The organism is Pseudomonas sp. E1MeOHC2 (assembly GCF_058745025.1).
The window spans coordinates 2,439,046-2,493,886 of record NZ_CP196675.1 but is presented as its reverse complement, the minus strand read 5'-3'; the positions used below and the strand labels follow the sequence as shown (position 1 = coordinate 2,493,886).

Here is a 54,841-nt window from a genome sequence, read left to right as displayed (position 1 = left end):
TGCCGGGAAGCTGTCCACACCTTGTGTCTGCATGGTCTCGATCAGCATGGCCCGCGCCGCGCTGCCGGAGAACGGCTTGACCAGCGCGGTGGGCAGGCCTTCGACGAAGCGGGTGTCCAGGCCCATCCAGTTGACCGCATGGCGAATGCCATCCAGCGCCAGCTCCAGGGCGCCCGAGGCGCGCAACACACCCACCGCCACCAGCATGGCCACGAGGTAAGGCAGCAGGTTTTTCGCCACATCGAAGCCTTCCTTGGCGCCTTCGACAAAGGCTTCGTACACCTTGACCCGTTTCAGCGCACCAATCACCAGGAACAGGACGATGACGCCGAACAGCGTGAGGTTGCCAAGGATCGACGACAGGCTCGCCAGTGCAGCGGCCGACAAGGTGCCAAGAAAAGCCATGAAGCAGCCCAACAGCAACGCACCGGGAATCAGGTAGGCCAGCACGACCGGGTCCCACAGGCGCAGACGCTGCATAACCGCCACCGACAGCAGGCCCACCAGGGTCGACACGCTGGTGGCCAGCAGGATCGGCAGGAACACCATCGTCGGGTCGGGCGCGCCTTGCTGGGCGCGGTACATGAAGATGGTCACCGGCAACAGGGTCAGCGACGAGGCGTTGAGCACCAGGAAGAGGATCTGCGCGTTGCTCGCGGTCGTGCTGCTGGGGTTCAGCTCCTGCAGCGCACGCATGGCCTTCAGACCGATCGGCGTGGCCGCGTTATCCAGGCCCAGGCCATTGGCGGCGAAGTTCATGGTGATCAGGCCCAGGGCAGGGTGGCCCGGTGGCACTTCGGGCATCAGCCTGGCGAACAGCGGGCCAAGGACCTTGGCCAGCCACTCGACGATACCGGCCTTTTCGGCGATTTTCAGAAAGCCCAGCCACAGCGTCAGGGTGCCGAACAGCAGGACCATCACCTCCACCGACAGCTTGGCCATGGCAAAGATGCTCTCGACCATCGCCGCGAAGATGCCGGCGTTGCCACCGATCAGCCACTGGGCCAGGGCGGAAACGGCCGCCACCAGGAAAAAGCCAAGCCAAAGGCCGTTGAGCATCCGAGTATTCCCCCTGAAAAATGCCCGAATGATAGCGTATCGCAGCCTGTGACTGGCGACCGCGCTCCTACAAGGGTCCGTGATCGGCGCAAGATCTCATAGGCAACAAAAAGCCCCGACAAGTCGGGGCTTTTCGTTCAACGCATCAGCTTCAGCGCTTGGCGGTCTGGCCAACCACCACGGCGTCCGGCTTGTCAGCCATCAGCGAGGCATAGTACTGCTCGCCCTTGGCAGCGTCGTACATGCCTTCCCAGCGAGCGATGACCAGCGCGGCAAGGGCGTTGCCAACCACGTTCAGCGCGGTACGGGCCATGTCCATGATGCGGTCGACACCGGCGATGAAAGCCAGGCCTTCCAGCGGAATGCCCACGCTGCCCAGGGTCGCCAGCAGCACCACGAAGGATACGCCCGGTACACCGGCAATGCCCTTGGAGGTGACCATCAGGGTCAGCACCAGCAGCAGCTGCTGGCTCCACGACAGGTCGATGCCGTACAGCTGGGCGATGAAGATGGCCGCGATGCTCTGGTACAGGGTCGAACCATCGAGGTTGAACGAGTAGCCGGTCGGCACCACGAACGAGCAGATCGACTTCGGCGCGCCGTACTTCTCCATCTTCTCGATTACCCGCGGCAGCACGGTTTCGGAGCTGGAGGTGGAGTAGGCCAGGATCAGCTCATCTTTCATGATGCGCATGATCTTGATTACCGAGAAACCGAACACCCGTGCCACCAGGCCCAGCACCATGAAGGCGAAGAAGGCGATGGCGAAGTACACCAGCAGCACCAGCTTGGCCAGCGGCAGCAGCGAGCTGAAGCCGAAGTTGGCAACGGTGACGGCGATCAGGGCGAACACGCCGATCGGGGCGTAGTTCATGATCATGTGGGTGACCTTGAACATGGTCTCCGACACGGCCTGGAAGGTACGCACCAGCGGGTCGCGCAGCTCTGCCTGAAGGCTCGAAAGGCCCAGGCCGAACATCACCGAGAAGAAGATGATCGGCAGCATTTCGCCACGCATCAGCGCTGCGAAGATGTTCGACGGGATCAGGTTGAGCAGGGTTTCGATGAACGCGTGCTCATGCTGCACTTCGGCCGCGGTGGCCTGGTACTTGGAGATGTCCACGGTACCCAGGGTGCTCATGTCGATGCCGGCGCCCGGGTGGAACAGGTTGGCCAACACCAGACCGACGACGATGGCGATGGTGGTCACCACTTCGAAGTAGATGATGGTCTTCAGGCCGATGCTGCCCAGTTTCTTCGCATCGCCAACGCCGGCGATGCCCACGATCAGCGACGAAATCACGATCGGGACGACGATCATCTTGATCAGGCGAATGAAGATGTCACCAGCGGGCTGGAGAACGTTGCTGATCCACCATGCCTTTTCCGCACTGAAATGATTCAGTAGCGCGCCGATTGCAACGCCCAGGACCAGACCGATCACGATCTGCCAGGCGAGGCTCAATTTTGCCTTCTTCATGTCTTTACCCTTTGTTCTAGTGGTCATGGGCGCCGAACGAAAACGCGCGTAACAGAGCCGTTGGCAACGTCACGGTGAGCGAAAAAGCTTCCGTCCGGCGACCTCATGTAAGGACACCGCGAGCGAGCGACAGGGCGCTCGGGCCAGCGAAAAGGCGGCAACTATTGCGATGGGGAAGGGGGAAATCTAATGCCGGAAACGTATACCCCATGCCGATACTGCATAATGATTTACGCTAAAAACGGCATGTCGCAAGTGCTTGATTTATAACGTTCGGAATCCCGAACAAGACCAAAGCGCCATTTTTAGGCAGATTTGGCAGCCTGTGCAAAGGGGGATAGATGGCTTGTTCGACAATCCGAATGGCCGAAATGACACTTGCGAAAGCACCCTGGCCCTCGAAAAAAAATAGATATACGGTCGAGACAAAATGTGTCTTGAGGGGAAAAACCCGCAGGAGGGGTAATTTGGCTGATGGCGTTGTAGGGGGTTGATGTGTAGATGAAGCCGATGGCTCCTCGGAAGTCAGGTCGGCTCAAGGTATCCCTATGACACCACCGACCTGAGGCTTCCGATTCCGCCTTTCCTGACCCGGCCCACTGCTGGAGGCACTCCCTGTACCCCTAGGCCACTCCGATCCTGCAACAATCAGAACAGCCCGGCCCCATGGTCATGTGCTGCCCCTCCTCGGGGCGGCGCATCATAGAAGGCTGAACTATAAAAAGGTTCAGCTTCTATTACGTGACAGTGCGTAACCGTTCATCCGTATTGGCTTATAAAAGCTCAGTACCATTTGGGGTCACGCTTGAGTTGCTCACGCAACATCGCCTTCATGCCGTCATCCGGCTCGCCGAGCCAGCGGTACTGCGCATGACGGGTAGGCGACTTGTCGCTCGGCAAGCCTTCGGGAACCTCCACGAGCATCCCGTAGGCATCGTCCTTGTCCCAGCTGAACGCCACGATCAGGCGCTTGTAGGTACAGTTGTCCGCCGATTCGCACAATGGGCCAACCAGATACTGCTCGCCCTCTTCGGTGACCGCCGACATCTGTTGCTGCGCATTGCCGGTGAGGTTGACCACCCAATCGGGCAGCCGTTCCTCAGCTTTGATCGTGTCCTGCCAGGTTTCCCGGTATTCAGGGTCCGAGCCGAGCAACTGATCGACCCGGACCTGGCCGTCATTGGCCGCCATCGCCGCCGCACTGCCACCTAGCAAGAGGGCGGCAGCCAGGGCTGTGCATAGCTTCCTGCTCATCTTCAACCTCGACCACGTCCAAAGAAGAAGGAGGCTACGAACAGGACCAGGAAGACGATGAACAGGATCTTCGCGATACCCGTGGCGGCGCCAGCGATACCACCGAAGCCCAGTACTGCAGCGACAATGGCGATGATGAGGAAAGTGATAGCCCAACTCAGCATGGTGGTTCTCCTTTCTTTTTTGAAATCAATCCGGCCACAGATGTCCAGAACAGGCTCAGAACACCCAGCGATCCTGAGGCACGACATTTTCCAGGGTGGTCGGTGAGGCGGTGGCGTTGCTCGAAGGCAGCGGGTCGGCTGCCTTGACCAGGGTATTGGCACGGGTTGCCTGAATCTGAGTCAGAAGGGCGGTCTGCGCCGCCACTTGATCCGCCAGACGCGCGGTCTGCCAGCTGTAGTAGAAGAGGCCAGCGGCCAAGGTCAGCAGCAGCGCCATTCCCAGAAACAGGAACTGGCGCAAAGGCAGTGCGGCGTTCTGTAAGCGGTTGACGGATTGGCGGTTCATGCCGGCTCCTCCTGCTGTAATTGTTGTTCACACCTGAACAGGTAATTGCAGCCTGCATGCCAGCCTTTGATTTAATTAAAAATCCTTATAAATCATATATTTACCTTAATATCGTATTGCTTGGCAGGACGTATCCTGCACGATGGCGCCCGTAGCGTCGTGCGAATTGCACGATCAACCCTCCACCTTGGTCGCTACCTTGAGCAAGTCGGCGCCCACACCGCGTACGCCAATGATCTGCCGGGCAATGTCTACGGCAATGGTCTTCTGCTCACTGCTGACCACCTCTCCCGAGAGCCGCACCATGCCCTCTTCACTGGCCACCTTGAGGTTCAGGCCATCGAGATTGCGGCTGAAACGGAAGCTGTTCTGGATCTTGTCGACTATCCAGCTGTCGCTGGGTTGCGGCCCGGTCGGCGCACCTACCGGGTTTTCTCGTGCCTTGGCCATGGCAGCGGTGTCCAGGCTGACCAGGTTGTTGACCAGGTGCACGCCGTCGGTGGTGCGTGCCACGACCCCGGCCAGCTCCTTGGCCTCTGCGCTGTCGACTCTGCCGCGAAGGGTCACCACGCCTTCGCTGCTTTGCACTTCTATAGGTGCTTTCTCGGTGGTGCGGCTCCACAGCAGTCGTGCCCTTATGACGGCAGCCAAGGTTGCATCCTCCAGCCGCTGTGCATAGGCGCGCAGTTCAAGCAGGCGCTCTACCAGCTGGGCATTGATCCGCAACTGGTTGTCGACCTGTTCAATGCCTCGGGTGGCCAGGGCGACATGCTCGGCCAACTGGCGTTCGACAGCGTTCTCGACCTCACCCGATAGCCGCGCTTGCGTGCCGTCTACCACCACCTCGATGCGAAACGGGTTGAGCATGCGGTTGAGCGACAGGGCTGTTTGCAACGCGCCCTCCAGGCGGGCGTCCTGCACAGGATCAGCGAATGCCGGGGTCAATACCGGCAGCAAAGTGGCCGCCAACACGGCCAGTCGTGGGGAAAAGGGCATGGCTGTGCCTCCTTTGTTGGCAAAAACAGAAAATAGTCGCAACCAATGTGCCATCGCGCAGCTCTAAGCAAATCATCGAGATATCGCGGCTTGCAGGCGTCGTTTGGCCATTGGCTAGCATGCAAAGGACAGAATCCTTCAGAATTGACCATGCAACTTGCCCGATTTTTCCCACACTAATTGAAGATCAATCCTAAGGAGCGCAGGAAATGGAATCAGCCCAGGACAACCAAGGCCGCATTCTGCTGGTGGATGACGAGTCCGCGATCCTGCGCACCTTCCGCTACTGCCTCGAAGACGAAGGCTATAGCGTGGCCACCGCCAACAGCGCTGCGCAGGCCGAAAGCCTGTTGCAACGCCAGGTGTTCGACCTGTGCTTTCTCGACCTGCGCCTGGGCGAGGACAACGGCCTCGACGTGCTGGCGCAGATGCGTATCCAGGCACCCTGGATGCGGGTGGTGATCGTCACCGCGCATTCGGCAATCGACACGGCGGTGGATGCCATCCAGGCGGGCGCCGCCGACTATCTGGTCAAACCCTGCAGCCCCGACCAGTTGCGCCTGGCCACCGCCAAGCAACTGGAAGTGCGTCAGCTCTCGGCGCGCCTGGAAGCCCTTGAAGGCGAAGTGCGCAAGCCCAAGGACGGCCTCGACTCACACAGCCCGGCCATGATGGCGGTGCTGGAAACCGCGCGTCAGGTTGCCACCACCGATGCCAACATCCTTATTCTGGGCGAATCCGGCACCGGCAAGGGCGAGCTGGCCCGTGCCATTCATGGCTGGAGCAAGCGAGCGCGCAAGGCCTGCGTCACCATCAACTGCCCTTCGCTCAATGCCGAGCTCATGGAAAGCGAGCTGTTCGGCCATACCCGCGGCGCCTTCACCGGCGCCAGCGAGAGCACCCTGGGCCGCGTCAGCCAGGCTGACGGAGGCACGCTGTTCCTGGATGAAATCGGCGATTTCCCCCTGACATTGCAGCCAAAGCTGCTGCGCTTCATCCAGGACAAGGAGTACGAGCGTGTTGGCGACCCAGTCACCCGGCGCGCCGATGTGCGCATTCTCGCCGCCACCAACCTCAACCTTGAAGAGATGGTGCGCGAAAGCCGCTTCCGCGAAGACCTGCTGTACCGCCTCAACGTCATCACCTTGCACCTGCCGCCCCTGCGCGAGCGCAGCGAAGACATCCTGACCCTGGCCGACCGTTTTCTGGCCCGCTTCGTCAAGGAATACTCCAGGCCCGCCCGCGGCTTCAGCGACGACGCCAGGGCCGCCCTGCTCAACTACCGCTGGCCCGGCAACATTCGTGAACTGCGCAACGTCGTGGAACGTGCCAGCATCATCTGCCCGCAGGAGCGCGTCGAAATCAGCCACCTGGGCATGGGCGAACAGCCGGCAAGCAACGCGCCGCGCGTTGGCGCGGCATTGAGCCTGGATGAACTGGAGCGCGCCCACATCGGCGCGGTGCTGGCCGCCAGCGATACCCTCGACCAGGCCGCCAAGACCCTGGGCATCGATGCCTCGACGCTCTATCGCAAACGCAAGCAGTACAACCTATGAAATGGCAGATGAAGCTGCGCACGCGGCTTTTCCTCAGCATTTCGGCACTGGTCACGGTGGCCCTGCTGGGCCTGATGCTGGGCCTGGTGAGCGTGTTGCAGATGGCCACGGTGCAACAGCAGCTGGTACGTGACACCACCCACGCGCTGGAAGTGGGCCTGAAGCTGCGGCAAAACCTGGGCGAGCAGCTGACCCTCATCCTGGATGAAAACACCGCGCCGCAAAACCTGCGGCTGCTGCAGGAGAACTTCCAGACCCTGCTCAATCAAGGGCTCGAACAAGGCGGCGAACGCACCGGTTTCAGCAAGGCCAGCAGCAATTACCAAGCGTTCCTCCAGGCCTACCGGGAAAGCCCCGCACCTGCGCGCAGCATGGGTATCGAGCAGCCCCTGGGGGCCGCCTTCAACCAAGTGCGCACCGACCTCATCGACTCGCACAAGCAGGCGCTGGAACACATCACCCGCAGCGAGGAACATACCCGCGATCGCGCCTTGCTGGTCAGTGGCGTGCTCGGCCTGATGGGCTTGGTCATACTGGTGTTGGGCTTCGTTACCGCGCACAACATCGCGCGGCGCTTCGGCCAACCGATAGAAGCCCTGGCCAAAGCGGCCGACCAACTCGGCAAGGGCGACTTCGACGTGACCCTGCCCGTCACCCAGGCCATCGAGCTGAATCAGCTGACCCGCCGCTTCGGGCTGATGGCCGACGCCTTGCGCAAGCACCAGGCCACCAACGTCGACGAACTGCTGGCCGGTCAGCAACGCCTGCAAGCCGTGCTCGACAGCATCGACGATGGCCTGCTGATCATCGACCGGCAGGGCCGCCTGGAACACCTCAACCCGGTGGCGCAACGCCAACTGGGCTGGAATGACAGCCGCCTTGGCAGTGCCCTGGCCGAAGCCCTGCAGCGCCCGGAGCTGGAGCAGCAGCTACGCCAGGTGCTGCGCGGCGGCAGCCTTGATCGCCCGCCAGACGACCTGAACATCGAGGTCGATGAAGAAACCCGCCTGCTCACCTACAGCCTGACACCGGTCAGCCACCCCCAAGGGCCGATTCTTGGCGCGGTGATGGTGCTGCACGATGTGACCGAGCAGCGAGCCTTCGAGCGCGTGCGCAGCGAATTCGTCCTGCGTGCCTCGCACGAACTGCGCACACCGGTCACCGGCATGCACATGGCGTTCGGCCTGCTGCGTGAGCGGGTGACGTTTGCGCCCGAGGCGCGCGAGTACGATTTGCTGGAAACCATCGGCGAGGAAATGCAGCGCCTGACCCAACTGATCAACGACCTGCTGAACTTCTCCCGCTACCAGAGCGGGTTGCAGAAGCTCGACCTCGCCCCGTGCGCCATCGATGAGTTGCTGGAGCGCGCACAGCTGCGGTTTACCGAACAGGCCGCGCACAAACAGATCGAGCTGATCAAGGAACTGGAACTGCCGCTACCCCGCATCCAGGCCGACAGCGCCCAGCTCGACCGGGTAGTGGACAACCTGCTGCACAACGCCGTCCGCCATACCCCCAGCGGTGGCCGCATACGCCTTCACGCCAGGCGGCATGCAGAGCGGGTGATCATCAGTGTCGAGGACAATGGCGAGGGCATCGCCTATGGGCAACAAGGGCGCATCTTCGAGCCCTTTGTGCAGGTAGGGCGCAAAAAGGGCGGTGCAGGGCTGGGCTTGGCGTTGTGCAAGGAGATCGTGCAATTGCACGGCGGCAGAATGGGCGTGTTTTCTCGACCGGGGCAGGGTACCCAGTTCTACATGGCGTTGCCGGTATAGCGACCGAGGCTGGCCCTCAAGACTCATCGTCGGCGCGCCGCCCCGGCCCCTGCCGCCGGCCGCGGGTGACCAGTTCGGCAAACTGGCGAGCGTTCAACGGGCGGGCGAAGAGCCAGCCCTGGCCATAGTTGACCCCTTCGCTGTTGAGCAGCACCGCCTGGTCTTCGCATTCGATGCCTTCGGCGATCACCCGCAGGTGCAGGTCATGGGCCATGCGGATGATATGCGGGGCCACGCCGCTGCTGGCGGCGTCATGCCCCAAGGCATCGATGAACGCCTTGTCGATCTTCAGGCAGTCCACGGGCAGGGTCTGCAGATAGGCGAGGCTGCAATAACCCGTACCAAAATCATCGATCAGTACCTGATGGCCCACCGCACGCAGGGCCTGCAAGTTGTCACGGGCCACCACCACGTCGACCAGGCCGCGCTCGGTCACTTCGAAGGCGATCTGGCTGGCTGCGACCCGATGCAGGGCCAGCAGCCGCGCCGCAACCCGGCCGATACGCGGGACCATCACGTCGCACGCTGCAAGGTTCACCGAAATGTACAGGTTGCGGTGCGAGCGCAGCAGCTGGCCGAGCTGTTCAAGCACCCGCTGCAAGACAAAATCGGTGATCTGGCGGATCTGCCCGGTATTTTCGGCCAAAGGGATGAACAGGTCCGGGCTGGTCAGCGTGCCATCCGGGCGACGCCAGCGCACCAGGGCCTCGGCACCGACACAGCGCCGGGTGTCGAGCTCGATGATCGGCTGGTAAAGCACCTGCAGTTCGCCTCTGCGCAGCGCGTGTTGCAACTCAGAGCTCATCGAGCGGCGCTGCAGAATCAACTGCAGCACCAGCCAGCCGATGCAGCAGGCGGCCAGCACGCTGCCGGGGAACAGTAGCCAGAGCATGCCATTCATGCGCAGGGGCAGGCTGGCCCGCGGCGCGATCAGCACCAGTTGGTAGTCCGGTGATTTGGTCGGCATGCGGTAGATGAGGCGGTCGCTCAGCTCCAGCAGCGAATTGTGGCTGGCCGACCAGGCCGAGGGCGGTGGCCAGAGCTGCGGTGGGCCCAGCACCGGGATTGCCCGAGTACCGTTGTCCAGCACCACCACCAGGCTGCCGCCGGGAGGCAGGTCGACCACATCGGTCAGATGCCCGCGAGAGGTGGAGACCACAAAATTGCCACGCCCCAGCATCAAGGCCGCCAGATTTTCGTCGGGTTCGGTGGTGGTATTGAGCCAATAGCTGTAGGTCGGCCCCTTGATGTCGGGTGCGCGCAGTGGCTCGAACGCGCGTTCATCACCGCGATTGGAACAGGCGACATTGGCGTCCACGTAGGCCGCTTCATAAATGAAGCGCGAACTCAGGCCGACCCGCTGCAACGCCGCCAGCATCGCCGGATTGCACCCGCGCAAAGGCTGCGCCTGCAGGATATCGACACCTTCGCGAAGCTGGCCAAACACCTGTTCGAGGCGGTCAAGAAAGCGCTCGCCCTGGGCATTCATCTGTTCGCTCTCGCTTTGCTTCATCTGCTGCAGGGCAATACCGATGCTGGCGGTGAGCAACAGGGCGGCGCTGGCCAGTGCCGCCAGTGAAGCCAGCATCCAGGGACGGTAGAAAATTTGGCGCAGCGTGGTAATGAGGGCTGACATCAAGGGCATCCAGTTGATTACTAAGGTATAGCAACTGGATCAGGAATCGCCCTCACCGTTGGGCGCCTGACGGGCAAGGGGCTGCTGCGCAGCCCGGCTCAGCGCATGCGGTTGAGCACCTGCAGCATGGCGGCCGTTTGCGCGTCGGGCATGCCGTCGAAGCGTTGTGGGCGGAAACGCATCTGGAATGCGGCAATCACATGCCGGGTGGCAACGTCGAGTTCACCCGTTTGCGCGATGGCGTAGCCGAACCGCGCCAGTTCCTGCTGGTACCAGCTCACGCTCGGCGGGTTGACGCTGAAGAAGGCTTGCTGGCGCGCCACCGCATTGGGCTCAGGCCAGATGCCAATACCGGCGTCGGCCAGACGCTTCCATGGAAACAGCGGGCCTGGGTCGAGCTTGCGCAACGGTGCGATATCGCTATGGCCAACGATGTGCCGGGGGTCGATATGGTTACGCTTGACGATGTCCTTGAGCAGCGCGATCAAGGACTGCACCTGCGCTTCGCTGTAGGGATGCCAAACCCGGCCATTAGGCGTATCGGTGAACCCTGGGTTGACGATTTCGATACCAATGGAGGTGGAGTTCAACCAGGTGCGCCCCTGCCACTGGCTGTCACCGGCATGCCAGGCGCGGCGGCTTTCATCCACCAGCTGATAGACCGTGGCAGGGCCGTCGCCAATCAGGTAGTGGCTGCTGACCTCACCATGGGTAAGCAGCGCCAAGGAGCGCTCGAGCGACGCATTGGTGTAGTGAAGGACAACAAACTGGATGCGCTCGTCCTGGTTGGCCGAAGGGTGGCTGCGGTCGATCCGCAGCCCCGTCGAGCAACCCGCGACAGCAACCAGCAAGCAGGTGAGCAGTGTTTTTTTAACGGTGGAAAGCACGTCAGCGGCCTCAGCGTGTAAGCGCTACAGTATAACGTGCTCTCCATGCCCCGTGTCTGCCACGAGTCAGCCGCCACGCTTTACCCCTGTTCGACACGGTTGCGCCCCAGGTCCTTGGCACGGTACAGCGCCGTATCGGCGCGCTTGAGCACCTGGTCGCCGCGCTCGCCGGAGCGGAACGCACCCAACCCGATGGAGGCAGTGATGACCACCCGCTCGCCCTTGAAGTGGAACGGGCAGGCTTCGATGGTCGCACGCAGCAGCTCGGCCATCTGCACGGCAGCGGCGGGCGAGGTCTGCGGGAACAGCAGGACGAACTCCTCACCCCCGAAGCGGGCGATGAAATCGCGCCCTCGCAGGCGCTTGCGCAATTGGTCGGCCACAATCTTCAACACTTTGTCCCCGGCCAAGTGCCCATAGTTGTCGTTGATGCGCTTGAAGTGGTCCAGATCGAGGATCGCCATTGCCAGGTGGCCGCCATTTTCATGCCAGTCGAGCATCTCGCGTTCCAGGTGCTCGCTCCAGGCCGCGCGGTTAGGCAGGCCGGTCAGCGGGTCAAGCAATGCCTTTTGCCGCTGCTCTTCAAGGTGCTCGCGGTAGCCGAGCGCCTCGTGCTCCATGTTCGCCACGCGCTCGGACAACCCTTGCAGACGCCCCGCAAGCTCCTGCTCGCGACGATCACGCTCGTGCTTGTGTTCGTCCATGGTCACCAGCAGGCCTTCCAGCCGGTTTTCCAGGATGTGCTTGAGGCTGTCCACGTCGGCGGCCCCTTGCACGCTGCTCTGCAGCCCATCGACCTGCTTGCGCAGCTGGGTATCCAGCTCCTGGGCGGCGGTGCTGTTGTCGGCATGCCCGGCACTGGCTTCGTGCAGGTGGCCTTGGAAGCTCTCCAGGCGCTCATTGAGCTGTTGCAGGTAGGTCTCGAATTCGTGCTGGCCGCTGTCGGTAATCGCCAGCATCAGCACCGCCAGGTCATCCAGCACCGGGATCAACTCATACCAGTTCAGCCCGCGCGCCACCCGCTCACGCATTTCCAGGGCCTGGGCCTTGTGCCGTTCGGGCAGGCTGAGGTCGTCGAGCAGGCCGATCAGGGTCTGCTCGATGTGCGCGGCCACCTGGCTGTAGGGCGGCTCTACCGCATAGGGCAGGGCATAGGGGCCGTCTTCACCGAAGGTTTCCTCTAGCGTCTGCGCAGGTTCCGTTTCAGCTGCTGAGGGGATGAGGGCAGACCCCTCGTCCAGCACAGGCTCAGGTTGCGGGGCGGCCGGCACCTCAGCGGTTTCGATCAGCGCCGGGCCCTCTGGCTCCTGTGGCAAGGCTTGCTCGGCGAGCCCAGGGGCTGTCAGCGGTAGCAGGGCGTCCACATCCTCGGGCTGAGGGTCTTCGGCAACGCGCTGTACGGGGGCAACTGCTGGCTGCGTCACTGCGTCTGCCAACGCGGCAGCAGGCGCTGCCTCCAGTGCAACCTGCGCCTCGCCGGGTTGCTCGTTGTCGCGGCCACCAAACAACCGCTGCAAGAAGCCCGGTCGCTCTTCTTCGGGCTTGCCCAAAGCCGAGAGTGCGCGGCCTTGCAGGCCACTCAGCTCCCCCAGCAGCGGGGGCAGTTCACGGGACTGGGCGACCCCACCGTCGAGCTTTTTCGCCAGCTTTTTCAGCGGCCGCGAGATCTCGCTCGGCAGCGGCAGGCCCTGTAACTGGCTGACCAGCGCCGTCAGCGCATCGCTGACCTGGTTCATACGGGTTTCCCGGCGCTGCTCGGAATCCAACACCGCTTTTTCCAGGCGAGGAATCAGCCCGGCGAGGCAGGCGTCCATGTTGTCGCTGCGGATGACCTCGCGCATTTCCTTCATGCACTCGTCCACCGCCTTGTCGCTGCCTTCGGCGGCCAGGGTGCTGCGCACAAGCCCCCGACGCAGCAGGTCAAGACGTGCGTCCCAACGGCGTTCAAGCTTCTCTTGCTGCTCGATGCTCTTAAGGTATTTCTCTTTCCAGCGCTCAGCGTTGTCAGTCATGCCCAGGTCCGCAAACGGTGATGGCAATTAGCTCAAAACCGGCAGCGTATCCACAGTCAATGCATCAGGCAATCGAATCTCGACGGCAACGGGAAGGTGATCGGAAATTGGCTGCGCCAGTACCTCGACGCGCTCAAGCGTCAGGCTTGGGCTGAGCAGAATGTGGTCCAGGCAACGCTGCGGTCGCCAGCTGGGGAAGGTGGCCTCGACCTGAGGGGCGACCAGGCCCAGATCGCGCAGGGGCGAATGCTCCAGCAGGTCGGTGGCATGGGTGTTCATGTCGCCCATCAGCACCTGATGGCGGTAGCCGCCGATCAGCTCGCGAATGTAGCTGAGCTGCAGGGCGCGCGTCTTGGCGCCGAGTGCCAGGTGCATCATCACCACGATCAGCGCGTCTTCACCTTCGCCGAAGCGCACCAGGATGGCACCGCGACCGGCCGGGCCGGGCAGGGGGTGGTCTTCAAGTTGTTGGGGTTTGAGGCGGCTGAGCACACCGTTGCTGTGCTGGGCGAATCGGCCAAGGTTGCGATTGAGCTGCTGGTACCAGTAGGGGAAGGCACCCAGCTGGGCCAAGTGTTCGACCTGGTTGATGTAGCCTGAACGCAGGCTGCCGCCATCGGCTTCCTGCAGGGCAACCAGGTCGAAGTCACTGAGCAGTTCGCCGATTTTGCGCAGGTTACCCGCACGCCCGGTATGCGGCAGCAGGTGCTGCCAGCTGCGGGTCAGGTAATGCCGGTAGCGCTCGGTGCTGATGCCGACCTGAATGTTGAAACTGAGCAGCCGCAGGCGACCATCCTCTGGCAGGCCGGGCGCCTGCAGGTGATGCTCGTTGACCTGCGGCTGGTGCAGGCCAATGCCGCGCGTGCTTCTGAAGCGGGGCATGGGTGCGCCGCTTACTTAGCGGCGCGCTCCTTGGCGATCAGTTGGTCAGCGACATTCAGCACGCCCTCTGGCCCGCCCGCGGTACCCAGGTCGAAGCGGTACTTGCCGTTGACGACCATGCTCGGTACGCCGGTGATTTCGTACTTCTTCGCCAGTTCCTTGGCCTGGTTGACCTGGCCTTTGATGGCGAAGGAGTTAAAGGTAGCGAGGAACTTGTCCCTGTCCACGCCTTGAGTGGCGAGGAAGTCGGCCATGTCGTCTGGTTTGGTCAACTGCTTGCGCTGGTTCTGGATGGCATCGAACACTGCGGCATGCACCTTGTGCTCGACGCCCATGGCTTCGAGGGTCAGGAACATCTGGCCGTGAGCGTCCCATGGGCCACCGAACATGGCGGGAACACGTTTGAAGTTGACGTCAGCCGGCAGCTTTTCAGCCCATGGGTTGACGGTCGGCTCGAAGTGATAGCAATGAGGGCAGCCGTACCAGAACAGCTCGACCACTTCGATCTTGCCAGGCACGGAAACCGGAACAGGGTTGCTCAGCTCGATATATTCCTTGCCGGCAACAGGCTCGGCGGCCTGTACGGCAGTCATACCAAATACGCTGGCGGCGACCAGCGCAGCGCTGAGAATCAGTTTACGCATGCTTTACTCCTGAGCATTCATGGGTCGCCTCAACGCGACCTGTATTGAGACAGGCCGGGCCGGGCCCGAGTTCTGTAGTGTAACGGCTGCGGACGTAAAAAAGGGCGGTCCGGCCGCCCTTTCATCTTTGGCTTACAACATTAACCGAATGTTAATGCGCCAATTTCTCTCAGTGCAGGCCCTGGATGTAGCTGGCCAACGCTTCGATATCCTTGTTGCTCAGCTTGCCGGCAATGGTGCGCATGGTCATGGCATCGCCATCGTTGGTGCGGTTGCCTTCGCGGAAGTCCGTGAGCTGCTTGGTCACGTACTGCGAGTGCTGGCCGCTCAGGTGCGGGAAGCCGGCCAAGGCAAGACCTGCGCCATTCGGCGAGTGGCAGCCGGTGCAGGCGGGCATGCCTTTTTCCAGGTCGCCGCCGTTGAACAGCGCTTTGCCACGCTCGACCAGCTTAGGATCGGCGGCGCCCACGCTGCCTTTCTGGCTGGCGAAGTACGCCGCGATATCGGCCAGGTCCTGGTCACTGAAGGCGGCCAGCATGCCGGTCATCTCCAGCACGGTGCGTTTGCCGGACTTGATATCGTGCAGTTGTTTTTCGAGGTAGCGCTGGCCCTGACCTGCCAGTTTCGGGAAGTTTGGTGCCAGGCTATTGCCGTCGGGGTTATGGCAGGCACCACAGACGGCCGTCTTGGCCTGGCCGGCGGCGGCATCGCCTTTGATAGGTTCCGCAGCAGTGGCCGCACCTGCGACACCCATGGTCAACAGCAGACTCACGACTAGTTTGTTCATCAGCTAATCCAACACGGCTAAGGGTGAAATGTTATGTATCGGGACTGCCGCTCATCCAAAGGATGACCAAACGGTAGTCCTCGGCACTGCAGTCCATGCACAATCCACGCGGCGGCATAGCCTTGAAACCCTGGGTCACATGCCTCACGAGTACATCCACACCTTGCGCCAGCCTTGGCTCCCACGCTGCCCGGTCACCCCGCTGGGGGGCCTGTGGCAACTGTCCGGCGTGACAGGCCGCACACGTGCGGTTGTACAACACCTCGGGATCCTGTGTAGCCTGTGCGCTGAAAAACGGCAGGAACATACCGACAGCAAGCAGCCATTTCGCCATGCGGAACGACCTTCAGGGTTGGGGGCCGCGCTGCGTTCTGATGCGCGAGCTATTGTTCGACACCCCATGCTCGCTCTCCTTCGCTGGGAGAATGAGCACACAAAAACTGGGGCATTATATACTTCCGCCATCCAAACGGAAACGACACCGCTTGCCAGGCTCGGGCCTACAGAGTCAGGCAACACCCACATCGGATATCCCATGCAAGTCAAGAACCCCATCCTCGGCCTCTGCCAGAAAGCCACATTCGCCCTTAGCGCTGCCAAGGTCGAACAATGCCCGGACGACCAGGGTTACGAGGTGGCTTTCGCCGGCCGTTCCAACGCCGGCAAATCCAGCGCCCTCAACACCCTGACTCATGCCAGCCTGGCGCGTACCTCGAAAACCCCGGGGCGCACCCAGCTGTTGAATTTCTTCAGTCTGGACGATGAACGGCGATTGGTCGACCTGCCGGGCTACGGTTATGCAAAAGTACCGATTCCGCTCAAGCAGCACTGGCAGCGCCACCTGGAAGCCTACCTGGGCAGCCGCGAGTGCCTGCGCGGGGTGATCCTGATGATGGACGTGCGCCATCCGATGACCGACTTCGACAAGATGATGCTCGACTGGGCCAAAGCCAGCGGCATGCCGATGCACATCCTGCTGACCAAGGCCGACAAGCTGACCCATGGCGCGGGCAAGAACACCTTGCTCAAGGTGCAGTCCGAGATCCGCAAGGGTTGGGGGGACGCTGTGACCATCCAGCTGTTCTCGGCACCCAAGCGCCTGGGGCTGGAAGAGGCTTACCGCGTGCTGGCGGGCTGGATGGAACTGGAAGACAAGCCGGCAGCCTGAAGGCCTACATTGCCCTACCTTTTGTAGGGGCGGCCTTGCCGGGGCGCCCCTACAAGGACAGCACAGACCAGGAATTGCGGGCAAAAAAAACCCCGGACTTCGTATGGGGAGGGGGAAGTTCGGGGTCCAAGTCCGGACCGCTAGGGCGGGGTCCAGATATCTGCCAACACTTAACACAACATAGGAGCATCGAAGGGCTTCACCAGCCATTCAGTTACTCTGAGTTCCGCTTCACCGGTTTAGTTCCGACCCCCTGAAAACTATTTGCGATAGTTTCATGAAGCTCCAGCACTAATGGCATCTCGCCATGCCAGGATCCGCGTCACTACGTCGCAGATCCTACACAGCTTTGCCCGCTCAATCAGTGAGCTTCGTCCCAATTCGCGCCAATGCCTGCCTCAACCAGCAACGGCACATCTAGCTGCGCGGCACGGCTCATGTGCAGGCGGATTTCATCTTTCACCTGCTCGACCAGGTCTTCACGTACCTCCAGCACCAGTTCGTCGTGCACTTGCAGGATCACCCGGGCATCCAGGCCGCTTTCGGTCAGCCAGTTGTCCACATTGACCATCGCCCGCTTGATGATATCGGCAGCCGTACCCTGCATCGGTGCGTTGATCGCCGTACGCTCGGCGCCTTTGCGCAGGGCCGGGTTCTTAGCGTTGATGTCCGGCAGGTACAGGCGACGGCCGAAGAGGGTTTCGACGAAGCCTTGCTCGGCCGCCTGGGCGCGGGTGCGTTCCATGTAGGCCTGCACCCCTGGGTAGCGGGCGAAGTAACGGTCGATGTAGTCCTGGGACTGCTTGCGATCGACACCAATCTGCTTGGCCAGGCCAAAGGCACTCATGCCGTAGATAAGGCCGAAGTTGATGGCCTTGGCACTGCGGCGTTGGTCAGTGGTGACAGCCTCAAGCGCCACACCGAACACTTCGGCAGCGGTAGCGCGGTGCACGTCGAGGTTGTTGCGGAAGGCATGCAGCAACCCTTCGTCCTTGGCCAGGTGGGCCATGATGCGCAGCTCGATCTGCGAATAGTCCGCCGCCAGCAGCTTGTAGCCGGGGCTGGCCACGAAGGCCTGACGAATACGCCGACCTTCGGCGGTGCGGATCGGGATGTTCTGCAGGTTCGGGTCGCTAGACGACAGGCGCCCAGTGGCGGCCACCGCCTGCTGGTAAGAGGTATGAATACGCCCGGTGCGTGGGTTGATCTGCCCCGGCAGCTTGTCGGTGTAGGTGCTCTTGAGCTTGCTCAGGCTGCGGTACTGCATCAGTACTTCGGGCAGCGGGTAGCCTTGCTCGGCCAGTTCGTCGAGTACCGCCTCGGCGGTGGACGGCTGGCCCTTGGCAGTCTTGCTCAGCACCGGCATGCCCAGCTTGTCGTAGAGGATCGCACCCAACTGCTTGGGCGAGCCGAGGTTGAACGTCTCGCCAGCCAGCTCATAGGCCTGGCGCTCCAGCTCAGCCATTTTCACGCCCAGCTCACCGCTTTGCACGTGGAGCAATTCGGCATCCACCAGCGCACCCTGACGCTCGATCTTCGCCAGCACCGGCACCAGCGGCATCTCGATGTCCATCAGCACCGGTTGCACGCTTGGGGTCTTGGCCAGGCGCGCCTGCAGCGCCTGGTGCAGGCGCAAGGTGATGTCGGCGTCCTCAGCGGCGTACGGGCCGGCCTTGTCCAGCGGGATCTGGTTAAAGGTCAGCTGTTTCGCGCCCTTGCCAGCAATCTGCTCAAAGGTGATGGTGGTGTGGTCGAGGTACTTCAGCGCCAGGCTGTCCATGTCGTGACGGGTGGCCGTGGAGTCCAGCACATAGGATTCGAGCATGGTGTCGTAAGCCACGCCGCGCATGTCGATGGCCGGGGCGCCATTAGCCAGGATGTTGATGTCGTATTTGGCGTTTTGCCCGACCTTGGCTTTGGCCGGGTCTTCCAGCAGGGGCTTGAGCGCCAGCAGCACGGCCTCCCGATCCAGTTGAACCGGCGCGCCTTCGTAGTCGTGGGCCAGCGGTACATAGGCCGCCTCATGGGGCTCGACCGCGAACGACAGGCCGACCAGTTGCGCCTGTTGCGCGTCCAGGCCGGTGGTTTCGGTGTCGAAGGCGAACAGCGGCGCCTGGCGCAGCTTGTCCAGCCAGGCGTCGAAGCGGGCCTGATCGAGGACCGTCTCGTACTTCGGTTCAACCTTGGCTGCCGGCGCCTCTTCAGGCACTGCCACGGTTGCACCGGCCCTGGCGGCTTCGCGCTGGACATCGGCGGCCCAGCTCTTGAACTCCATCTCGGTGTACAACGCCAGCAGCGCATCACGGTCTGGCTCGCCGCAGACCAGCGCCTCAACTTCGATATCCAGCGGCACGTCGAGCTTGATGGTGGCCAACTCATAGGACAGGAACGCCGCCTCACGGTGCTCCTCAAGCTTGGCCGGCAAGGTCTTGGCGCCGCGAATGCTCAGGCCTGGGACCTTGTCGAGGTTGTCGTACACATCGCGCAGGCCGCCACCGATACCGGTCAGCAGGCCGGCAGCGGTCTTCTCGCCCACACCCGGCACGCCCGGGATGTTATCGGCCTTGTCGCCCATCAGGGCCAGAAAATCGATGATGTGCTCAGGGCCGACACCAAACTTTTCGTGCACCCCGGCAACATCCATCACGCTGCCGGTCATGGTGTTGACCAGGGTTACATGGCCGTCCACCAACTGCGCCATGTCCTTGTCGCCCGTCGAAATGATCACCGGCCGGCCCTGCGCCGCACTGCTGCGCGCCAGGGTCCCGATCACATCGTCGGCTTCCACGCCTTCGACGCACAGTAACGGGTAGCCCAGCGCCTTGACGCTGGCATGCAGCGGTTCGATCTGCACCCGCAGGTCATCGGGCATGCTCGGGCGGTTGGCCTTGTAATCGGCAAACATGGCATCGCGGAAAGTGCCGCCCTTGGCGTCGAACACCACCGCGAACAGGCTGTCAGGGTATTGCTTGCGCAGGCTCTTGAGCATGTTCAGCACACCCTTGACCGCGCCGGTGGGCATGCCCTTGGAGGTGGTCAGCGGCGGCAATGCGTTGAAAGCGCGGTAGAGGTAGGAGGAACCGTCCACCAGGACGAGGGGCGCTTGGCTCATGAGCAGAATCAACCTTTTCGGCGGGTCCGGAGCTAGAATAGCCGGATCAATGACGACAAAGGGACAAGGTTATCATGCGTACACTCAATCGCCTGTTAGTGCTCGGTCTGTTGGCAACCATGCCAGTCGTCACCCTGGCGGCGGACGACGCCCCCTCGGCCGATCCCGAGGTGACCATTCGCACGGAAGGCGATAAAACCATCCAGGAGTACCGCCAGAACGGCTTCCTGTATGCGATCAAGATCACGCCGAAAAACGGCAAGCCTTATTTTCTGGTACGCGCCGATGGCACTGATGCCAATTTCATTCGTTCCGACCAGCCGGACATGCTGATTCCGTCCTGGAAGATCTTCGAGTGGTAAGCTGACGCGTATCGTTCACATCAACCCGGCACTTCCCGGCGGAAGTGCCCGTATGGGCATTTTTTCATCATGTCAGTCTTCACCCCCGTGACCCGGCCTGAGCTGGAAACCTTTCTGGCGCCATACCAGCTGGGCCGTCTACTCGACTTCCAGGGCATTGCCGCCGGCACCGAAAACAGCAATTTCTTCGTAAGCCTCGAACAGGGTGAGTTCGTCCTGACGCTGATCGAACGCGGCCCGAGCGAAGACATGCCGTTCTTCATCGAGCTGCTCGACGTGCTGCATGCCGCCGACATGCCCGTGCCTTACGCCCTGCGTGACCGCAACGGCAATGGCCTGCGCGAACTGTGCGGCAAGCCTGCGCTGCTGCAGCCGCGGTTGTCGGGCAAGCACATCAAGGTGCCCAACAATCAGCACTGCGCCCAGGTTGGCGAATTGCTCGCGCACATCCACCTGGCGACGCGTGACCACGTCATCGAGCGCAAGACCGACCGTGGCCTGGACTGGATGCTGGCCGCTGGCGCCGAGCTGATGCCGCGCCTTAGCGCCGAGCAGGTGGCGCTGCTGCAACCCGCGCTGGACGAAATCAACGCGCACAAGGCGCAGATCCTGGCCTTGCCACGAGCCAACCTGCACGCCGACCTGTTCCGCGACAACGTGATGTTCGAAGGCACCCACCTGACCGGGGTGATCGACTTCTACAACGCCTGCTCCGGGCCGATGCTGTACGACATCGCCATTACCGTGAACGACTGGTGCATTGATGAGCACGGGGCAATCGATGTGCCACGCGCCCAGGCGCTGCTGGGGGCCTATGCCGCGCTGCGCCCGTTTACCGCCGCCGAGGCCGAGCTGTGGCCGGAGATGCTGCGGATCGGGTGTGTGCGCTTCTGGCTGTCGCGTTTGATCGCGGCCGAGTCGTTTGCCGGGATGGATGTGATGATCCATGACCCGAGCGAGTTCGAGGTGCGCCTGGCGCAGCGTCAGCAGGTGGCTTTGCACCTGCCGTTCGCCTTGTAACCGAGGCGGCCTCTTCGCGGGCAAGCCCGCTCCCACCGGTGTTCCACCGTTCTCACGAGCGGTGGTGTACCTGTGGGAGCGGGCTTGCCCGCGAAGAGGCCAGTGCAGACCCTAGAGCTGCTCCAGGCACCCCGCCAGGTCGCCACCCAGCTTCTCCAGCAGGCGCTCATAGCCCTTTGCATCCACAGGATCGCCGCCCAAGGCATCCAGCTCGGCCAACCGCACCGGTAGCCCAGCCGTCAGCGTCTCAGCCAGGCGTGGCCGCAACGGCGGTTCGCTGAACACACAGGTCTTGCCCACTTCTTGCAGGCGCTTACGCATCGCGGCCACATGCTGGGCGCCTGGCTGCACCTCGGACGCCACACTGAACACCCCGGTGTGCTTCAGGCCATAGTTGGCTTCGAAGTAATCGAACGCCTCGTGGAACACGAAGTACGGCTTGCCGGCAATACCCGCCACCCGCGCCTTGATACGCCCATCCAAAGCATCCAGACGTTCGACGAAAGCCTTCAGGTTGGCCTGGTAGCGTGCGGCATTGGCCGGATCGGCCTCAGCCAGGTCCGCCGCCATCTTCGCCGCAATCACCCGGGCATTGACCGACGACAGCCACAGGTGCGCGTCCAGGCTACCTGGGCGGTGATCGTGATCATGATCGTCGTGGTCAGCTTCTTCATGCGAGTGGCTGTCTTCGCCAAAATGGCGCAACTGCATGCCGGTCAGCGACTGCACCGCGACGGTGGCTTTGTCCCGCCCTTTCAGCACCCGCGGCAGGAAGTTTTCCATGTCCGGGCCGATCCAGTACAACAGGTCGGCATCCGCGACGCGCCGTACGTCGGAGGGGCGCAGGGCGTAATGGTGCGGCGAAGCGCCAGGCGGCAGCAGCACGTCCGGGCGGCCCACCCCGTCCTGAACGGCGGCGGCAATCTGCTGCAGCGGTTTGATACTGGTCAGCACACGCACGTCGGCCTGGGCGGAAAATGCGATGAAAGCGACAAAAAGGGCTAGGAATCGGGACACGGTGAATACTCGGCTCGACAGAAACAGGTAACATAATAACGTCTCCATCCAGAACCGTCGCTGCCCATGTCCATCACGCCGCTGGCCAACCGCCCCCACGATCACTCCCATTGCGTGCATAGCGCACTGGCCGAAGCCGATGCCTTGTGCACCCGCCAGGGGTTGCGCCTGACCGCTCTGCGCCGCCGTGTGCTGGAGCTGGTATGGCAAAGCCACAAGCCGCTGGGGGCCTACGACATCCTCGCCGTGCTCAGCGAGCAGGACGGCCGCCGCGCCGCGCCGCCGACCGTGTACCGCGCCCTGGATTTCCTCCTCGACAACGGCCTGGTGCACCGCATCGCCTCGCTCAACGCCTTCATCGGTTGTAGCCACCCAGAGCACGTGCACCAGGGCCAGTTCCTGATCTGCCGCGCCTGCCATGTGGCCATCGAGCTGGAGCAGAACAGCATCAGCGACGCCATCATCAGCAGCGCCAAGGGCGTCGGCTTCAACGTCGAGACACAGACCGTGGAAGTGGTCGGCCTGTGCAGCAACTGCCGGAGCGCGGCATGAGCGACGCACTGATCCGCCTGGAGCAGGTGGGTGTCACCTTCGCGGGCGAAGCGGTGCTCGACAGCATTGACCTGTCGGTGGCACCGGGCCAGATCGTGACCCTGATCGGCCCTAACGGGGCAGGCAAGACCACCCTGGTACGCGCCGTACTCGGGCTGCTCAAGCCGCACCGCGGCACGGTCTGGCGCAAGCCGAAGCTGCGCATCGGCTACATGCCGCAAAAAATCCAGGTGGATGCCACGCTGCCGCTGTCAGTGCTGCGCTTCTTGCGCCTGGTGCCCGGCGTAGACCGCGCGGCTGCCTTGTCGGCGCTGCAGGAAGTGGGTGCCGAACAGGTCATCGACAGCCCCATCCAGACGATTTCCGGTGGCGAGATGCAGCGCGTGCTGCTGGCCCGGGCACTGCTGCGCGAGCCGCAGCTGCTGGTGCTCGACGAACCGGTGCAGGGCGTAGACGTGGTCGGCCAGACCGAGCTGTACAACCTCATCACCCGCCTGCGCGACCGCCACGGTTGCGGCGTGCTGATGGTTTCGCACGACCTGCACCTGGTGATGAGCGCCACCGACCAGGTGGTCTGCCTCAACCGTCATGTGTGCTGCTCCGGCCACCCCGAGCAGGTCAGCAACGACCCGGCCTTTGTCGAGCTGTTCGGCCAGAACGCACCAAGCCTGGCTGTCTACCACCACCATCACGACCACAGCCACGACCTGCATGGCTCGGTGGTCGCCCCTGGCACCCATGTTCACGGAGAGCACTGCAAGCATGGCTGATTTTCTTCTCTACGCCTTGCTTGCCGGTTTGTCCCTGGCGCTGGTGGCCGGCCCACTGGGGTCTTTCGTGGTGTGGCGGCGCATGGCCTATTTCGGCGACACCCTGTCCCACGCCGCCTTGCTCGGTGTAGCCCTGGGTTTTGCCCTGGACGTGAGCCCGGCATTGGCGGTGACCGTGGGTTGCCTGCTGCTGGCGATCCTGCTGGTGACCTTGCAGCAACGCCAGCCGCTGGCCTCCGACACCCTGCTCGGCATTCTTGCCCCCAGCACGCTTTCCCTGGGCCTGGTGGTACTGAGTTTCATGCACGACGTGCGCATCGACCTGATGGCTTACCTGTTCGGCGACCTGCTGGCCATCAGCCCCACCGACCTGGGCTGGATCCTCGGTGGCAGCGTACTGGTACTGCTGTTGCTCGCCGCGCTGTGGCGGCCATTGCTGGCGGTGACCGTGCATGAAGAGCTGGCCATGGTCGAGGGCCTGCCGGTGGCGGGCCTGCGCCTGGCCTTGATGCTGTTGATCGCGGTGGTGATTGCCGTGGCGATGAAAATCGTCGGTGTGCTGCTGATCACCTCGCTGCTGATCATTCCCGCCGCTGCGGCGCAACGCCACGCCCGTTCGCCCGAGCAGATGGCCCTGGGCGCCAGCCTGCTGGGGGTGACCGCGGTCTGTGGCGGTCTGGCCATGTCCTGGTTCAAGGACACCCCCGCCGGCCCATCGATCGTGGTCTGCGCGGCAGTGCTATTCTTGCTGAGCCTGGCCTTGCCGAAACGCTGAAATCCAGGGTGCGTCAAGGCGCGCCCTGTTACCGTTTCACGGGTAAAGGGTCTGTAAGACTTGTTTTCGAGCGTGCGCACCTGGGTGTAGACTTGCTCGCTTTTTGCGCAAATAGAGAGTCGCAGGAATGAAGCCGTTTGCCTCCCGTTATCTGCTTGTTGCCGCGTTATCCCTGTTCCTGGCCGCCTGCTCCAGTGCCCCGGTCGAACAGGCCGATGCACCTGCTCAAGCCGATGCCTGGCAGCAGTTGCAACAGACCATCGCCAGCAATGAGCTGGCTACCGCCGAAGACCAGTTGGCTGCCTTGCAGGCGCAGTCGCCCGTTGACCCGCGCCTGGAACAGTACCAGCGGCAGTTGGCCGAGGCGTATCTGCAGCGTAGCCAGATTGTCTTGCAGAAAGGCGATGTCAACGCCGCTGCCACTGCCCTGGCGCGTGCCCGCGCGCTGATGCCGCAAGCCCCGGCGGTGACCGGTGGCGATGCTGTGCGCCAGGCGCGCAAAGCAGAATTGGAAAAGGCCGAGGCAGCCTTGAAGGCGGCCGAGGCGAAGCCTCAGGCGCGGGTGATCGACCCAACCGCACCGAGCACCGTGATTGCGCTGAAGACCACGGACATTGCTGCCATGCGCCGCCAGCTCGATGAGATTGCTGCCGATGTGGTGAACTACCAGTGCCATGTGGTGTTCCAGGTGCCACGGACCGAGGATGCGCCTTGGCTGAAGACGCTGCTGGAAAAACGGGTGCACAAGATCGACAGCGGGTTCGAGCTTAAGCAGAAGCACGAAATCCAGCGCAAGCTGCCAGCCCAGGTGGTTCTGGTCCCGCATCAGCGCTAAAAGCTTCGCGGGGCAAGCCCGCTCCCACCTACTCAGTGGGAGCGGGCTTGCCCCGCGAAGAGGCCCTGTCAGGCTGGCACAGCTTCAGCAACTGCCTCCCTTTCCCACACCCGATGCCCTTCAACCGCTTTGACAAAGGCATCCACGGTCTTCTGGTCATCCCCCAGCAACAGGCCCTTGTCCTCCTTGAGCCCCAAGCTGCTCAGCAATGCCTTGCCTTCCTTGGCCAATGCGATCGCCTTCAGATGCTTGTAGCCCTCAAGCAGGAAGTGCTTGGCCAGGCCGCTGGCACCCAATGCGTTTAATGACGCCTTGCCCGCCGGCACCAGAATCCCGTCGAACATGATCGAAGGCATACCCTCCATCGACGCATCCACCGGCAGCTGCTTGCCTTGGGCGGTTTTAACCGGCGCCGAACTCGGCCCCAGCACCAGAATGCGCGCACTGTGGGCTTCAAGCGCCTTGACCAGTTGATCGACACTCGCCCCATCCACGCCGTCGGCCACCAGCACAGCGATCTTGCGGCCTTTGATACCGACATCCCCTGGGTGATTCATCTGGCTCAAGGCAGGTGATTGCGCCAACTTGCTGCCTTTGACCTGCACCGTGCCAGCCTTGGGCGCAGGCAGGCCGAGGTTGGCTGCCACAGCCGCCGCCAGCTTCAGGTCGATGTTGGCCAGAATCTCGTTCACCTCACGCACGCGGATATGCTCGCGCTCCACTTTGCCCAGCTCGAAGCTGTAGGCCTTGATGATGTGCTGCTGCTCATTGGGGCTCATGCTCTGGAAGAACAGACGCGCCTGCGAGAAGTGGTCGCCGAATGACTCGCTGCGCTGCCGGATTTTCACCGCATCGATGCGCTCCTGATAACTTTCGAAGCCGCCATCCTGGGCAGCGGCAGGGGTTTCTTTCGGCCAGCCGCCGTCAATCGAGTTTGGCTCGTAAGAGGCGCGGCCTTTGTGGATGGTCTGCCGGTGCAGCGCGTCACGTTGATTATTGTGGTTCGGCGCCACCGGGCGGTTGATCGGGATTTCATGGAAGTTAGGCCCGCCCAGGCGGCTCAGTTGGGTGTCGGTGTAGGAGAACAACCGGCCCTGCAGCAGCGGGTCATTGGAAAAGTCGATGCCCGGCACGATATGCCCAGGGCAGAACGCGACCTGCTCGACTTCTGCAAAGAAGTTGTCGGGGTTACGGTTGAGCACCATTTTGCCCAACGGCGTAACCGGCACCAGTTCCTCGGGGATAATCTTGGTGGGGTCGAGCAGGTCGAATTCGAACTTGTGTTCATCAGCTTCCGGCACGATCTGTACACCCAGCTCCCACTCAGGGTAATCACCGGTCTCGATCGCTTCGCGAAGGTCGCGACGGTGGAAGTCGGTGTCCTTGCCCGCAAGCTTTTGCGCCTCGTCCCACAGCACCGAGTGCACGCCTTGGCGCGGTTTCCAGTGAAACTTGACGAAGCTCGCCACCCCTTCGGCATTGATCAGGCGGAAGGTGTGCACGCCAAAACCCTCCATCATCCGTAGGCTGCGAGGTATCGCACGGTCGGACATGGCCCAGATGACCATGTGCGCCGACTCCGGCACCAGCGAGACAAAATCCCAAAAGGTGTCATGGGCCGAGCCACCGGTGGGCATCTCGTTGTGCGGCTCGGGTTTGACCGCATGCACGAAGTCAGGGAACTTGATCGCATCCTGGATGAAGAACACCGGCATGTTATTGCCTACCAGGTCGAAATTGCCTTCATCTGTGTAGAACTTGACGGCAAAACCACGCACATCGCGCACCGTGTCGCCCGAACCGCGCGGGCCCTGCACCGTGGAAAAGCGCACGAACACCGGGGTGATCTTCTCGGGGTCCTGCAGGAAACCGGCCTTGGTCAGTTCGGCGTGGTTACCGTAACTCTGGAAATAACCATGGGCGCCGGTGCCCCGGGCATGGACGATGCGTTCAGGGATACGCTCATGATCGAAGTGGGTGATCTTCTCGCGCATGATGAAGTCTTCGAGCAGCGAAGGCCCGCGTGGCCCGGCCTTGAGGCTGTTCTGGTTGTCAGCGATCTTCACACCTTGATTGGTCCGCAGCGCCTGGCCCGTAGCATCGCTGCGCACACCCTCCAGGCTCTGCAATTTGGTATTGGTATTGGCATGATCGGGGCTGTTGACCCCGGCGGCCTGGCTTTCTTTGGGCGCATCAACTTTCTTGCTAGGCATGGTCGGCTTTCCTCATCAGTCATCAGGCTTGCCCGTGAGGGCTTGTTCAAGTAGTGACTGGAGCGCGATTGCCTGCGTTCAATAAGCTTTACCGGTTGTCGCGTTATGCCAGATGGGTTGGTGCATTACGAAATAAATGCTAAGAACAGCTATGGGAAAAGGCTAAAATGCGCCACCCCAGCTAACCGCTGACCCAAAATTCCATGCGCCCCACAAGGTTCGCTACGTGATCGAGTTCCAACATGTACACAAGACCTACCGCGTCGCCGGTAGGGAAATCCCCGCCCTCAACCCGACCAGCCTGACCATCGAAGATGGCCAGGTGTTCGGCCTGATCGGCCACTCCGGCGCTGGCAAAAGCACCATGCTGCGCCTGATCAACCGCCTCGAAGAGCCTTCGGGCGGCAAGATCATCGTCGATGGTGAGGACGTCACCGCGTTCAATGCCAACCAGCTGCGCGGCTTCCGCCAGCAAGTCGGGATGATTTTCCAGCACTTCAACCTGCTGGCATCCAAGACCGTGGCCGACAACGTGGCCCTGCCATTGACCCTGGCTGGCGAGCTGTCGCGCAGCGAGATCGACAAGCGCGTCACCGAGCTGCTGGCCCGCGTCGGCTTGCAAGACCACGCCAAGAAGTACCCCGCGCAGCTGTCCGGCGGCCAGAAGCAGCGCGTCGGCATTGCCCGCGCCCTGTCCACCAACCCGAAGATCCTGCTGTGCGACGAGGCAACCAGCGCCCTCGACCCGCAAACCACTGCGTCGGTGCTGCAACTGTTGGCCGAGATCAACCGTGAGCTGAAGCTGACCATCGTCCTGATCACCCACGAAATGGACGTGATCCGCCGGGTCTGTGACCGCGTGGCGGTCATGGATGCCGGGCTGATCGTCGAGCAGGGCTCGGTGGCCGATGTATTCCTGCACCCGCAGCACCCGACCACCAAGCGTTTCGTCCAGGAGGACGAACAGGTCGATGAAGGCGAGCAGCGCGATGACTTCGCCCACGTGCCGGGGCGCATCGTGCGCCTGACGTTCCAGGGCGACGCTACCTACGCGCCGCTGCTGGGCACTGTCGCCCGCGAAACCGGTGTCGACTACAGCATCCTGGCCGGGCGTATCGACCGCATCAAGGATGTCCCCTATGGGCAGCTGACCCTGGCCGTCACCGGCGGCGACATGGAAGCGGCATTCGACCGCTTCAAGGCAGCTGACGTACATATGGAGGTACTGCGTTGATGGACGCCCTGAATTTCTTTGCCAACGTCGATTGGGCCGAAATCTGGCTGGCCACCCTCGACACCATGACCATGCTGTTCGGCTCGCTGTTCTTCACCGTGTTGCTGGGCCTGCCGCTGGGCGTGCTGCTGTTCCTCTGCGGCCCGCGCCAGATGTTCGAGCAGAAGGGTGTGTATGCGCTGCTGTCGCTGGTCGTCAATATCCTGCGTTCGCTGCCGTTCATCATCCTGCTGATCGTGATGATCCCGTTCACCGTGCTGATCACCGGCACCTCGCTGGGCGTCGCCGGCGCCATTCCGCCGCTGGTGGTCGGGGCCACGCCGTTCTTCGCGCGCCTGGTCGAAACCGCCCTGCGTGAAGTGGACCGCGGCATCATCGAGGCCACCCAGTCGATGGGCGCTACCACGCGCCAGATCATCACCAGTGCCCTGCTGCCGGAAGCCCGCCCGGGCATCTTCGCGGCCATCACCGTCACCGCCATCACCCTGGTGTCGTACACCGCCATGGCCGGTGTGGTGGGCGCGGGCGGCCTGGGCGACCTGGCCATCCGCTTCGGCTACCAGCGCTTCCAGACCGATGTCATGGTCGTGACCGTGGTGCTGTTGCTGGTGCTGGTTCAGGTGCTGCAGAGCGTGGGCGACAAACTGGTCGTGCATTTTTCCCGTAAGTAACCCCAATGGGGTCGGCCTGGCCGACCCGTTCGGGGGCCGTCGCGGCCCTCACAAGGAGTGATCAATGAAGAAGCTGCTTGCTGTCGCTGCCGCTGTCGCGGCCTTCTCGGCCCACGCCGATACCCTGACCGTCGCCGCCACCCCGGTGCCCCACGCCGAGATCCTCAACTTCGTCAAACCGCAGTTGGCGAAAGAGGGCGTAGAGCTGAAGGTCAAGGAGTTCACCGACTACATCCAGCCGAACGTGCAAGTTGCCGAGAAGCGCCTGGATGCCAACTTCTTCCAGCACCAGCCGTACCTCGATGAGTTCAACAAGGCCAAGGGCACCCAGCTGGTCAGCGTTGCCGGCGTGCACATCGAGCCGCTGGGCGTCTACTCGGCCAAGATCAAGAAGCTCGACGAGCTGTCCTCCGGCGCTACCGTGGTCATCCCCAACGACGCCACCAACGGTGGCCGCGCCCTGCTGCTGCTGGACAAGGCTGGCGTGATCAAGCTCAAGGACAACAAAAACATCCTGTCGACCGTGAAGGACGTTGCCGAGAACCCGAAGAACATCAAGTTCCGTGAGCTGGAAGCGGCCACCATCCCGCGCGTGCTGACCCAGGTCGATGCCGCCCTGATCAACACCAACTACGCGCTGGAAGCCAAGCTGAACCCTGAGAAGGACGCGCTGGCCATCGAAGGCAGCGACTCGCCTTACGTGAACATCCTGGTTGCCCGCCCGGACAACAAAGACTCGCAAGACATGAAGAAACTGGCGGCCGCGCTGCACTCGCCAGAGGTGAAGCAGTTCATCCTCGAGAAGTACAAAGGGGCGGTAGTGCCGGCGTTCTAAGCCGTTAAATTGCGCTGGATGCTTCGCGGGGCAAGCCCGCTCCCACAGGCAACTCACTGTATTCAAGCTCAGTGGGGTACCTGTGGGAGCGGGCTTGCCCCGCGAAGTTTTTCAGGCCTGCATCAATCCCGCTTTACCAGCCCCGGCAACTCCCACAGGCAACTCACTGTATTCAAGCTCAGTGGGATACCTGTGGGAGCGGGCTTGCCCCGCGAAGCTTTTCAGGCCTGCATCAATCCCGCTTTACCAGCCCCGGCAACTCCCACAGGCAACTCACTGTATTCAAGCTCAGTGGGATACCTGTGGGAGCGGGCTTGCCCCGCGAAGCTTTTCAGGCCTGCATCAATCCCGCTTTACCAGCCCCGGCAACTCCCACAGGCAACTCACTATATTCAAGCTCAGTGGGGTACCTGTGGGAGCGGGCTTGCCCCGCGAAGCTTTTCAGGCCTGCATCAATCCCGCTTTACCAGCCCCGGCAACTCCCACAGGCAACTCACCGTATTCAAGCTCAGTGGGGTAGTTGTGGGAGCTGGCTTGCCCCGCGAAGCTTTTCAGGCCTGCATCAATCCCGCTTTACCAACCCCGGCAACTGCGCCACCAGCTTCTGGTTGTTGAACGGCGCACGAATGAACCCGCGCTGACGCCCATCCGGCCCGACGATCGCCAGGTTGCCGCTGTGATCCACGGTATACCCAGGCTTGCTGGTATCGGCCGGAATGAACGGAATGCTCAAGGCATTGGCCAGTTTTTGGGTGTCTTCGATCGACCCCGCCACCCCGACAAAATCTTTGTCGAAGTAGCCCAGGTACTGCTTGAGCTGGTTCGGCGTATCGCGATTCGGGTCCACGCTCACCAGCACCACCTGCAAGCGGTCCACGGCTTCCTTGGGCAGTTCGCTCTTCACCTGACGCAACTGAGCCAACGTGGTTGGGCAGATGTCCGGGCAGTAGGTGTAGCCGAAAAACAGCAACGACCACTTGCCCTTCAGATCATCCAGCGCCACGGGCTGGCCGTCCTGGTTGGTCATGGTCACGTTCGCCACCGTACGGCTCTGCGGCAAGAGGATGATGCCAGCATCGATCAGCTCGGTCGGGTTTGGCTGATCGCGGCCATTGAGCACCTTGTTGACGGTCAGGCCCAGGATCAACGCGACCAGGGCGACGAGGATGAAGACGGTTTTCTGGGTTCGGGTCATAGATTCAGCAACAAGTAGTGGTCAATGAGCAACGCGATGAACAGCGCGAACAAGTAGCCGATAGAGTACTTGAAGGTGCCGATCGCCGCGTGCGGCCGGCTGCCACGGTACAACACCCAGGCCCACTGCAGGAAGCGCAGGCCCAGGGCGAGGGCACACGCCAGGTACAACGGGCCGCTCATGTGGATGGCATAGGGCAGCAGGCTCACCGCCAGCAGAATCAGGGTGTAGAGCAGGATATGCAGCGCGGTGTAGCGCTCGCCGTGGGTAACCGGCAACATCGGGATATCGGCCTTGGCGTATTCCGCCTTGCGGTGGATGGCCAGGGCCCAGAAGTGCGGCGGGGTCCAGGCGAAGATGATCAGCACCAGCAACAAGGGCTCGGCACTGAGATGGCCGCTGACCGCCACCCAGCCAAGCAGTGGCGGCGCCGCGCCGGCCAGGCCGCCAATCACGATGTTCTGCGGCGTGGCACGCTTCAGAAAGCCGGTGTAGAGCACCGCATAGCCCAGCAGCGAAGCCAGGGTCAGCCAGGCGGTCAGGGCGTTGGTGAACACCAGCAGCAGTGCCATGCCCAGCAATGCCAGGGCCAATGCAAAGGCCAGCGCGGGCAGCGGCGCGACCCGGCCTGTGGCCAGCGGCCGTTTGTGGGTGCGCGCCATCAAGGCGTCGATGCGCCGGTCCACTATGTGGTTGACCACCGCCGCGCCACCCGCACACAGGCCAATGCCCAGGTTGCCGAACAACAGCACGCTCCAGGCAACGCCTGCGCGGCTGGCGAGGAACATGCCTGCCAGGGAGGTGATCAGCATCAGCACCACCACCTTGGGTTTGGTCAGTTCCAGATAGTCGCGCCAACCTGCCCGCTGTGCGCTTAGAAGCGTCGCCACGAATCGTTCCTCATAGGGTGGGAGATATCCACGCCCACCACCGGTGTCAGGCGCCAGCCATGGCCGACGCGCACTTTATCGACCACGCGGATGCGATAATTCACCAGCACCATGCTCAGTAACAGCATGGCCCCACCCGCGTTGTGGGCCACTGCCACGCCCAGCGGCAGGTGGAACAGCACGTTGCTGATGCCCAGGCCGACCTGCACGGCCAAGGCCAACAGCACCAGCCGCGCCAGGCCAGAAAGGCCGCAGCGGTACAGCTTGAAGCTCAGCATCAGCAGCACCGCACTGACCAGCAAGGCGCCCAGCCGGTGGCTGATGTGGATGGCCGTGCGCGCATCGCTGTCCAGTTGGCCGCCCAGGTAGTTGGGCCCGACGTGCTGGGTCAGGTGGAAGCCGTTGCTGAAGTCCGCCGCTGGCCACCATTGGCCATGGCAGGTGGGCAGGTCGATACAGGCGACCGCGGCATAATTGGCGCTGACCCAGCCACCCAGGGCGATCTGGCCGATCACCACCAGCAACGCCAGGGCCGCGATCCGGCGCAGGCTCAGCGGTAGTTTCGGCAACGGCGCAAAGGCCCGAGATAGACGCAGAGACAGCAAGAATAGCAGGCTCAAGGTGGTGAACCCGCCCAGCAGGTGCGCGGTGACGACTTGCGGCCAGAGCTTGAGGGTTACCGTCCACATGCCGAACGCCGCCTGGGCCAACACCACCGCCAGCAACAGCACCGGCAAGCGGTAGGGCTGACCATCACGCGCATGCCGGCGCACGGCCTGCAAGGCCAGCCAGGCAATCACCAGCGCCAGAGTACCGGCGAAATAGCGATGGACCATCTCGGCCCAGCCCTTGGCGGCTTCCACCGGGTGCTCGGGGAAATGCACTTCGGCATGGGCCAGCTGGGCGTCGGTCTTGGGCACACTGATGAAGCCATAGCAGCCTGGCCAATCGGGGCAGCCCAGGCCCGCGTGGGTCAGGCGGGTATAGGCACCGAGCAAAACGACCACCAGTGCCAGCAGGGTGGCGAACACAGCAAGGCGCATTCCAGGTCTGGCCATGACAGGCTCCTAGCCGATGTTGGACAGCTTGAGCAGGTGGCGCAGGTCGTCCAGCACGTGCTTGCCGTTGACCTTGGCGTCGTAGCGCAACACCAGGTTGCCGTGCGGGTCGACGATCCACAGCTGCGGGCCGAGCTCACCGACCTTGTTCAGGTAGCGCTGAGCATCCAGCGGGTAGCGTTGCAACTGCGGGTACTCACGGCCGAGCAATGCCTGGTAGTCGCCGCTCAACGGCTGCGCGGCAGCCAGCGCGTGGCTGGCGCGGCCGGCATCACGGCCCAGGCCAACTTGTATCTGCCGAGCCAGGTACACCAGGCGCTGGCAGTCTTCGGCGCAGGCCTCGGGGGTGCTGACCAACACTTGCCAGCGCGCGTCCTGGCCGTCGATGCCGATATCGCTGCGGCTTTCGCCGTTGCCGATCATCGCGCCGTGGTAGCTGCGGCCTTCCGGTACCCAGAACTTGAGCTTGTACATGCTGGTGGCCAGGATCATCGGGCCGAGCACGACCAGCAAAATCAGAATCAGCTGCAAACGCCCACGGGCTCGGGGCTTGCTGCGTTCAGGCAGGTCCAGTGGAGTGGCGGTGGCCATGGCGTTTCTCCTTGTTTTGGTGCCAGCCGAAATAGAGGTAAAGCAGAACCAGAGCGGTAGCCAGGGCAAACCACTGCACGGCGTAGCCCACGTGTTTTTCCGGGCCCATGGCGACGACCGGCCAGCCCAGGCGATAGCTCGCCGGGCCGGGCTCCAGGCGCAGTTCGTGGGCGAAGCCTTCGCGATCAAGCTGTTGCCATAGCTGCGCGGCATCGATAGCAGTCAGCAGGTGCGGCCATTGCCCGCCGATGGGGTCCGGGCGCAGTTGGAAGGTGCTGCCAGGCGCGACATACACCGAAGCATCCAGGGCCAAGGGCTGCGACGGGGTATCAACGTGCACAGGCACGCGGCGGTCCGGCCACGGCAACCAGCCGCGATTGACCAGCAACCACAGGCCGCTGGCCTGGTCATGGAAGGGCTGCAACAGCTCGACACCGGCCTCGCCGTCGCGCATGCGGTTGTCCAGCAGCAGGCTGTGTTCGCCATCGAAACGGCCGTACAGGTGCACGCGGCGGTAAGCGGCATCATCGCTGTGCTGCAACTGGGCAGTGGAGAGTGGCGCATCAAGGCTGCGCTCGGCATAGGTCGCCAGCAACGCGCGCTTTTCGTCGGCGCGGCCCAGTTGCCAGCAGCCGAGCGCGACCAGCCCCGGCAGCAGCGCAAGCACCACCAGGGTCGGTACCCAGCCTGGGCGAAACGGCTTCACAGGCGCCTCGCTATACTTATCCACATCACCGCATCCCCCCGGAGAAGCGCCATGCTCAAGGCCGCGATTGTCCTGATGCTGTTGGCCACGGTTGCCAGCCTGTTCAGTGGCCTGGTGTTCCTGGTCAAGGACGATGAAAACTCGACCCGCTTGCTGAAGGCACTGACCGTGCGCGTGACCCTGGCGGCTCTGACCATAGGGCTGGTGGCCTACGGCTTCATCAGTGGCCAACTGGTGTCACACGCCCCGTTTTGAACCTATATCGCCTTGACTGGCCCCGCCTTTGTGGGAGCGGCCTTGTGTCGCGAAAGGGCTGCACAGCAGCCCCAGCAATTTATGCATTTGTGCTAAGCCCCTGGGGCTGCTGTGCAGCCCTTTCGCGACACAAGGCCGCTCCCACATGTGTCAAAGCACATAAACAAAGATAAACAGCCCCACCCACACCACATCGACGAAGTGCCAATACCAACTGGCCGCCTCGAAACCGAAGTGCTTGTCGGGGTTGAAGTGGCCGCGCAGGATACGCACGAACATCACGATCAAGATGATCGTGCCCAGCGTCACGTGGGCACCGTGGAAGCCGGTGAGCATGAAGAAGGTCGCGCCATAGATCCCCGACCCCAGCGTCAGCCCCAGCTTGGTATAAGCCTCGTGGTACTCGTAGGCCTGCAACGTGATGAAGCTGATCCCCAGCACGATGGTCAGTGCCATCCACAGTTTCAGCGCGCCCCGGTGATCACGCCGCAGGGCGTGGTGGGCAATGGTGATGGTCACACTCGAACTGACCAGCAGAATGGTGTTGATCAGCGGCAAGTGCCAAGGGTCGATAACCTCCTTGGGCGGCGGGAACAGTTTCGGGTCCGGGGTATGCAGCAACGGCCAGGCGAACTCGAAGCTCGGCCACAGCATATGCGCGACGCCCTTGGCCCCTTCACCGCCAAGCCAAGGCCCGGCCAGTACGCGTACGTAGAACAGCGCACCGAAAAAGGCCAGGAAGAACATCACCTCCGAAAAGATGAACCAACTCATGCCCCAACGGAACGAGCGGTCCAGTTGCGGGCTGTACAACCCACCACGGCTCTCTTTCACAACCGCACCGAACCAGCCGAACAGCATGTAGGCCAGGCATAGCGCGCCGACGAAGAAAATCAGCGGCCCATGGGAGTCGGGGTGCCCGGCCTTCATGTCGTTGAACCAGGTGCCTAGGCCGAACACTGTGATGAACATGCCGATTGTCGCGATGATCGGCCACTTGCTCTGCGCCGGAACGTAGTAGTGCTCATGACTTGCCATTGCTGTTCTCCTTCCCTTAACGGGCGCCCTGGACGTCCTGGGCCGCAACATGCGCGACCGGCGGGTGGCGAGCGGTGATGTCGAACAAGGTGTAGGCCAGTGTCAGGTGCTTCACGCTGGCCGGCAGGTCGCGGTCAACGATAAAGCGCACCGGCATCTCGATGCGTTCGCCGGGCTGCAGCACCTGCTGGGTAAAGCAGAAGCACTCGGTCTTGTGGAAGTACGCCGCGGCCTCGGCCGGGGTGATGCTGGGTATCGCCTGGGCACTCATAGGCCGGTCGGTCGGGTTGCGGGCCACGAAAATCATCTGGTTGACCGCACCCGGGTTGACGTCGATCTGGTCGGCCGTGGAGTAGAAGTCCCAGACCATGTCGCTGGCGTTGGTCGACATGAACTGCACCCGCACCGAACGCGATGGGTCGCTGACCTGGCTGCCCTCATACTGGCCACCGGTCTTGCCATTGATGCCGAAGGCCTTGCACATCACGTCATAGATCGGCACCAGGGCGAAACCGAAGGCGAACATCACCACCGTCAGCATCAGCAGGCGCGTGACCAGGCGTTTGAGCGACAGGCCGTTCATGGCTATTTCACATCCGGTGGCGTCTGGAAGGTGTGGTAAGGCGCAGGCGAGGGGACCGACCACTCCAGGCCCTCGGCACCGTCCCAGGGTTTGGCCGGCGCCGGCGCGCCGCCACGGATGCACTTGATGACGATGAACAGGAAGAAGATCTGCGTGGCGCCGAACATGAATGCCCCGATCGAGGAGACCATGTTGAAATCGGCGAACTGCAGGTTGTAGTCCGGAATACGCCGTGGCATGCCGGCCAGGCCAACGAAATGCATGGGGAAGAAGGCCATGTTCATGCCGACGAACGACAGCCAGAAGTGCAGCTTGCCGAGGGTTTCGTCATACATGTGCCCGGTCCATTTCGGCAGCCAGTAGTAGGCCGAGGCGAAGATACCGAAGATCGCCCCCGGTACCAGCACATAGTGGAAGTGCGCGACCACAAAGTACGTGTCGTGGTACTGGAAGTCCGCCGGCGCGATGGCCAGCATCAACCCGGAGAACCCACCGATGGTAAACAGGATGACGAAGGCGATGGCGAACAGCATCGGCGTTTCGAAGGTCAGCGACCCTTCCCACATGGTGCTGACCCAGTTGAACACCTTCACCCCAGTGGGCACGGCGATGAGCATGGTGGCGTACATGAAGAACAGTTCGCCCACCACCGGGATGCCGACCACGAACATGTGGTGCGCCCAGACGATGAACGACAAGAAGGCGATCGCCCCGGTGGCGTAGACCATCGAGGTGTAACCGAACAACGGCTTGCGCGAGAACGCCGGGATGATCGAGCTGACCGCGCCGAAGGCCGGCAGGATCATGATGTACACCTCGGGGTGGCCGAAGAACCAGAACACGTGCTGGAACAGCACCGGGTCACCGCCACCGGCCGCGCTGAAGAAGCTGGTGCCGAAGTGGATGTCCATCAGCATCATGGTCACCACACCGGCCAGTACCGGCATCACCGCAATCAGCAGGAACGCGGTGATCAGCCAGGTCCAGACGAACAGCGGCATTTTCATCAAGGTCATGCCGGGGGCACGCAGGTTGAGGATGGTGGCGATCACGTTGATCGCCCCCATGATCGAGCTGATGCCCATCAGGTGGATGGCAAAGATGAAAAAGGTCACGCTGGCCGGGGCATAGGTGGTCGACAGCGGGGCGTAGAAGGTCCAGCCGAAGTTCGGCCCGCCACCAGGGCTGAACAGGGTCGAGACCAGCAGCAGGAAAGCCGCCGGCAGCAACCAGAAGCTGAAGTTGTTCATCCGCGGCAGGGCCATGTCCGGCGCGCCAATCATCAGCGGGATCATCCAGTTGGCTAGGCCGACGAAGGCCGGCATCACGGCGCCGAATACCATGATCAGCCCGTGCATGGTGGTCATCTGGTTGAAGAACGCAGGTTCGACGATCTGCAGCCCCGGCTGGAACAGCTCCGCGCGGATCACCATGGCGAACGAGCCACCGAGCAGGAACATGATGAAGGCGAACCACAGGTACATCGTGCCGATGTCCTTGTGGTTGGTGGTCAGCACCCAGCGCATCAAGCCCTTGGCCGGGCCGTGGGCGTGCTCATGGCCGTGGGCGTGGTCGTCGATCACTGCACTCATGTCCTGTCTCCTGCAATCCATTGATTGCCGCGCGTAACCCGGTTCATTGCGCTTCTGCCTGCTTGAGCGCCAGCACATCCTTCGGCGTGACCATATCGCCCTTGTTGTTGCCCCAGGCGTTGCGCTCGTAGGTGACCACGGCGGCGATATCGACTTCCGAGAGCTGTTTGCCGAACGCGGCCATGGCCGTGCCAGGCTTGCCGTGGAAGACGATGCTCAGGTGGCCTTCCTTCGGCCCGGTGGCGATCTTCGAGCCTTTGAGGGCCGGGAACATCGGCGGCAGGCCCTGGCCTTCGGCCTGGTGACAGGCCACGCAGGTGGTGTGGTAGACCTTGTCGCCTCGCGCAACCAACTCGTCGAGGGTCCACTCTTTGCTGGTCAGCTCCTTGAGCTTGGCCGCCTCGGCCTTGCGCTCACCGAGCCAGGTGTCGTAGTCGGCCTTGGACTTGACCTCGACCACCACCGGCATGAAGCCATGGTCCTTGCCGCACAGCTCAGTGCACTGGCCACGGTAGATGCCGGGCTTCTCGATGCGCGTCCAGGCCTCGTTGACGAAGCCTGGGATGGCATCACGCTTGACCGCGAACGCCGGCACCCACCAGGAATGGATCACGTCGGCGGCGGTTACCAGAAAGCGCACTTTCGCGCCCACCGGCAGCACCAGCGGCTGGTCGACTTCGAGCAGGTAGTGCTCGTCCTTGGGGGCCTTGTTATGGATCTGGTCGGCGGGGGTGGCCAGGTTGCTGAAGAACTCCACATCCTGGCCCAGGTACTTGTAGTGCCACTTCCACTGGTAGCCGGTGACCTGGATGTCGATGTCCGATTCGCTGGCATCGTAGATGTCGATCAGGGTCTTGGTCGCGGGGATGGCCATGGCCACCAGAATCAGGAACGGCACCACGGTCCACATGATTTCCACCCAGGTGTGCTCGTGGAAATGCGCAGCCTGCTGGCCGGTGGAACGGCGGTGGACGACCATGGACCAGAACATCGCGCCAAACACCACGATGCCGATGATCACGCAGATCCAGAAAATGGTCATGTGCAGGTCGAAGACGGCGTTGGAGACTTCCGTCGCCCCCGGGTGCATGTTGACGGTCCAGGCTGCGTTGGCCTGACCTAAAACCGTCCACAACAGGAGGCCCATCCAGACATGTGGATGTCGCATCATTGCGGGTTCCCCTTCTAATTCTTGTTGTCCCGGAGGCGTGGCCTGCGGCAAGAGGGAACGGCGGTCAAGACTGCCTAGCTTCGACGACCGAGCCCCTGCAAAAGCAGACGGGCCTCATCAACGAATCACGTTCAACGGGAGTATAGACAGCGACCAATGGCACGCAATGAAGCCTGTGAAATGAACTTCACGAAATTGCCGAATGCCCTGAAAACCGCGTGCTTGATAGGATATGGCCCAATAGTGGCATCCCGATATGCCAGAGCATGCACACGTTTGCGCGATTTATAACAAATACGTCTTAGGTATTCTGTATACCGAGCTAATTTAGTGTCTTCCGTTTGAAACGTAATGTCCCTGGAGTTGTCATGAACATCGCTGCGGTACGCGAGCAGATTAACCAAGCCCATCAACACGAAGGTCAGACCGGCCAATTGAAACAGCGTCTCGAGTTGCAACTGCCCCACCTGCACCCCTCGATTCAACTGCCTGAGCAGGACGCCCAGGGTACCTTGGCGCGTTTCGTCAGCGCCTACATCGACCAGGTTCCAGAGCTGCTGGAGGCTGCCCACGAGGTGGCCCGCGAAGCCGGTATCGAGTCGCAGATCAAGCCGGTACTGAAGATTGCCGAAGCTTATTTCCTGCAACCGCCCAGCGTGATGCAGGGGCATGTGGGCCTGGATTGCCTGCTGGATGAGGCGTACCTGGCGCATCGCCTGGTGGAAGAGGTGAACGATCTGTACATCCGCTATTTCCAGCAGCCACTGATCCCGGTGGACACCACCGTGGCCAACCTGATTGCCCACCAACTGATCGGAGAGACGTTCGCCAACCAGCTCGATGAAGTGGTGCACCATTCCGTTGACGAAATGCTCAATGAAGAGAGTTTTGCCAAGGAATCGGTGGAGGCCTATCGCGACAAGTTGAGCAGCCCCGAGACGGGCGCCGCCTGGAAGCGTTGGCCGTGCCTTTCGCGACAACTGGGTGTGGAGCTGGGCCAACCGGCCTGACATCCGGCACTGATGCTGGCTGCACCGGCCTCTTCGCGGGCAAGCCCGCTCCCACAAAGGGTATGCAATTCACCCTGTGGGAGCGGGCTTGCCCGCGAAGAGGCCCGCTCAGGCAACACAACAGCTAAATAACCCCCGCCGTCGTCCGCAGCCGCCCTTCGATCCGCCGCTTCAATCGCCGCTGCTCGATCAGCAAGCGCGAGCCCTTGGCTGCATTGCTCCGGCCCCAGTCCTCAAGCAGTTCCAGGCACGAGTGGTCGATGTAGCTAAGGTTGCTCAAGGGCACATGCAGGGTGGTCCCTGCCGGCACGGTATCCAGCACCTGGGTCAGCGCCGGCACCTTGAGGAACGTCGCCGCACCACTCAGACGCAGCTCCATGTGCCCGGGCTTGCCCAGGCTCACCAGGTTGATCTTCAACCGCGCCGCCTTGAACGCCAGCTTGAGCAGGGTCAAGGCAAAGCCCAGCAGCACGCCCGTCAGCAGGTCGGTGAAAATAATCGCCAGGGCAGTCGCTGCGTACGTAAACATCGGCATACGGCCATACCGGCGCAAACCACGAAACGCCTTGAAGTCCACCAATTTGACGCCGGTAAACACCAGCACACCCGCCAGGCTCGCCACCGGAATCTGCTGCAGCACGCTGCTCAACACCACGACGAACGCCAGCAGCCAAAGGCCATGGAAGATCGCCGAGGCGCGGGTCTGCGCACCGGCCTGGACATTCGCCGAACTGCGCACGATCACCCCGGTCATCGGCAAGGCGCCCAGCACGCCGCACAGCATGTTGCCGATGCCTTGGGCCGACAGTTCCCGGTCGAAGTCCGAGCGCTGGCCGCTGTGCATACGGTCCACCGCAGCTGCCGACAGCAAGGTCTCGGCGCTGGCGATGAAGGCCAGGGCGAATGCGGCCACCAGCAGGGTCGGGTCGGCCAGGTTCATCAGATCATCCAGGCGTATCCAGTCGATGGCCTCAGAAAGGTCTGCCGGTACCTGAACCCGATTCACCGGCAAGGCCAGCCATAGGCTGATCAGCGTCATTGCCGCCACGCCCAGCAAGGCACCGGGAATGAAGCGCAGCTTCTGTGGCCGCAAGCGCTCCCAGCCCCACATCACCGCGATGGTGCCCAGGCCAAGAGCACCGGCTTGCCAGCCCGAACCTGCGCGTTCCAGTGGCAGGGCAGTGGCCAAGGTCGCAGGAAACGCCAGCAGGTTCTGCATGCCCGAGGGCTGCGGCGCCGTATCGAACATCACATGCACCTGCGACAGCACGATCAGCACGCCGATACCCGCCAGCATGCCGTACACCACCGCCGGTGCGGTCACGCGAAACCAGCAACCCAGGCGCAAGCGCCCAGCCAGCAATTGCAACACCCCGGCCAGCAGCAGAATCGGCCCAAGCATGGCCACACCGTGCTGGCGCACCAATTCGAACACCAGCACCGCCAAGCCGGCCGCCGGGCCGCTGACCTGCAGCGGCGAACCCGCCAGGAAGCCCACTACAATGCCGCCGATGATGCCGGTAATCAGGCCTTTGGCGGGCGGCATCCCCGACGCGATGGCGATCCCCATGCACAAGGGCAGGGCGACCAGAAATACCACCACCGATGCCAACAACTCTCGCGGCAAGGCCGCTTTCAACTGTGTAATGTTCACCGTGTTTCTCCATTTTCTGTTGCACGGCCATTCCTCTGGCCATGAGCACGTTGGCCCCTGACCGGCGCGCAGGCGCGGGCCGCCAGCAAGCACGCCGGCAGGGCAGTCAGGGAATTCAAGGCAGCCGAAGGCCGCGCCACACCCCTGCAGGGTGCAGCCGGCTATCAAGGTTCTAGCGGTGGATGGGTCGCTTAGTAGCGGCCTCTCGGGGTAGCGCAGGGGACTGGCTCGCCCGCAGCCAGGGGCAGGAAGCTGTCGCTGGCGGCGTCATACGCTTCGATCTTGCTGGTCTCGATGTCGTAGACCCAACCGTGGATGTACAGCTCACCCGCCGCCAGGCGCGAGGCGACCGAAGGGTGAGTGCGCAGGTGATGCAGCTGGGCGATGACGTTTTCTTTGGTCAGCACCTGCATGGTTTCGTGCTCGCTGCCACAGGAGCAGTTGTTCTCGACCACGGTGCGTGCCACTTCGGCGTGGCGCAGCCAGGCGGAAACGGTCGGCATCTTGGTCAGCGATTGCGGGTTGAGTACCGCACGCATCGCGCCGCAGTCAGAGTGGCCACAGACAATGATGTGGTGCACGCCCAGTGCCAGTACAGCGTATTCGATAGCGCTGGAAACGCCGCCGTTCATCTGGCCATACGGCGGCACTACGTTACCCACGTTACGGGTCACGAACAGGTCGCCTGGCGAACTTTGGGTAATCAGTTCGGGGACAATGCGCGAGTCGGCGCAGGTGATGAACATGGCGCGTGGCGTTTGCGCGGTGGCGAGCTTCTTGAACAGCTCTTGCTGGTCGGGGAAGACATCATGATGAAAGCGCAGGAAGCCGTCGACGATGTGCTTAAGAGCAGCATCGGCGCTCTCGGCGGGTACATCCGGAACGACCTTGGATGGGTCCTTGACGGGCATGATTCATCCTCTTGGCGGTGTGTAGGTAAGTCCATTTTACCGGTGAAAGATTCTGGCTATGCAGGGATTTAGATGACACGCACAGGCCACAGATCACAGTCTTCGTTGACTGATTGCCTACGCTAGCGGGGAAAACTTAACTGAAACTTAATTCGGAGGCTCTAGAACAGACGTTCCAGATACATAAGGCGGGAGTTGAATAATAGCAAAAAAACATCAACTGCCAAGAGCCTGCAATAGAATTATGGAGTTGGATTAGTTGCACTAAGGATCAAAACAACGCCATCTGCCCGCCAGGCGGGCAGAACGCCGAGCAGTCCAGGGCCTGGGCTTCCCGCCCTTCAAACGCCAACCGTCGCGTGGCCTTGGCAAACCGTTGCGCCAACAGCTCGGCAAACACGCCCTCGCCCCGCATCCGCGCGCCAAAGCGGCTGTCATAAAGCTCGCCACCCCGGCTCTGGCGAATCAGGCTTAACACATGGGCCGCACGCTGGGGGTAATGGTCTTGCAGCCACTGCTCGAACAGCGGCGCCACCTCCAGCGGCAGGCGCAACATCATGTAGGCAGCGCTCTGCGCGCCCGCTTCCTTTGCAGCCTCCAGCAGGCGCTCCAGTTCACTGTCGTTGATCATTGGAATCATCGGCGAACACAACACCCCCACCGGCACCCCCGCCTCGCGCAGCACCCGAATCGCCCGCAACCGCGCCTTGGGTGATGCCGCACGGGGTTCGAGCACCCGCTTGAGGTCATCGTCCAGCGTCGTCAGGCTGATCATCACCCGTGCCAGGCGCTGGCTGGCCATCTCGGACAAAAGGTCGAGATCCCGCAGCACCAATGAACCCTTGGTGACGATGGTCACCGGGTGGCGGAAGCGCAAGAGCACCTCAAGCAAGCGCCGGGTCAGCAGATGATCGCGCTCGATGGGCTGGTAAGGGTCGGTATTGGACCCCAGGTTGATGGGCGCGCAGACATAACCCGGCTTGCTCAGTTGTTGTTCGAGCACTTCGGCGGCGTTGGTCTTGGCGATCAGCTTGGTTTCGAAATCCAGCCCAGGGGAAAGGTCCCAATACGCGTGGGAGGGGCGGGCATAGCAGTAGATACAGCCGTGCTCGCAGCCTCGGTAGGGGTTGATGGAGCGGTCGAAGGGCAGGTCGGGCGAAGTATTGCGGCTGATGACCGTCTTGGCGGTCTCGATCCGCACTTCGGTACCTTGGGTGACCGGGACTTCCTGATACCAGCCGTCATCCTCCGCCACGCACGAGCGAGGGGCGAAGCGGTTGTGCGGATTGTGCGCCGTGCCACGGCCCTTTTGCGGTGTTTGAGGTTTCATGGCCTGCCCCATTACTGTATTTACATACAGTGTACCTGCAAGCCTGATCGCTCCAGCACCTCTGGTCAGGGCACCATGGGTTCAGGCCAGGCCATGCCAACTCAGATAAGCAGCGGTGCTCGGTGCACGCCCGAGGAACGCTTCGATGCCCTCACGTAACGGCCGCGAGGCGCCCGGCGCGAACAACGCATCGTGCAGCGCGCGCCCGGTTGCACGGTCAAGCAAGCCTTGCGCTTCAAATCGGCTGAACAGGTCGAAGGCATGCACGTTTGCCCAGATATACGCGTAGTAGCCGGCATCGTATCCACTTATCAAGTGGTCAAAGGCATGTGCCGGGTGTTCAAAATCAGCCAGCGGCCAGTAGCCGCAGCGTTCGTGCGCAGCATCCAAGCGCTGTTCAAGGGTTCTGCCATCATTGGGCGCCGTATGCAGATCAATGTCGAACAAGGCCAGGCTCAAGTGACGGGCCGCGTCCTCCACGCCTTCCTGGCGTAGCCGGCTCAAACACGCTTCGACCCGTGCAGGTGTGAGCTGGCTGCCATCGTGCTGGTGCGATGAGATCGCTACCAGGTAGTTCGCGTCCCATAACCACCGCTCGAACAGCGTGCCGAACAATTCCACACCATCGGTGCCAAGCTCGGTCACATTGGACATCACATGGTTGGTAGTGCGCACCAGAAGGTGATGCAGCGCATGGCCAAACTCATGGAACATTTTGCGTAGCGACAGGTGATCAAGCAGAGGCTGGGTACCCGTGGCCGGTTGCGCCACGTCGCAGCAAACCACCACTGAAGCCGCCTGATAGATCCCCTCGGCAGTCACCCGGCGATTGCGTATGTACAGGGTGTAGACCGAGTCAGCTTGCTTGCCGGTGCGCTGCACGGCATCCACATAGAGCAGACCAATGAGCGCATTGTCCTGCCACACCTCGAATGCCTGCACGCTGTCATCCCAGGTCGCAAGGTGCTTGGGTGTCAGCACCAGACCAAACAGCTGTTGCGCCAGCTGCTGCAAAGCCACGATCACGCTGTTCAGCGGAAAGTATTCGCGCAAGGCTTCGGTGGACAGCACCGTGCGCGAGGCGGCCTGCAGATAGGCAATGTCCCAGGGCCTCACCTGGCCCAAACCCTGTGCAACAGCCTGGCGCTCGATTTTCGAGCGCCATTGCAGCATGGCGGGACGAATGTCGTCGGCCAAGTCATGCAAAAAGCTGCGCACCTGAGCGACCGACCCCGCACTCTTGGCATTCAGGCTCTGCTCCAGGTGGCTGGCAAAGCCAAGCAAGTGCGCCTTCTTCGCCCGCAATTGCGCCAGCCGTTGCAGGTGTGTGCCGTTGTCCAGCAAAGGGTCGTTACTGACGCCACGGGTGTGATAGGCCCGATACACGCGCTCGCGCAGTTGGCGGCTCTCGGCATGCCTCAGCACGGCTTCGGTGGCGGCGCTCTCACAGGCAATCAACCAACCTGACGAACCGGCTGCTTGCGCCCGCAGCGCCAGCTCATCACGAACCCGCGGTGGAATGCCGTGCAGTTCGGCTTCATCATCGATCGCCAGGCCCGGGCGTTCGAGATTGCTGGCAAAGGCGTCGCTCGACGCACTGATCTGAGCCTGCAGGTCAGCCAGGCATGCCTTGCCCGCAGCATCGAGTAGCGCACCACTGGTGGCGAACTTGTGCAGGTGCCAACGCAGGGTGGCACGCTGTTGGGTATCCAGATTCTTGCCGATGGCACTGCTCGCCAAGCGCTCATACAAGGCGTGCAAGCTGCTGTTGGTGAATTTTTGATCAAACCGAACAGTGGTCTCTGTGTAGAAGCCAAAAATGGCGCCTGCCCAGGCGGAACCCTTGCCTACCAGCGGCGTGGCCGCATTCAGCGCCGCCAATAGCTGGGCATCCAGATCATCTACCGCCAGCACCAGGTCATCCCAGGTAGGCAATGCCTGCTGTGCTTTGATGATGCTGGTAATGCCTTGCTTGTGGGCCGTCAGCACATGGTCGAACGCTGCACGCATGTTTTCCAGCGTGATGGCGTCATAGTCGACAGGCACGTTGCCGGGTTGCAAAAGAGGATTATCGATAGTCATGCTGCTTCACCTTACGCGTGGGGAAGCGAGAGGGTGCGCCGCCTGGGTAAGCCGCGTGCTTTGACTATCTACCGCACTGCAAGCGGTCGGGAAGAGGCCACCCGGGCCAGAGCCCAGGTGGCATCACGGCCTTATTCAGCCGGTTTTTTCAACTTGGGGTTGGGGAAGAACTGCACGGTCTGCACCTTGGCCGGTGCTGCCTTGGGCGCCAGGTGGTTGACCCGGGTGCCGAGTTCCGAGGGCACCGACAGGCCTTGTTCGTTGAGGGTGTCGGTGAAACCGCATGCCACGCACTCGCGGTGCGGTACGCCATCCTCGTTCCACATCATCAGCTTGTCGGGCTCGCTGCACGCCGGGCAGACTGCCCCGGCGATGAAGCGTTTCTTGGTCTTGTTCACAACTACCTCACTCATGCCGCCGCGTCCTCGCTCAACCCGCAGTGGCGCAGCAATGCATCGATGGAAGGCTCACGGCCACGGAAGTCGACGAACAGCACCATCGGCTCACGCGAACCACCCCGTGCCAGGATCGCCTCGCGGAAGGCACGACCGGTGTCGGCATTGAGCACGCCTTCTTCCTCGAAGCGCGAGAAGGCGTCTGCCGACAGCACTTCGGCCCACTTGTAGCTGTAGTAACCCGCCGCATAACCGCCCGCGAAGATGTGCGCAAAGCTGTTGGGGAAGCGGTTGTACGCCGGTGGGCGCATCACCGACACCTCGTCGCGCACGCCTTCGAGCACGTCGAGCACGCTGCGGCCGTCGCCATGGGTGGCGTGCAGCTCGAAGTCGAACAGCGAGAACTCCAGCTGGCGCACCATCATCATGCCCGACTGGAAGTTTTTCGCCGCCAGCATCTTGTCCAGCAGGTCCTGGGGCAGGGCAGCGCCGGTCTCGTAATGGCCGGAGATCAGCGCCAGGCCTTCCGGTTCCCAGCACCAGTTTTCCATGAACTGGCTTGGCAGCTCGACCGCATCCCAGGCCACGCCGTTGATGCCGGACACACCCGCGTGCTCGATGCGGGTCAGCAAGTGGTGCAGACCGTGGCCGAACTCGTGGAACAGGGTGGTGACTTCATCGTGGGTCAACAGCGCCGGCTTGCCTGGCGCGGCGGGGGTGAAGTTGCACACCAGGTTGGCCACCGGGCTCTGCAGCACGCCCTTGACGGTGCGGCGACGGTCACGGGCACCGTCCATCCAGGCGCCACCACGCTTGTTGGCGCGGGCATACAGGTCGAAGAAGAAACGGCCGACGTGCTGGCCGTTTTCCTTGATTTCGAACAGGCGCACATCCGGGTGCCAGCTGTCGAAGCCCTTGAGCTCGGCGATTTCGATGCCGTACAGACGCTGGACGATGCTGAACAGGCCAGACAGCACCTTGTCGATCGGGAAGTAGGCACGCAGGGTTTCTTGCGACACGCTGTAACGTTGCTCGCGCAGCTTCTCGCCGAAGTAACCGGCATCCCAGCTGGACAACTGCGGGCAGCCTTGCTCGGTGGCATAGGCCTTGAGCTGTTCCAGGTCCTGGGCAGCGAACGGCTTGGAACGCTTGGCCAGGTCACGCAGGAAGTTCAGCACCTGGTCGCTGGTCTCGGCCATCTTGGTGGCCAGGCTCAGCTCGGCGTAGTTCGGGTAGCCCAGCAGTTGGGCCAGTTCTTGGCGCAGGTCGAGGATTTCCTGCATCACCGGGCCATTGTCGAACTGGCCGGCATTGGGGCCTTGGTCCGAGGCGCGGGTGCAATAGGCGGCATACAGCTCTTCGCGCAGGGCGCGGTCGCTGGCGTAGGTCATTACCGCGTAGTAGCTAGGGAACTCCAGGGTGATCAGCCAGCCATCCAGCGCTTTGGCCTGGGCCGCAGCAGCCATCTGCGCCTTGGCCGAATCGGTCAGTCCGTCCAGCGCGGCTTCGTCGGTGACGTGCTTGGTCCAGGCCTGGGTAGCATCGAGCAACTGATTGGAGAAGCGGCTGCCCAGTTCGCTGAGCTTGCTCTGCACTTCGGCGTAACGCTGCTGCTTGTCGGCAGGCAGGTCGATGCCCGACAGACGGAAGTCACGCAGGGCGTGTTCGAGGATGGTCTTTTGCGCCACGTCGAAACCAGCCGCTTCCGGGCTGTTGACCAACGCTTCATAGGCATCGAACAGCGCACGGTTCTGGCCCAGTTCGGTAGAGTAGGCGCTCAGCGCCGGCAGGCAAGACTCGTAGGCCTCGCGCAGTTCCTTGCTGTTGCACACGGCATTGAGGTGGCTGACCGGGCTCCAGGCCGCGCCCAGGCGGTCATTGAGTTCGTCCATGGCCAGCACCAGGCCAGCCCAGGAGGGGTTCTTGCCCTGTTGCTCGAGAATTTCGGCAATGGCTTTACGGTTGTCGGCCAGGATCTCTTCGATCGCCGGCAGCACGTGTTCGGCACGGATCGCCGAGAAGGGCGGCAGATCGTAGGGCTGCAGAAGCGGGTTGGTCGCACTCACGGTTTGGATACCTTGGCAGAAGAAACACTGGACCATCTTAATTACAATCGACGCCGACCGCAGCAGGCAGCCTGCCTATCGGCACAGATGAGAGACCCTATCATGGCCATCCGAAGCTTCCAGCAACACACTCCGAAAGTTGGACCACGGGCCTTCATCGACCGCTCGGCGGTCGTGTTGGGCGATGTGGAGATCGGCGAAGACAGCTCGGTCTGGCCATTGACTGTAGTACGCGGCGACATGCACCGCATCCGCATCGGCGCACGTACCAGCGTGCAGGACGCCAGCGTGCTGCACATCACCCATGCCGGCCCTTTCAACCCCGACGGCTTCCCGCTGATCATCGGCGATGACGTGACCATCGGTCACAAAGTGATGCTGCATGGCTGTACCCTGGGCAACCGTATCCTGGTCGGCATGGGCAGCACCATCATGGATGGCGCCATCGTCGAGGACGAGGTGATCATTGGCGCCGGCAGCCTGGTACCGCCCGGCAAGCGCCTGGAGAGCGGCTTCTTGTATGTCGGCAGCCCGGTGAAACAGGCCCGGCCGCTGACCGACAAGGAGCGGGCCTTCTTCCCGTACAGCGCCGGCAATTACGTCAAGCTCAAGGACCAGCACCTGGCCGAAGGCTACGACCAACCAGAATGACTTGAGTGGAATCGCTTACATGCACCAACAGAATGTCCTTTTCGACCTCGACGGCACCCTGACCGACCCACGGCTGGGGATTACCCGCTCCATCCAGTACGCGTTGGCCAAACTGGGTATCGATGAGCCGGACCTGACCCGCCTCGAACACTTCATCGGCCCGCCCTTGCTGCAGGCATTCATGCAGTTTTACGGCTTCGACGAAGCCAAGGCGTGGGAGGCGGTCAATTTCTATCGCGAGCGCTTCCGCGTTACCGGTCTTTACGAGAACCAGGTGTTCGATGGTGTGCCGGAGCTGCTCGAAGCCCTCAATGGGCAGGGGCGCACGCTGTATGTGGCCACGTCCAAGCCTTGGGAGTTTGCCCGCGAGATTGCCCGGCACTTTGCGTTCGACCATCACTTCAAGGTGATTTATGGCAGCGAACTGGACGGCACGCGTACCAACAAGGTCGAGCTGATTCGCCACTTGCTGGACGAGGAAGGGCTGGACCCGGCGCAGACGCTGATGATCGGCGATCGCAAGCATGACCTGATCGGTGCGCGCAGCAACGGGCTGCAGGCAGTGGCGGTGGGGTATGGGTTTGGTAGTGAGGAAGAGCTGAAGGCCCAGGCGCCGGCGTTTCATTTCGCGACGTTGGCCGAGATGCATCGGGCCTTTATCAAAGCTTGATAGTGATTGGGGCTGCTTTGCAGCCCATTCGCGGGCAAGCCCGCTCCCACAAAAATATCGCTGAACTCAAGGGCGGCGCTGTAACTGTGGGAGCGGGCTTGCCCGCGAATGGGCCGCACAGCGGCCCCACAATCTCATTGGCTAACCACAAACCGCGTCAACGCCGCCTGGCGCGCTTCGACCGGCAATCGCCCAACGCCTCGACCCGCTCATAAAACCGCCCCCAATCCCCGCCAACCTCCCGAAACACCGCCGCAAACGCCGGCACCCATTGGTCATACAACCCAAACGGCAACAGCTTGGCATTGCTCATCGGCCCATACATCCAGGCGTCATAACGCGTGTCGCCACCCCACTGGCTATCACGCACTGTTCGGTACTCACGCCGCAGCCGCTCGAACTCCGCCTGCTTCGCCACCCGCTTGTGCGCGTCATCCAGGGGGCCTGCGTACATCACCTGAAGCCGTTCACGGCTGGCCAGCACCAACCGAATGAACTGGTCCCGCTGCGTCGCCTGGTCATCCTCGATCGCTGCAAGCCCGCGCGCCGCGCGCCATTGCCGCGCCCCCTCCTGCTCGACGAAGGTGGCAAACGACTCATTGAATGCCGTGTCGTCCTGTACGTAAAAACGCTGATGGGCCAGCTCATGGAAAATCAGCGAAGCCAGCCGTTCATCTCCCCAGCCGACCATCGATGACAGCAACGGGTCATCGAACCAGCCTAGGGTCGAGTACGCCTCGACGCCGCCCACATACACATCCATACCCGACTCGCGCATCAACGCCGCCGCGCCACGCGCCGCCCCCTGACGGTAATAGCCGCGATAAGCCACGCAGCCCGCAATCGGGAAGCAGTGCGTCACGGGTTGCAACGACAGTTCCGGCGTGGCGAACACGTTCCACACCACGTAGGGGCGACCCAGGTCGGCGTAAACCCGGTAGCTGCGGTTGTCCGGCAGTTTCAACTGCTGGCTGGCGAACACCCGGGCCTGTTCGGCATGCTGCAAACGCGTACGCAGTTGCGGGCTGCTGGCCGGGTCTGCCATCACCTGTTCCACCGGCTGACGCGCGCGCAACAGCTGCAACTGGCCCTCTGCCAACTGGCTGTAATAGCCAACGCCACTACAACCGTTCAGCAGAACAGCCGCCAGCAGGGGAACAAAACGGCTGAAAACACGGTCGAGTGGCCCAGGGTCTGAGCGCTGAAAAAGAAAAAGTCGAAGCATCTGGGACTGTCTGACTCGCTCACGGCCAATTCGCTCCAAGACTATCTCGCCAGGGGGGAGTTTCGCCATGCGTCCATTGTTTGCCGCCAGCACACTCATGCTGTTGTCCGCGTGCTCGACCCTGCCGGACCCCGATCCGAACCAGGCGTGGGTCGACCTCACACCCCAGGACGAAACGTCGCTGCACGCCGTGCAGGTAGACGAACGCGACTGGGCCGACACGCGCTACTTTGAAGTGCCCCCCGGCAGCCACGAACTGACCGTGCGCTACCAGTTCCCGGTCACCCCGAGCAATATCGGCCCGGTGAACGAGCCGCTGTGGCGCGATTGCCAGCTCAACCTGACGTTCAAGGACTTCAGCGCCGGGCAACGTTACCAACTGCAGGCGGGCAGCATTGGCTTCCGTCCCTGGATCAAACTCTACGACCACCAGCAAAAACTGGTGGGCCAAGGCCTGCCAGCGGGCTGTCAGCGCACCTGAACCCCGCAAACGGCGCTATGCTTGTAGCTTGTGAGTCGCAAGTGGGAGTTTTGCCATGCGCCAGCCCATGATGCTGATCGCCCTCAGTGCACTGGGGGCTTGCGCCAGCCCCTTGCCGCCCGTCGACCCCAAGCAGGCCTGGGTCGAGCTTTCCACCATCACCCCCGGCAGAGTCATCATGGCCGACCGCCTCGACGGCAAGCGGCTGGAGGATGGCCGATACTTCCAGGTGACGCCTGGCAAGCATGAACTGGTGGTGCGTTTTGATTATGAGATCTACGGTGGCGGCATGATGTCCCAGCCCAGGGACCGTACCTGCTACCTGACGGTGCGCTATGACAATTTCAAAGCCGGCGAACGCTATCGCCTGGAGGCCCGCGCGCCGGTGATGGAGCCGCAGGTACTGCTGTACGACGCCAGCCGCACGGTGGTGGTGAACGAGCCCAGCAACGTGTTTTGCATTCCCTGACTTTGGGGGGCGCTTTGCGCCCCCAGCCAACTAGACCCTAGCGATCATTCTTCTGGTAAATGATCTTCTTGGTACCACCCTCGCAGCTACCCACGACCATGTTCTGGTCCTTGACCTCGCTGTTGGGCACGATTTCCAGGGTGTAGGACGCTACGCCCTGTGCCTGGATCTTGGCCTCGATCTCGGCTTTCAATTCTTCGCACGGCTTAACCGCCGCCAACGTGGACGTGGCGAGCAGGGAGGCCAACACGGCGATTGCTACGCGGATCATGGAACGGCTCCTCAAAGGGCAGTCGTGCTGCCGTTGCTGTTTAGACTACAGCAAACCGCCCCCGTTGCGCCGCCTAGCCCACCAGCGAGGCATCCAGGCTGATGGTGGCGTTGAGCACTTTAGAAACCGGGCAACCGGCCTTGGCCTTGTTGGCAATCTCAAGGAACTGCGCCTCGCTGGCGCCCGGCACCTTGGCCTTGAGAATCAGGTGCACGGCCGTGATGGCGAAGCCGTCGGGTTGTTTATCCAGCGTCACCTCGGCAATGGTATCGATGCGGTCTGCGGTCAAGCCCGCCTCACCGAGCATCATCGACAGCGCCATCGAGAAGCAACCGGCATGGGCAGCGCCAATCAGCTCTTCCGGGTTGGTGCCTGGCGAGCCTTCGAAACGGGTATTGAAGCCGTAGGGGTTCTGCTTGAGCGCGCCGCTTTCAGTCGAAAGCAGGCCTTTGCCATCCTTCAGGCCACCTTGCCAGATCGCCGATGCTGTCTTTTTCATGATGCCTCCTGGTCGCTGCATTTACATATCGTGGAGTGACATGCTTATGGGTTCAGAGGGCGGCCTCCCACAGCAAGTTCAGATCAATCTGACCGCAAGCATTGAATCCACCGAATGTGCCCATACAGAGTTCAAAAGGCCTCTGGCCAACCACCTTCAAGGAGGCTCCGATGACGCAGCTGCGTGACCTGAAAATATCCACCCTCGACCTGGTGCCCGTGCGCGCCGACAGCGGGCCGGCCCAGTCGCTGCGTAACTCGCTGGACCTGGCGCAGCACGCAGAACGCTTCGGCTATAACCGCTTCTGGGTCGCTGAGCACCACAACATGGATGGCATTGCCAGTTCCGCGACCTCGGTGTTGATCGGCTACCTGGCGGGCGGCACCTCGACCATCCGGGTCGGCTCCGGTGGTGTGATGCTGCCCAACCACGCGCCGCTGGTGATCGCCGAGCAGTTCGGCACCTTGGCCAGCCTCTACCCAGGCCGCATCGACCTGGGCCTGGGCCGCGCACCGGGCTCCGACCAGATGACCGCCCGCGCCCTGCGCCGCGAGCGCTCCGGCAGCGCTGACGACTTCCCCGATGATGTCGAAGAGCTGTCGCGCTACCTCGGCCCGCGCACTGATGATCAAAAAGTGATCGCCGTGCCAGGGCATGACACCGAGGTGCCGATGTGGCTGCTCGGCTCAAGCCTGTTCAGCGCGCAGTTGGCGGGCATGCGCGGCATGCCCTATGCGTTCGCCTCGCACTTCGCGCCGCGCTACATGCACGAGGCGATCCGCGTCTACCGCAACCATTTCAAGCCTTCCACCACGCTGGACAAGCCCTACGTGATGCTCGGCATACCGATGGTGGTGGCCGAAACCGACGAGCAGGCCGAGTACCTGGCCACGTCGGTGTACCAGCGCATTCTTGCCCTGATTCGAGGGCAAAGCCTGATGCAGCGCCCGCCCGTACAAAGCATGGATGGGCTGTGGCTACCCCACGAGCGCGATGCGGTGATGAGCTTCTTAGGCCTGGCGATGATAGGCAGCCCGCAGAAGGTGCGGGCAAAAGTGCAAGTGCTGCTGGAGCAGACCGGGGCGGATGAGCTGATCTTTACCTGTGACCTGTATGAGCATGCGGACCGGGTCAGGTCCTATGAACTGTTGGCGCAGGCCTTGAAGGCCGAGTAGCCCCTTCGCGGGTAACCCCGCGAAGGGGCCGTCACTCAACCACGCCGGTAGACAATTTCCTTGGTACCGGCTTCACAACTGCCAATCACCTTGCCCGCTGCGTCGCCTTTTTTGACGATCTCCAGCGTGTAGCCCTGCACGCCTTTGGCATCCAGCTTGGCGGCAAGCTCTGCCTTCAGTTCTTCACACGGCTTGCCCGCCGCCAGCGCACCGCCCGCCAGTGCCATCAGGCCCGCCGCCAGAATCAGTTTCTTCATCGATCGCTTTCCTTGTACAGATGAAAATCAAAGAGGGCGCCGCACAGGCGCCCCCTCTCTATTACCCCATCTTGCCGGCGCCAGCTACCCCGGCAGCGTTTCAGCTGTTGGCAATACGGAACCCTACCTTGAGCGTGACCTGAAAGTGCGCCGCCTTGTTGTCACGGATATGACCCCGCGTGTCGATCACTTCAAACCACTCCAGGTGCTTGATGCTCTTGGCCGCTTCGGCCAGGGCATTGTTGATCGCGTCCTCGATGCTGGTGGGCGACGACCCAACCAGTTCGATCTTCTTGTAAGTGTGATGATCGGACATGTGCACTCTCCTTGGATGACGGTCAGATTGAGCCTAGCAGCGCAGGCCTGGTTTACCTGCGAGCCATCGCCATGGGCGAAAGTTCGATCGCACTTTCGCAACCCTGCGCAGTCGCATTCCTTACAGTCCATCCCCGAAGGAGAGTCAACATGCATCGCAACTCGCTGCGTAAAACATCCCTGGAAAGCATGGAAGCGGAGATCGAAAGCCTTCTGAAATCGCTGGAGAACCTCAAGCACGATGCCTCGGAGGAGTCCC

General features: G+C 62.2%; 55 protein-coding genes and 1 pseudogene (2 of these 56 running past the window's edge). 20 read left to right on the top strand and 36 right to left on the bottom strand.

Annotated elements, in window-relative coordinates:
* From ACSSU5_RS11200 to ACSSU5_RS11175, 6 genes are all read right to left on the bottom strand, one after another.
* A protein-coding gene (locus tag ACSSU5_RS11200; RefSeq protein WP_492561160.1) for a nucleoside recognition domain-containing protein crosses the window boundary here: on the bottom strand, positions 1–1,059 show its 5' portion. It extends 171 nt beyond the left edge of the window; the window shows 1,059 of its 1,230 coding nt (coding positions 1–1,059); its start codon is at positions 1,057–1,059; the stop codon falls past the left edge of the window.
* A 151-nt stretch (positions 1,060–1,210) separates the two neighbouring features.
* Positions 1,211–2,539: a glutamate/aspartate:proton symporter GltP gene (gene gltP, locus ACSSU5_RS11195; RefSeq protein WP_264310843.1), complete on the bottom strand. Its 1,329-nt coding sequence runs from the start codon at positions 2,537–2,539 to the stop codon at positions 1,211–1,213.
* 783 nt (positions 2,540–3,322) lie between these two features.
* The gene (locus tag ACSSU5_RS11190) at positions 3,323–3,793 is read right to left on the bottom strand and encodes an inhibitor of vertebrate lysozyme family protein (RefSeq protein ID WP_492561159.1); all 471 of its coding nucleotides are present in this window, start codon (positions 3,791–3,793) and stop codon (positions 3,323–3,325) included.
* Positions 3,794–3,795: 2 nt separating this feature from the next.
* The gene (locus tag ACSSU5_RS11185; protein WP_003252966.1) at positions 3,796–3,957 is read right to left on the bottom strand and encodes a DUF1328 domain-containing protein; all 162 of its coding nucleotides are present in this window, start codon (positions 3,955–3,957) and stop codon (positions 3,796–3,798) included.
* A gap of 55 nt (positions 3,958–4,012) precedes the next feature.
* Positions 4,013–4,303 carry a hypothetical protein gene (locus tag ACSSU5_RS11180; RefSeq protein ID WP_264310845.1) on the bottom strand — a complete coding sequence of 97 codons (291 nt, stop codon included), beginning with the start codon at positions 4,301–4,303 and terminating at the stop codon, positions 4,013–4,015.
* A gap of 174 nt (positions 4,304–4,477) precedes the next feature.
* Positions 4,478–5,299: a BON domain-containing protein gene (locus ACSSU5_RS11175; RefSeq protein ID WP_492561158.1), complete on the bottom strand. Its 822-nt coding sequence runs from the start codon at positions 5,297–5,299 to the stop codon at positions 4,478–4,480.
* A gap of 209 nt (positions 5,300–5,508) precedes the next feature.
* On the opposite strand from ACSSU5_RS11175, the gene algB reads away from it, so the two are divergent.
* Positions 5,509–6,855 (top strand): sigma-54-dependent response regulator transcription factor AlgB, encoded by a 1,347-nt coding sequence (gene algB / locus ACSSU5_RS11170; RefSeq protein WP_264310847.1) that lies wholly within the window; start codon positions 5,509–5,511, stop codon positions 6,853–6,855.
* Positions 6,852–8,630 carry a KinB sensor domain-containing domain gene (locus ACSSU5_RS11165; RefSeq protein WP_264310848.1) on the top strand — a complete coding sequence of 593 codons (1,779 nt, stop codon included), beginning with the start codon at positions 6,852–6,854 and terminating at the stop codon, positions 8,628–8,630. The genes algB and ACSSU5_RS11165 overlap by 4 nt, the downstream gene beginning before the upstream one ends.
* Before the next feature lie 16 nt (positions 8,631–8,646).
* Here the strand turns inward: ACSSU5_RS11165 and ACSSU5_RS11160 are convergent, their stop codons facing one another.
* From ACSSU5_RS11160 to ACSSU5_RS11130, 7 genes are all read right to left on the bottom strand, one after another.
* Complete coding sequence (locus tag ACSSU5_RS11160; protein ID WP_264310849.1) at positions 8,647–10,266, bottom strand: EAL domain-containing protein; 1,620 nt, start codon at positions 10,264–10,266, stop codon at positions 8,647–8,649.
* A 98-nt stretch (positions 10,267–10,364) separates the two neighbouring features.
* Positions 10,365–11,153, bottom strand: a complete 789-nt coding sequence (locus ACSSU5_RS11155; protein ID WP_264310850.1) for an N-acetylmuramoyl-L-alanine amidase — start codon at positions 11,151–11,153, stop codon at positions 10,365–10,367.
* Positions 11,154–11,233: 80 nt separating this feature from the next.
* A complete protein-coding gene (locus tag ACSSU5_RS11150; RefSeq protein ID WP_492561157.1) occupies positions 11,234–13,165 on the bottom strand; it encodes a GGDEF domain-containing protein in 1,932 nt (643 codons plus the stop codon).
* A 27-nt stretch (positions 13,166–13,192) separates the two neighbouring features.
* Positions 13,193–14,047, bottom strand: coding sequence for an endonuclease/exonuclease/phosphatase family protein (locus ACSSU5_RS11145; protein ID WP_264310852.1), 855 nt, complete (start codon positions 14,045–14,047; stop codon positions 13,193–13,195).
* A gap of 11 nt (positions 14,048–14,058) precedes the next feature.
* Positions 14,059–14,691, bottom strand: a complete 633-nt coding sequence (gene dsbA, locus ACSSU5_RS11140) for a thiol:disulfide interchange protein DsbA (RefSeq protein WP_264310853.1) — start codon at positions 14,689–14,691, stop codon at positions 14,059–14,061.
* 169 nt (positions 14,692–14,860) lie between these two features.
* On the bottom strand, positions 14,861–15,478 hold the full coding sequence (locus ACSSU5_RS11135; RefSeq protein ID WP_264310854.1) for a c-type cytochrome: 618 nt from the start codon (positions 15,476–15,478) through the stop codon (positions 14,861–14,863).
* 31 nt (positions 15,479–15,509) lie between these two features.
* Positions 15,510–15,812 carry a c-type cytochrome gene (locus tag ACSSU5_RS11130; RefSeq protein WP_186655332.1) on the bottom strand — a complete coding sequence of 101 codons (303 nt, stop codon included), beginning with the start codon at positions 15,810–15,812 and terminating at the stop codon, positions 15,510–15,512.
* Positions 15,813–16,013: 201 nt separating this feature from the next.
* Here ACSSU5_RS11130 and yihA point away from each other — a divergent pair, with 201 nt between their 5' ends.
* Complete coding sequence (gene yihA, locus ACSSU5_RS11125) at positions 16,014–16,646, top strand: ribosome biogenesis GTP-binding protein YihA/YsxC (RefSeq protein WP_264310855.1); 633 nt, start codon at positions 16,014–16,016, stop codon at positions 16,644–16,646.
* Positions 16,647–17,007: 361 nt separating this feature from the next.
* Here the strand turns inward: yihA and polA are convergent, their stop codons facing one another.
* Positions 17,008–19,758: a DNA polymerase I gene (gene polA / locus ACSSU5_RS11120; RefSeq protein WP_492561156.1), complete on the bottom strand. Its 2,751-nt coding sequence runs from the start codon at positions 19,756–19,758 to the stop codon at positions 17,008–17,010.
* 74 nt (positions 19,759–19,832) lie between these two features.
* Between polA and ACSSU5_RS11115 the strand changes: the two genes are divergently transcribed.
* Together ACSSU5_RS11115 and ACSSU5_RS11110 are read left to right on the top strand one after the other, a co-directional pair.
* Complete coding sequence (locus tag ACSSU5_RS11115; protein ID WP_264310857.1) at positions 19,833–20,120, top strand: DUF2782 domain-containing protein; 288 nt, start codon at positions 19,833–19,835, stop codon at positions 20,118–20,120.
* Between the two features lie 69 nt (positions 20,121–20,189).
* A complete protein-coding gene (locus tag ACSSU5_RS11110) occupies positions 20,190–21,140 on the top strand; it encodes a homoserine kinase (protein ID WP_492561155.1) in 951 nt (316 codons plus the stop codon).
* A 111-nt stretch (positions 21,141–21,251) separates the two neighbouring features.
* On the opposite strand, the gene ACSSU5_RS11105 is transcribed toward ACSSU5_RS11110, so the two are convergent.
* Positions 21,252–22,205 carry a zinc ABC transporter substrate-binding protein gene (locus tag ACSSU5_RS11105; RefSeq protein ID WP_264310859.1) on the bottom strand — a complete coding sequence of 318 codons (954 nt, stop codon included), beginning with the start codon at positions 22,203–22,205 and terminating at the stop codon, positions 21,252–21,254.
* Between the two features lie 18 nt (positions 22,206–22,223).
* Here ACSSU5_RS11105 and zur point away from each other — a divergent pair, with 18 nt between their 5' ends.
* The 4 genes from zur to ACSSU5_RS11085 all read left to right on the top strand — a co-directional run bounded on the left by zur (position 22,224) and on the right by ACSSU5_RS11085 (position 25,089).
* Positions 22,224–22,709 carry a zinc uptake transcriptional repressor Zur gene (gene zur, locus ACSSU5_RS11100; RefSeq protein ID WP_264310860.1) on the top strand — a complete coding sequence of 162 codons (486 nt, stop codon included), beginning with the start codon at positions 22,224–22,226 and terminating at the stop codon, positions 22,707–22,709.
* A complete protein-coding gene (gene znuC / locus ACSSU5_RS11095; RefSeq protein ID WP_264310861.1) occupies positions 22,706–23,479 on the top strand; it encodes a zinc ABC transporter ATP-binding protein ZnuC in 774 nt (257 codons plus the stop codon). The genes zur and znuC overlap by 4 nt, the downstream gene beginning before the upstream one ends.
* The gene (gene znuB, locus ACSSU5_RS11090) at positions 23,472–24,254 is read left to right on the top strand and encodes a zinc ABC transporter permease subunit ZnuB (protein ID WP_264310862.1); all 783 of its coding nucleotides are present in this window, start codon (positions 23,472–23,474) and stop codon (positions 24,252–24,254) included. The genes znuC and znuB overlap by 8 nt, the downstream gene beginning before the upstream one ends.
* Before the next feature lie 127 nt (positions 24,255–24,381).
* Positions 24,382–25,089: a PA5502 family lipoprotein gene (locus ACSSU5_RS11085; RefSeq protein ID WP_264310863.1), complete on the top strand. Its 708-nt coding sequence runs from the start codon at positions 24,382–24,384 to the stop codon at positions 25,087–25,089.
* Between the two features lie 68 nt (positions 25,090–25,157).
* On the opposite strand, the gene katE is transcribed toward ACSSU5_RS11085, so the two are convergent.
* A complete protein-coding gene (katE, locus tag ACSSU5_RS11080) occupies positions 25,158–27,302 on the bottom strand; it encodes a catalase HPII (protein WP_492561154.1) in 2,145 nt (714 codons plus the stop codon).
* Positions 27,303–27,528: 226 nt separating this feature from the next.
* Here katE and ACSSU5_RS11075 point away from each other — a divergent pair, with 226 nt between their 5' ends.
* The 3 genes from ACSSU5_RS11075 (at position 27,529) to ACSSU5_RS11065 (ending at position 30,042) form a co-directional block, all read left to right on the top strand.
* Positions 27,529–28,536, top strand: coding sequence for a methionine ABC transporter ATP-binding protein (locus tag ACSSU5_RS11075; RefSeq protein ID WP_264310865.1), 1,008 nt, complete (start codon positions 27,529–27,531; stop codon positions 28,534–28,536).
* The gene (locus ACSSU5_RS11070) at positions 28,536–29,207 is read left to right on the top strand and encodes a methionine ABC transporter permease (protein ID WP_264310866.1); all 672 of its coding nucleotides are present in this window, start codon (positions 28,536–28,538) and stop codon (positions 29,205–29,207) included. Before ACSSU5_RS11075 ends, ACSSU5_RS11070 begins: the two co-directional genes overlap by 1 nt.
* A gap of 64 nt (positions 29,208–29,271) precedes the next feature.
* On the top strand, positions 29,272–30,042 hold the full coding sequence (locus tag ACSSU5_RS11065; RefSeq protein ID WP_264310867.1) for a MetQ/NlpA family ABC transporter substrate-binding protein: 771 nt from the start codon (positions 29,272–29,274) through the stop codon (positions 30,040–30,042).
* 562 nt (positions 30,043–30,604) lie between these two features.
* On the opposite strand, the gene ACSSU5_RS11060 is transcribed toward ACSSU5_RS11065, so the two are convergent.
* Genes ACSSU5_RS11060 through ACSSU5_RS11040 form a run of 5 tightly spaced genes read right to left on the bottom strand, consistent with a single transcriptional unit; the run spans position 30,605 to position 34,482 of the window.
* Entirely contained in the window at positions 30,605–31,237 is a 633-nt protein-coding gene (locus ACSSU5_RS11060; RefSeq protein ID WP_033702518.1) for an SCO family protein, read from the bottom strand.
* A complete protein-coding gene (gene cyoE, locus ACSSU5_RS11055) occupies positions 31,234–32,127 on the bottom strand; it encodes a heme o synthase (RefSeq protein WP_492561153.1) in 894 nt (297 codons plus the stop codon). Before cyoE ends, ACSSU5_RS11060 begins: the two co-directional genes overlap by 4 nt.
* A complete protein-coding gene (locus ACSSU5_RS11050; RefSeq protein ID WP_264310869.1) occupies positions 32,112–33,185 on the bottom strand; it encodes a COX15/CtaA family protein in 1,074 nt (357 codons plus the stop codon). Before ACSSU5_RS11050 ends, cyoE begins: the two co-directional genes overlap by 16 nt.
* A 9-nt stretch (positions 33,186–33,194) precedes the next feature.
* Positions 33,195–33,776, bottom strand: coding sequence for a PA_0111/PP_0108 family redox-active disulfide protein (locus tag ACSSU5_RS11045; RefSeq protein WP_492561152.1), 582 nt, complete (start codon positions 33,774–33,776; stop codon positions 33,195–33,197).
* On the bottom strand, positions 33,745–34,482 hold the full coding sequence (locus ACSSU5_RS11040; protein ID WP_264313994.1) for an SURF1 family protein: 738 nt from the start codon (positions 34,480–34,482) through the stop codon (positions 33,745–33,747). The genes ACSSU5_RS11045 and ACSSU5_RS11040 overlap by 32 nt, the downstream gene beginning before the upstream one ends.
* A 51-nt stretch (positions 34,483–34,533) precedes the next feature.
* On the opposite strand from ACSSU5_RS11040, the gene ACSSU5_RS11035 reads away from it, so the two are divergent.
* Positions 34,534–34,737, top strand: coding sequence for a twin transmembrane helix small protein (locus tag ACSSU5_RS11035; protein WP_027591992.1), 204 nt, complete (start codon positions 34,534–34,536; stop codon positions 34,735–34,737).
* 150 nt (positions 34,738–34,887) lie between these two features.
* Here the strand turns inward: ACSSU5_RS11035 and ACSSU5_RS11030 are convergent, their stop codons facing one another.
* The 4 genes from ACSSU5_RS11030 to coxB are packed head-to-tail and all read right to left on the bottom strand — an operon-like array spanning position 34,888 to position 39,121.
* Positions 34,888–35,775 carry a cytochrome c oxidase subunit 3 gene (locus ACSSU5_RS11030; protein ID WP_264310871.1) on the bottom strand — a complete coding sequence of 296 codons (888 nt, stop codon included), beginning with the start codon at positions 35,773–35,775 and terminating at the stop codon, positions 34,888–34,890.
* A 16-nt stretch (positions 35,776–35,791) separates the two neighbouring features.
* Positions 35,792–36,358: a cytochrome c oxidase assembly protein gene (locus tag ACSSU5_RS11025; protein WP_264310872.1), complete on the bottom strand. Its 567-nt coding sequence runs from the start codon at positions 36,356–36,358 to the stop codon at positions 35,792–35,794.
* Positions 36,359–36,360: 2 nt separating this feature from the next.
* Entirely contained in the window at positions 36,361–37,950 is a 1,590-nt protein-coding gene (gene ctaD, locus ACSSU5_RS11020; RefSeq protein WP_264310873.1) for a cytochrome c oxidase subunit I, read from the bottom strand.
* Positions 37,951–37,993: 43 nt separating this feature from the next.
* Positions 37,994–39,121: a cytochrome c oxidase subunit II gene (coxB, locus tag ACSSU5_RS11015; protein WP_264310874.1), complete on the bottom strand. Its 1,128-nt coding sequence runs from the start codon at positions 39,119–39,121 to the stop codon at positions 37,994–37,996.
* A 368-nt stretch (positions 39,122–39,489) separates the two neighbouring features.
* On the opposite strand from coxB, the gene ACSSU5_RS11010 reads away from it, so the two are divergent.
* Entirely contained in the window at positions 39,490–40,131 is a 642-nt protein-coding gene (locus ACSSU5_RS11010; RefSeq protein WP_492561151.1) for a hypothetical protein, read from the top strand.
* 124 nt (positions 40,132–40,255) lie between these two features.
* On the opposite strand, the gene ACSSU5_RS11005 is transcribed toward ACSSU5_RS11010, so the two are convergent.
* The 6 genes from ACSSU5_RS11005 to prlC form a co-directional block, all read right to left on the bottom strand.
* Positions 40,256–41,785, bottom strand: a complete 1,530-nt coding sequence (locus ACSSU5_RS11005) for a SulP family inorganic anion transporter (protein WP_492561150.1) — start codon at positions 41,783–41,785, stop codon at positions 40,256–40,258.
* A gap of 191 nt (positions 41,786–41,976) precedes the next feature.
* Positions 41,977–42,696, bottom strand: coding sequence for a carbonic anhydrase (locus tag ACSSU5_RS11000; protein ID WP_264310877.1), 720 nt, complete (start codon positions 42,694–42,696; stop codon positions 41,977–41,979).
* A 271-nt stretch (positions 42,697–42,967) separates the two neighbouring features.
* Entirely contained in the window at positions 42,968–44,026 is a 1,059-nt protein-coding gene (locus ACSSU5_RS10995) for a PA0069 family radical SAM protein (protein ID WP_264310878.1), read from the bottom strand.
* 81 nt (positions 44,027–44,107) lie between these two features.
* Entirely contained in the window at positions 44,108–46,102 is a 1,995-nt protein-coding gene (locus ACSSU5_RS10990; RefSeq protein ID WP_492561312.1) for a M3 family metallopeptidase, read from the bottom strand.
* Positions 46,103–46,239: 137 nt separating this feature from the next.
* The gene (locus ACSSU5_RS10985) at positions 46,240–46,521 is read right to left on the bottom strand and encodes a YheV family putative zinc ribbon protein (RefSeq protein ID WP_264310879.1); all 282 of its coding nucleotides are present in this window, start codon (positions 46,519–46,521) and stop codon (positions 46,240–46,242) included.
* Entirely contained in the window at positions 46,518–48,605 is a 2,088-nt protein-coding gene (prlC, locus tag ACSSU5_RS10980; RefSeq protein WP_492561149.1) for an oligopeptidase A, read from the bottom strand. The genes ACSSU5_RS10985 and prlC overlap by 4 nt, the downstream gene beginning before the upstream one ends.
* 66 nt (positions 48,606–48,671) lie before the next feature.
* Here prlC and ACSSU5_RS10975 point away from each other — a divergent pair, with 66 nt between their 5' ends.
* Both ACSSU5_RS10975 and ACSSU5_RS10970 read left to right on the top strand, forming a co-directional pair.
* The gene (locus ACSSU5_RS10975; RefSeq protein WP_264310881.1) at positions 48,672–49,220 is read left to right on the top strand and encodes a gamma carbonic anhydrase family protein; all 549 of its coding nucleotides are present in this window, start codon (positions 48,672–48,674) and stop codon (positions 49,218–49,220) included.
* A 19-nt stretch (positions 49,221–49,239) separates the two neighbouring features.
* A complete protein-coding gene (locus ACSSU5_RS10970; protein WP_264310882.1) occupies positions 49,240–49,890 on the top strand; it encodes an HAD family hydrolase in 651 nt (216 codons plus the stop codon).
* Positions 49,891–50,024: 134 nt separating this feature from the next.
* On the opposite strand, the pseudogene ACSSU5_RS10965 reads toward ACSSU5_RS10970, so the two are convergent.
* Positions 50,025–51,115: pseudogene (locus tag ACSSU5_RS10965) on the bottom strand (aminopeptidase).
* A gap of 67 nt (positions 51,116–51,182) precedes the next feature.
* Here ACSSU5_RS10965 and ACSSU5_RS10960 point away from each other — a divergent pair.
* Both ACSSU5_RS10960 and ACSSU5_RS10955 read left to right on the top strand, forming a co-directional pair.
* Positions 51,183–51,596 carry a PA0061/PA0062 family lipoprotein gene (locus ACSSU5_RS10960; protein ID WP_264310884.1) on the top strand — a complete coding sequence of 138 codons (414 nt, stop codon included), beginning with the start codon at positions 51,183–51,185 and terminating at the stop codon, positions 51,594–51,596.
* Between the two features lie 55 nt (positions 51,597–51,651).
* Complete coding sequence (locus ACSSU5_RS10955) at positions 51,652–52,065, top strand: PA0061/PA0062 family lipoprotein (protein WP_033702484.1); 414 nt, start codon at positions 51,652–51,654, stop codon at positions 52,063–52,065.
* A gap of 37 nt (positions 52,066–52,102) precedes the next feature.
* Here ACSSU5_RS10955 and ACSSU5_RS10950 read toward each other — a convergent pair whose 3' ends face one another.
* The gene (locus ACSSU5_RS10950; RefSeq protein ID WP_492561148.1) at positions 52,103–52,336 is read right to left on the bottom strand and encodes a DUF1161 domain-containing protein; all 234 of its coding nucleotides are present in this window, start codon (positions 52,334–52,336) and stop codon (positions 52,103–52,105) included.
* A gap of 73 nt (positions 52,337–52,409) precedes the next feature.
* On the bottom strand, positions 52,410–52,835 hold the full coding sequence (locus ACSSU5_RS10945) for an OsmC family protein (protein WP_264310886.1): 426 nt from the start codon (positions 52,833–52,835) through the stop codon (positions 52,410–52,412).
* 170 nt (positions 52,836–53,005) lie between these two features.
* On the opposite strand from ACSSU5_RS10945, the gene ACSSU5_RS10940 reads away from it, so the two are divergent.
* Complete coding sequence (locus ACSSU5_RS10940; protein ID WP_264310887.1) at positions 53,006–54,010, top strand: LLM class flavin-dependent oxidoreductase; 1,005 nt, start codon at positions 53,006–53,008, stop codon at positions 54,008–54,010.
* Positions 54,011–54,045: 35 nt separating this feature from the next.
* On the opposite strand, the gene ACSSU5_RS10935 is transcribed toward ACSSU5_RS10940, so the two are convergent.
* A complete protein-coding gene (locus ACSSU5_RS10935) occupies positions 54,046–54,267 on the bottom strand; it encodes a DUF1161 domain-containing protein (RefSeq protein WP_264310888.1) in 222 nt (73 codons plus the stop codon).
* Between the two features lie 100 nt (positions 54,268–54,367).
* Positions 54,368–54,583, bottom strand: coding sequence for a dodecin (locus ACSSU5_RS10930; RefSeq protein WP_264310889.1), 216 nt, complete (start codon positions 54,581–54,583; stop codon positions 54,368–54,370).
* A gap of 149 nt (positions 54,584–54,732) precedes the next feature.
* Between ACSSU5_RS10930 and ACSSU5_RS10925 the strand changes: the two genes are divergently transcribed.
* Positions 54,733–54,841 carry the 5' end (the start) of an ElaB/YgaM/YqjD family protein gene (locus ACSSU5_RS10925; RefSeq protein WP_027592031.1) on the top strand. Its footprint extends 215 nt past the window's final position, so 109 of the gene's 324 nt are visible here — the first part of the coding sequence; its start codon is at positions 54,733–54,735; its stop codon lies beyond the right edge, outside the window.

Bases quoted from the DNA above. Each gene is read 5' to 3' on its own strand.
- ACSSU5_RS11085 (WP_264310863.1), top strand. From the start codon at position 24,382: ATGAAGCCGTTTGCCTCCCGTTATCTGCTTGTTGCCGCGTTATCCCTG.
- ACSSU5_RS11065 (WP_264310867.1), top strand. From the start codon at position 29,272: ATGAAGAAGCTGCTTGCTGTCGCTGCCGCTGTCGCGGCCTTCTCGGCC.
- ACSSU5_RS11115 (WP_264310857.1), top strand. From the start codon at position 19,833: ATGCGTACACTCAATCGCCTGTTAGTGCTCGGTCTGTTGGCAACCATG.
- ACSSU5_RS11160 (WP_264310849.1), bottom strand. From the start codon at position 10,266: ATGTCAGCCCTCATTACCACGCTGCGCCAAATTTTCTACCGTCCCTGG.
- katE (WP_492561154.1), bottom strand. From the start codon at position 27,302: ATGCCTAGCAAGAAAGTTGATGCGCCCAAAGAAAGCCAGGCCGCCGGG.
- ACSSU5_RS10985 (WP_264310879.1), bottom strand. From the start codon at position 46,521: ATGAGTGAGGTAGTTGTGAACAAGACCAAGAAACGCTTCATCGCCGGG.
- ACSSU5_RS11135 (WP_264310854.1), bottom strand. From the start codon at position 15,478: ATGAACAAACTAGTCGTGAGTCTGCTGTTGACCATGGGTGTCGCAGGT.
- ACSSU5_RS10945 (WP_264310886.1), bottom strand. From the start codon at position 52,835: ATGAAAAAGACAGCATCGGCGATCTGGCAAGGTGGCCTGAAGGATGGC.
- zur (WP_264310860.1), top strand. From the start codon at position 22,224: ATGTCCATCACGCCGCTGGCCAACCGCCCCCACGATCACTCCCATTGC.
- dsbA (WP_264310853.1), bottom strand. From the start codon at position 14,691: ATGCGTAAACTGATTCTCAGCGCTGCGCTGGTCGCCGCCAGCGTATTT.
- ACSSU5_RS11010 (WP_492561151.1), top strand. From the start codon at position 39,490: ATGAACATCGCTGCGGTACGCGAGCAGATTAACCAAGCCCATCAACAC.
- ACSSU5_RS10950 (WP_492561148.1), bottom strand. From the start codon at position 52,336: ATGATCCGCGTAGCAATCGCCGTGTTGGCCTCCCTGCTCGCCACGTCC.
- algB (WP_264310847.1), top strand. From the start codon at position 5,509: ATGGAATCAGCCCAGGACAACCAAGGCCGCATTCTGCTGGTGGATGAC.
- ACSSU5_RS11070 (WP_264310866.1), top strand. From the start codon at position 28,536: ATGGACGCCCTGAATTTCTTTGCCAACGTCGATTGGGCCGAAATCTGG.
- ACSSU5_RS11045 (WP_492561152.1), bottom strand. From the start codon at position 33,776: ATGGCCACCGCCACTCCACTGGACCTGCCTGAACGCAGCAAGCCCCGA.
- ACSSU5_RS10975 (WP_264310881.1), top strand. From the start codon at position 48,672: ATGGCCATCCGAAGCTTCCAGCAACACACTCCGAAAGTTGGACCACGG.
- ACSSU5_RS11165 (WP_264310848.1), top strand. From the start codon at position 6,852: ATGAAATGGCAGATGAAGCTGCGCACGCGGCTTTTCCTCAGCATTTCG.
- gltP (WP_264310843.1), bottom strand. From the start codon at position 2,539: ATGAAGAAGGCAAAATTGAGCCTCGCCTGGCAGATCGTGATCGGTCTG.
- ACSSU5_RS11130 (WP_186655332.1), bottom strand. From the start codon at position 15,812: ATGGCGAAATGGCTGCTTGCTGTCGGTATGTTCCTGCCGTTTTTCAGC.
- ACSSU5_RS11180 (WP_264310845.1), bottom strand. From the start codon at position 4,303: ATGAACCGCCAATCCGTCAACCGCTTACAGAACGCCGCACTGCCTTTG.
- prlC (WP_492561149.1), bottom strand. From the start codon at position 48,605: ATGGTCCAGTGTTTCTTCTGCCAAGGTATCCAAACCGTGAGTGCGACC.
- ACSSU5_RS11000 (WP_264310877.1), bottom strand. From the start codon at position 42,696: ATGCCCGTCAAGGACCCATCCAAGGTCGTTCCGGATGTACCCGCCGAG.
- polA (WP_492561156.1), bottom strand. From the start codon at position 19,758: ATGAGCCAAGCGCCCCTCGTCCTGGTGGACGGTTCCTCCTACCTCTAC.
- znuC (WP_264310861.1), top strand. From the start codon at position 22,706: ATGAGCGACGCACTGATCCGCCTGGAGCAGGTGGGTGTCACCTTCGCG.
- ctaD (WP_264310873.1), bottom strand. From the start codon at position 37,950: ATGAGTGCAGTGATCGACGACCACGCCCACGGCCATGAGCACGCCCAC.
- ACSSU5_RS11175 (WP_492561158.1), bottom strand. From the start codon at position 5,299: ATGCCCTTTTCCCCACGACTGGCCGTGTTGGCGGCCACTTTGCTGCCG.
- ACSSU5_RS11105 (WP_264310859.1), bottom strand. From the start codon at position 22,205: ATGGAGACGTTATTATGTTACCTGTTTCTGTCGAGCCGAGTATTCACC.
- ACSSU5_RS11030 (WP_264310871.1), bottom strand. From the start codon at position 35,775: ATGGCAAGTCATGAGCACTACTACGTTCCGGCGCAGAGCAAGTGGCCG.
- ACSSU5_RS10960 (WP_264310884.1), top strand. From the start codon at position 51,183: ATGCGTCCATTGTTTGCCGCCAGCACACTCATGCTGTTGTCCGCGTGC.
- ACSSU5_RS10995 (WP_264310878.1), bottom strand. From the start codon at position 44,026: ATGAAACCTCAAACACCGCAAAAGGGCCGTGGCACGGCGCACAATCCG.
- ACSSU5_RS11025 (WP_264310872.1), bottom strand. From the start codon at position 36,358: ATGAACGGCCTGTCGCTCAAACGCCTGGTCACGCGCCTGCTGATGCTG.
- ACSSU5_RS10970 (WP_264310882.1), top strand. From the start codon at position 49,240: ATGCACCAACAGAATGTCCTTTTCGACCTCGACGGCACCCTGACCGAC.
- ACSSU5_RS11190 (WP_492561159.1), bottom strand. From the start codon at position 3,793: ATGAGCAGGAAGCTATGCACAGCCCTGGCTGCCGCCCTCTTGCTAGGT.
- ACSSU5_RS10940 (WP_264310887.1), top strand. From the start codon at position 53,006: ATGACGCAGCTGCGTGACCTGAAAATATCCACCCTCGACCTGGTGCCC.
- ACSSU5_RS10930 (WP_264310889.1), bottom strand. From the start codon at position 54,583: ATGTCCGATCATCACACTTACAAGAAGATCGAACTGGTTGGGTCGTCG.
- ACSSU5_RS11060 (WP_033702518.1), bottom strand. From the start codon at position 31,237: ATGACCCGAACCCAGAAAACCGTCTTCATCCTCGTCGCCCTGGTCGCG.
- znuB (WP_264310862.1), top strand. From the start codon at position 23,472: ATGGCTGATTTTCTTCTCTACGCCTTGCTTGCCGGTTTGTCCCTGGCG.
- ACSSU5_RS10935 (WP_264310888.1), bottom strand. From the start codon at position 54,267: ATGAAGAAACTGATTCTGGCGGCGGGCCTGATGGCACTGGCGGGCGGT.
- ACSSU5_RS10955 (WP_033702484.1), top strand. From the start codon at position 51,652: ATGCGCCAGCCCATGATGCTGATCGCCCTCAGTGCACTGGGGGCTTGC.
- coxB (WP_264310874.1), bottom strand. From the start codon at position 39,121: ATGATGCGACATCCACATGTCTGGATGGGCCTCCTGTTGTGGACGGTT.
- ACSSU5_RS11150 (WP_492561157.1), bottom strand. From the start codon at position 13,165: ATGACTGACAACGCTGAGCGCTGGAAAGAGAAATACCTTAAGAGCATC.
- ACSSU5_RS11145 (WP_264310852.1), bottom strand. From the start codon at position 14,047: ATGCCCCGCTTCAGAAGCACGCGCGGCATTGGCCTGCACCAGCCGCAG.
- ACSSU5_RS11185 (WP_003252966.1), bottom strand. From the start codon at position 3,957: ATGCTGAGTTGGGCTATCACTTTCCTCATCATCGCCATTGTCGCTGCA.
- ACSSU5_RS11050 (WP_264310869.1), bottom strand. From the start codon at position 33,185: ATGGCCAGACCTGGAATGCGCCTTGCTGTGTTCGCCACCCTGCTGGCA.
- ACSSU5_RS11035 (WP_027591992.1), top strand. From the start codon at position 34,534: ATGCTCAAGGCCGCGATTGTCCTGATGCTGTTGGCCACGGTTGCCAGC.
- yihA (WP_264310855.1), top strand. From the start codon at position 16,014: ATGCAAGTCAAGAACCCCATCCTCGGCCTCTGCCAGAAAGCCACATTC.
- ACSSU5_RS11110 (WP_492561155.1), top strand. From the start codon at position 20,190: ATGTCAGTCTTCACCCCCGTGACCCGGCCTGAGCTGGAAACCTTTCTG.